General features: G+C 67.3%; 52 protein-coding genes (1 of these 52 running past the window's edge). 31 read left to right on the top strand and 21 right to left on the bottom strand.

The genetic code is table 11. The annotated features are described in order from the left end of the window. The first annotated feature begins 44 nt into the window (after nt 1-44). The gene (locus tag U4Z31_RS23125; RefSeq protein ID WP_124666872.1) at nt 45-275 is read left to right on the top strand and encodes a hypothetical protein; all 231 of its coding nucleotides are present in this window, start codon (nt 45-47) and stop codon (nt 273-275) included. A gap of 227 nt (nt 276-502) precedes the next feature. Here the strand turns inward: U4Z31_RS23125 and U4Z31_RS23130 are convergent, their stop codons facing one another. The 7 genes from U4Z31_RS23130 to U4Z31_RS23160 all read right to left on the bottom strand — a co-directional run bounded on the left by U4Z31_RS23130 (nt 503) and on the right by U4Z31_RS23160 (nt 6,444). After that, nucleotides 503-1,510 carry an aldo/keto reductase gene (locus tag U4Z31_RS23130; RefSeq protein WP_321811450.1) on the bottom strand — a complete coding sequence of 336 codons (1,008 nt, stop codon included), beginning with the start codon at nt 1,508-1,510 and terminating at the stop codon, nt 503-505. A gap of 74 nt (nt 1,511-1,584) precedes the next feature. After that, entirely contained in the window at nt 1,585-1,911 is a 327-nt protein-coding gene (locus U4Z31_RS23135; RefSeq protein WP_059466882.1) for a carboxymuconolactone decarboxylase family protein, read from the bottom strand. A gap of 96 nt (nt 1,912-2,007) precedes the next feature. Beyond that, nucleotides 2,008-2,907, bottom strand: coding sequence for a LysR family transcriptional regulator (locus U4Z31_RS23140; protein WP_321811451.1), 900 nt, complete (start codon nt 2,905-2,907; stop codon nt 2,008-2,010). Between the two features lie 144 nt (nt 2,908-3,051). Then, the gene (locus U4Z31_RS23145; protein WP_185500329.1) at nt 3,052-3,900 is read right to left on the bottom strand and encodes an alpha/beta hydrolase; all 849 of its coding nucleotides are present in this window, start codon (nt 3,898-3,900) and stop codon (nt 3,052-3,054) included. A gap of 146 nt (nt 3,901-4,046) precedes the next feature. Continuing rightward, entirely contained in the window at nt 4,047-4,778 is a 732-nt protein-coding gene (locus tag U4Z31_RS23150) for an alpha/beta hydrolase (protein WP_321811452.1), read from the bottom strand. After that, entirely contained in the window at nt 4,775-5,581 is an 807-nt protein-coding gene (locus U4Z31_RS23155; RefSeq protein ID WP_321811453.1) for a DinB family protein, read from the bottom strand. Before U4Z31_RS23155 ends, U4Z31_RS23150 begins: the two co-directional genes overlap by 4 nt. A gap of 92 nt (nt 5,582-5,673) precedes the next feature. After that, nucleotides 5,674-6,444, bottom strand: a complete 771-nt coding sequence (locus tag U4Z31_RS23160) for an alpha/beta hydrolase (protein ID WP_124521451.1) — start codon at nt 6,442-6,444, stop codon at nt 5,674-5,676. 180 nt (nt 6,445-6,624) lie between these two features. Here U4Z31_RS23160 and U4Z31_RS23165 point away from each other — a divergent pair, with 180 nt between their 5' ends. Continuing rightward, a complete protein-coding gene (locus U4Z31_RS23165; protein WP_124485126.1) occupies nt 6,625-7,221 on the top strand; it encodes a TetR/AcrR family transcriptional regulator in 597 nt (198 codons plus the stop codon). Nucleotides 7,222-7,288: 67 nt separating this feature from the next. Here the strand turns inward: U4Z31_RS23165 and U4Z31_RS23170 are convergent, their stop codons facing one another. Together U4Z31_RS23170 and U4Z31_RS23175 are read right to left on the bottom strand one after the other, a co-directional pair. After that, nucleotides 7,289-7,720 carry a YciI family protein gene (locus tag U4Z31_RS23170; protein WP_044844390.1) on the bottom strand — a complete coding sequence of 144 codons (432 nt, stop codon included), beginning with the start codon at nt 7,718-7,720 and terminating at the stop codon, nt 7,289-7,291. Nucleotides 7,721-7,959: 239 nt separating this feature from the next. Continuing rightward, nucleotides 7,960-8,406, bottom strand: coding sequence for a YciI family protein (locus U4Z31_RS23175; protein WP_321802238.1), 447 nt, complete (start codon nt 8,404-8,406; stop codon nt 7,960-7,962). A 256-nt stretch (nt 8,407-8,662) separates the two neighbouring features. Here U4Z31_RS23175 and U4Z31_RS23180 point away from each other — a divergent pair, with 256 nt between their 5' ends. Continuing rightward, nucleotides 8,663-8,893, top strand: coding sequence for a hypothetical protein (locus U4Z31_RS23180; RefSeq protein ID WP_044844388.1), 231 nt, complete (start codon nt 8,663-8,665; stop codon nt 8,891-8,893). A 49-nt stretch (nt 8,894-8,942) separates the two neighbouring features. Here the strand turns inward: U4Z31_RS23180 and U4Z31_RS23185 are convergent, their stop codons facing one another. From U4Z31_RS23185 to U4Z31_RS23195, 3 genes are all read right to left on the bottom strand, one after another. Further along, nucleotides 8,943-9,644 carry an MBL fold metallo-hydrolase gene (locus U4Z31_RS23185; RefSeq protein WP_124485128.1) on the bottom strand — a complete coding sequence of 234 codons (702 nt, stop codon included), beginning with the start codon at nt 9,642-9,644 and terminating at the stop codon, nt 8,943-8,945. A 145-nt stretch (nt 9,645-9,789) separates the two neighbouring features. Beyond that, nucleotides 9,790-10,560, bottom strand: coding sequence for an ABC transporter permease (locus tag U4Z31_RS23190; protein ID WP_044844386.1), 771 nt, complete (start codon nt 10,558-10,560; stop codon nt 9,790-9,792). A 5-nt stretch (nt 10,561-10,565) separates the two neighbouring features. Next, the gene (locus tag U4Z31_RS23195) at nt 10,566-11,510 is read right to left on the bottom strand and encodes an ABC transporter ATP-binding protein (protein WP_321811454.1); all 945 of its coding nucleotides are present in this window, start codon (nt 11,508-11,510) and stop codon (nt 10,566-10,568) included. A 417-nt stretch (nt 11,511-11,927) separates the two neighbouring features. On the opposite strand from U4Z31_RS23195, the gene U4Z31_RS23200 reads away from it, so the two are divergent. From U4Z31_RS23200 to U4Z31_RS23225, 6 genes are all read left to right on the top strand, one after another. Then, nucleotides 11,928-12,224, top strand: a complete 297-nt coding sequence (locus tag U4Z31_RS23200; RefSeq protein WP_044844384.1) for a cupin domain-containing protein — start codon at nt 11,928-11,930, stop codon at nt 12,222-12,224. A gap of 624 nt (nt 12,225-12,848) precedes the next feature. After that, on the top strand, nt 12,849-14,462 hold the full coding sequence (locus U4Z31_RS23205) for a DUF2957 domain-containing protein (RefSeq protein WP_321811455.1): 1,614 nt from the start codon (nt 12,849-12,851) through the stop codon (nt 14,460-14,462). A 71-nt stretch (nt 14,463-14,533) separates the two neighbouring features. Beyond that, entirely contained in the window at nt 14,534-15,787 is a 1,254-nt protein-coding gene (locus U4Z31_RS23210) for a DUF2957 domain-containing protein (RefSeq protein WP_321811456.1), read from the top strand. Nucleotides 15,788-15,859: 72 nt separating this feature from the next. Next, a complete protein-coding gene (locus tag U4Z31_RS23215) occupies nt 15,860-16,684 on the top strand; it encodes an OmpW/AlkL family protein (protein WP_124485133.1) in 825 nt (274 codons plus the stop codon). A gap of 123 nt (nt 16,685-16,807) precedes the next feature. Further along, nucleotides 16,808-17,311, top strand: a complete 504-nt coding sequence (locus U4Z31_RS23220; RefSeq protein ID WP_044844380.1) for a hypothetical protein — start codon at nt 16,808-16,810, stop codon at nt 17,309-17,311. 223 nt (nt 17,312-17,534) lie between these two features. After that, nucleotides 17,535-18,653 carry a hypothetical protein gene (locus U4Z31_RS23225; protein WP_321811457.1) on the top strand — a complete coding sequence of 373 codons (1,119 nt, stop codon included), beginning with the start codon at nt 17,535-17,537 and terminating at the stop codon, nt 18,651-18,653. Between the two features lie 78 nt (nt 18,654-18,731). On the opposite strand, the gene betA is transcribed toward U4Z31_RS23225, so the two are convergent. The 3 genes from betA to betI are packed head-to-tail and all read right to left on the bottom strand — an operon-like array spanning nt 18,732 to nt 22,541. Next, nucleotides 18,732-20,432 carry a choline dehydrogenase gene (betA, locus tag U4Z31_RS23230; RefSeq protein ID WP_044844378.1) on the bottom strand — a complete coding sequence of 567 codons (1,701 nt, stop codon included), beginning with the start codon at nt 20,430-20,432 and terminating at the stop codon, nt 18,732-18,734. 22 nt (nt 20,433-20,454) lie between these two features. After that, the gene (gene betB / locus U4Z31_RS23235; RefSeq protein WP_321811458.1) at nt 20,455-21,924 is read right to left on the bottom strand and encodes a betaine-aldehyde dehydrogenase; all 1,470 of its coding nucleotides are present in this window, start codon (nt 21,922-21,924) and stop codon (nt 20,455-20,457) included. Between the two features lie 32 nt (nt 21,925-21,956). Then, entirely contained in the window at nt 21,957-22,541 is a 585-nt protein-coding gene (betI, locus tag U4Z31_RS23240) for a transcriptional regulator BetI (protein WP_044844376.1), read from the bottom strand. Nucleotides 22,542-23,260: 719 nt separating this feature from the next. Here betI and U4Z31_RS23245 point away from each other — a divergent pair. The 9 genes from U4Z31_RS23245 to U4Z31_RS23285 all read left to right on the top strand — a co-directional run bounded on the left by U4Z31_RS23245 (nt 23,261) and on the right by U4Z31_RS23285 (nt 33,665). Next, on the top strand, nt 23,261-24,163 hold the full coding sequence (locus U4Z31_RS23245) for an alpha/beta hydrolase (RefSeq protein WP_321811459.1): 903 nt from the start codon (nt 23,261-23,263) through the stop codon (nt 24,161-24,163). A gap of 67 nt (nt 24,164-24,230) precedes the next feature. Next, entirely contained in the window at nt 24,231-24,800 is a 570-nt protein-coding gene (locus U4Z31_RS23250; protein WP_044844374.1) for a methyltransferase family protein, read from the top strand. 17 nt (nt 24,801-24,817) lie between these two features. Beyond that, on the top strand, nt 24,818-26,101 hold the full coding sequence (locus U4Z31_RS23255) for a glycosyltransferase (protein WP_321811460.1): 1,284 nt from the start codon (nt 24,818-24,820) through the stop codon (nt 26,099-26,101). After that, nucleotides 26,098-27,684, top strand: a complete 1,587-nt coding sequence (locus U4Z31_RS23260) for a DHA2 family efflux MFS transporter permease subunit (RefSeq protein WP_321811461.1) — start codon at nt 26,098-26,100, stop codon at nt 27,682-27,684. The genes U4Z31_RS23255 and U4Z31_RS23260 overlap by 4 nt, the downstream gene beginning before the upstream one ends. A gap of 10 nt (nt 27,685-27,694) precedes the next feature. Further along, the gene (locus tag U4Z31_RS23265; RefSeq protein WP_321811462.1) at nt 27,695-28,633 is read left to right on the top strand and encodes a glycosyltransferase family 2 protein; all 939 of its coding nucleotides are present in this window, start codon (nt 27,695-27,697) and stop codon (nt 28,631-28,633) included. An 8-nt stretch (nt 28,634-28,641) separates the two neighbouring features. Continuing rightward, nucleotides 28,642-30,549 (top strand): efflux transporter outer membrane subunit, encoded by a 1,908-nt coding sequence (locus U4Z31_RS23270; protein ID WP_415750297.1) that lies wholly within the window; start codon nt 28,642-28,644, stop codon nt 30,547-30,549. Beyond that, nucleotides 30,549-31,739 (top strand): efflux RND transporter periplasmic adaptor subunit, encoded by a 1,191-nt coding sequence (locus U4Z31_RS23275; protein WP_321811464.1) that lies wholly within the window; start codon nt 30,549-30,551, stop codon nt 31,737-31,739. Before U4Z31_RS23270 ends, U4Z31_RS23275 begins: the two co-directional genes overlap by 1 nt. 435 nt (nt 31,740-32,174) lie before the next feature. Beyond that, complete coding sequence (gene fdhA / locus U4Z31_RS23280; protein ID WP_044844368.1) at nt 32,175-33,371, top strand: formaldehyde dehydrogenase, glutathione-independent; 1,197 nt, start codon at nt 32,175-32,177, stop codon at nt 33,369-33,371. Between the two features lie 123 nt (nt 33,372-33,494). Continuing rightward, nucleotides 33,495-33,665 carry a hypothetical protein gene (locus U4Z31_RS23285; RefSeq protein WP_321811465.1) on the top strand — a complete coding sequence of 57 codons (171 nt, stop codon included), beginning with the start codon at nt 33,495-33,497 and terminating at the stop codon, nt 33,663-33,665. On the opposite strand, the gene U4Z31_RS23290 is transcribed toward U4Z31_RS23285, so the two are convergent. Both U4Z31_RS23290 and U4Z31_RS23295 read right to left on the bottom strand, forming a co-directional pair. Further along, complete coding sequence (locus U4Z31_RS23290) at nt 33,650-34,468, bottom strand: ATP-dependent serine protease (RefSeq protein ID WP_321811466.1); 819 nt, start codon at nt 34,466-34,468, stop codon at nt 33,650-33,652. The two genes, U4Z31_RS23285 and U4Z31_RS23290, sit on opposite strands and share 16 nt — an antisense overlap. Nucleotides 34,469-34,476: 8 nt before the next feature. Next, nucleotides 34,477-35,898, bottom strand: a complete 1,422-nt coding sequence (locus tag U4Z31_RS23295; RefSeq protein WP_321811467.1) for a PLP-dependent aminotransferase family protein — start codon at nt 35,896-35,898, stop codon at nt 34,477-34,479. 283 nt (nt 35,899-36,181) lie between these two features. Here U4Z31_RS23295 and U4Z31_RS23300 point away from each other — a divergent pair, with 283 nt between their 5' ends. Then, entirely contained in the window at nt 36,182-37,594 is a 1,413-nt protein-coding gene (locus tag U4Z31_RS23300) for a discoidin domain-containing protein (protein ID WP_321811468.1), read from the top strand. Between the two features lie 73 nt (nt 37,595-37,667). On the opposite strand, the gene U4Z31_RS23305 is transcribed toward U4Z31_RS23300, so the two are convergent. Both U4Z31_RS23305 and U4Z31_RS23310 read right to left on the bottom strand, forming a co-directional pair. Next, on the bottom strand, nt 37,668-38,693 hold the full coding sequence (locus U4Z31_RS23305; protein WP_124485146.1) for a GlxA family transcriptional regulator: 1,026 nt from the start codon (nt 38,691-38,693) through the stop codon (nt 37,668-37,670). Between the two features lie 224 nt (nt 38,694-38,917). Further along, nucleotides 38,918-39,142 carry a hypothetical protein gene (locus U4Z31_RS23310; RefSeq protein ID WP_321802250.1) on the bottom strand — a complete coding sequence of 75 codons (225 nt, stop codon included), beginning with the start codon at nt 39,140-39,142 and terminating at the stop codon, nt 38,918-38,920. A 9-nt stretch (nt 39,143-39,151) separates the two neighbouring features. On the opposite strand from U4Z31_RS23310, the gene U4Z31_RS23315 reads away from it, so the two are divergent. From U4Z31_RS23315 to U4Z31_RS23365, 11 genes are all read left to right on the top strand, one after another. Next, nucleotides 39,152-40,426, top strand: coding sequence for a serine hydroxymethyltransferase (locus U4Z31_RS23315; protein ID WP_044844363.1), 1,275 nt, complete (start codon nt 39,152-39,154; stop codon nt 40,424-40,426). A 43-nt stretch (nt 40,427-40,469) separates the two neighbouring features. Beyond that, a complete protein-coding gene (locus U4Z31_RS23320) occupies nt 40,470-41,441 on the top strand; it encodes a dipeptidase (protein WP_044844362.1) in 972 nt (323 codons plus the stop codon). Nucleotides 41,442-41,580: 139 nt separating this feature from the next. Beyond that, complete coding sequence (locus U4Z31_RS23325; protein WP_006488993.1) at nt 41,581-42,114, top strand: DUF5943 domain-containing protein; 534 nt, start codon at nt 41,581-41,583, stop codon at nt 42,112-42,114. A gap of 73 nt (nt 42,115-42,187) precedes the next feature. Beyond that, on the top strand, nt 42,188-44,251 hold the full coding sequence (locus U4Z31_RS23330; protein WP_044844361.1) for an NADH:flavin oxidoreductase: 2,064 nt from the start codon (nt 42,188-42,190) through the stop codon (nt 44,249-44,251). Nucleotides 44,252-44,254: 3 nt separating this feature from the next. Then, the gene (locus tag U4Z31_RS23335; RefSeq protein WP_321811469.1) at nt 44,255-46,180 is read left to right on the top strand and encodes a (Fe-S)-binding protein; all 1,926 of its coding nucleotides are present in this window, start codon (nt 44,255-44,257) and stop codon (nt 46,178-46,180) included. Nucleotides 46,181-46,184: 4 nt separating this feature from the next. Then, complete coding sequence (locus U4Z31_RS23340; protein WP_124521487.1) at nt 46,185-47,354, top strand: electron transfer flavoprotein subunit alpha/FixB family protein; 1,170 nt, start codon at nt 46,185-46,187, stop codon at nt 47,352-47,354. Continuing rightward, entirely contained in the window at nt 47,351-48,136 is a 786-nt protein-coding gene (locus U4Z31_RS23345) for an electron transfer flavoprotein subunit beta/FixA family protein (RefSeq protein WP_044844358.1), read from the top strand. Before U4Z31_RS23340 ends, U4Z31_RS23345 begins: the two co-directional genes overlap by 4 nt. A 52-nt stretch (nt 48,137-48,188) precedes the next feature. Further along, the gene (locus U4Z31_RS23350; RefSeq protein ID WP_321811470.1) at nt 48,189-49,430 is read left to right on the top strand and encodes an aromatic ring-hydroxylating dioxygenase subunit alpha; all 1,242 of its coding nucleotides are present in this window, start codon (nt 48,189-48,191) and stop codon (nt 49,428-49,430) included. A gap of 27 nt (nt 49,431-49,457) precedes the next feature. Further along, nucleotides 49,458-50,606 carry a hybrid-cluster NAD(P)-dependent oxidoreductase gene (locus U4Z31_RS23355; RefSeq protein ID WP_321802251.1) on the top strand — a complete coding sequence of 383 codons (1,149 nt, stop codon included), beginning with the start codon at nt 49,458-49,460 and terminating at the stop codon, nt 50,604-50,606. A gap of 149 nt (nt 50,607-50,755) precedes the next feature. Then, entirely contained in the window at nt 50,756-51,619 is an 864-nt protein-coding gene (locus tag U4Z31_RS23360; RefSeq protein ID WP_044844355.1) for a glycine betaine ABC transporter substrate-binding protein, read from the top strand. A 180-nt stretch (nt 51,620-51,799) separates the two neighbouring features. After that, nucleotides 51,800-53,455, top strand: coding sequence for an APC family permease (locus U4Z31_RS23365; RefSeq protein ID WP_321811471.1), 1,656 nt, complete (start codon nt 51,800-51,802; stop codon nt 53,453-53,455). Nucleotides 53,456-53,605: 150 nt separating this feature from the next. Here U4Z31_RS23365 and purU read toward each other — a convergent pair whose 3' ends face one another. Continuing rightward, on the bottom strand, nt 53,606-54,493 hold the full coding sequence (gene purU, locus U4Z31_RS23370; RefSeq protein ID WP_321811472.1) for a formyltetrahydrofolate deformylase: 888 nt from the start codon (nt 54,491-54,493) through the stop codon (nt 53,606-53,608). A gap of 473 nt (nt 54,494-54,966) precedes the next feature. Beyond that, entirely contained in the window at nt 54,967-55,893 is a 927-nt protein-coding gene (locus tag U4Z31_RS23375; protein WP_321811473.1) for a choline sulfate utilization transcriptional regulator, read from the bottom strand. Nucleotides 55,894-56,095: 202 nt separating this feature from the next. Between U4Z31_RS23375 and betC the strand changes: the two genes are divergently transcribed. Further along, a protein-coding gene (betC, locus tag U4Z31_RS23380; protein ID WP_124485156.1) for a choline-sulfatase crosses the window boundary here: on the top strand, nt 56,096-56,448 show its start. It continues 1,183 nt past the right edge of the window; 353 of the gene's 1,536 nt are visible here — the first part of the coding sequence; it begins with the start codon at nt 56,096-56,098; its stop codon lies beyond the right edge, outside the window.

A 56,448-nucleotide genomic window follows, 5' to 3' on the forward strand; every position in this document is an offset into this window, starting at 1 on the left:
GGCGTCGGCTTGCTTCACACAGCAACCCTGAGGGAGAAGTGTCGATGTCGACCCACACCTGTTCGCGGGAAGCCCGGGCCGCGCAACGCTTCGTCGAGGCGACGCGCAACGTCGACCAGGCGTTTCGCGCCGTGCGCGGCGAAAGCGACGACGACATCTCGTCGGCCGACTATGCACTTGCGATGTCGCGCCTCGATCGCGCGCTCGACGAACTGGCGCGTGCGCAGGAATTCTTCGATCGCGTGGTGGGCGCCGACGCCGCGCACGGCAACTGAACAACTGAACTGAATTCGCGGCTTCTGCTTTCGCTTCGGCCGCGGTCGTCTGCCGTCTTTCGTTCTGATCGTTTCGCCGCGTCATGCGACGTTCGTCGGCGTGCCGACGTACCAGCATGCCGGACGACAACGTCCGGCATGTCAGTCGCTCATCCTCCGCCAAGCTGCCATTGCACGCGTCGCATCATGCGGTCGGGCGGCGCGCACCCGGTTTCAGCAGACGAACATCAAACCTTCCGCCCTTCGACCGGATAGCCGGGATCCGTGTACCCGTGTGTCGACGCATGTCCGGGCGGCACCAGCGAATCGACGAAGCGTTCGTCGTCGGGGCCGAGTTCGAGCGTCAACGCATCGATGTAGCTATCCCAGTGCGCTTCGGTGCGCGGCCCGGCGATCGTCGAGCTGACGATCCGGTTCTTCATCACCCATGCGAGCGCGAACGCGACCGACGTCGTGCCGCGCGCGGCCGCGTGCTCGGCCACCTGCCGCGCGACGTGCAGCGACTCGGGCCGCCATTCCGTCTGCTGGATGCGCCGGTCGCCACGGCCCGCGCGCGAATCGGCGGGCGGCTGCGCGCCGGGCGCGTATTTGCCGGTCAGCACGCCGCGCGCGAGCGGGCTGTACGGCACGACGCCGATGCCGTAGTGCGCGGCCGCCGGCAACTGTTCGACCTCGGCCGTGCGATCGACGAGGTTGTACAGCGGTTCGCTCGCCACCGGGCGATCGATGCCGAGCTGGTCGGCGAGGCGCACGATCTCGGCGATGCGCCAGCCCTTGAAGTTCGACAGCCCGACGTAGCGCACCTTGCCTTGCCGGATCAGGTCTGCCACCGCGCGCATCCCTTCTTCGAGCGGCGCATCGGTCAGCGCGCGGTGGAAATAGAGGATATCGATGTAATCGGTGCCGAGCCGCTTCAGGCTCGCGTCGACCGATTCGTAGATCCATTTGCGCGACTGGCCCTGACGGTTCGGTCCCGCGTCCGGACCGGCCGGAAAGCCGAACTTCGTCGCGACGACCCAGCTGTCGCGATGCCGCGCGATCGCACGGCCGACGATTTGTTCCGAGCGTCCGGCGTGATAGACGTCGGCCGTGTCGATGAAGTTGATGCCCTGATCGAACGCCTTGTCGATGATGCGCGTCGACGTCGCTTCGTCGGTCTCGCCGCCGAACATCATCGCGCCGAGACACAGCGGCGACACTTTCAGCGCGCTGCGCCCGAGATAGCGGTAATCCATGGTGAGGCTCCATGCGGGCGAGCGCCCGCGTCGATTGAAGTCGGTTGAATGAGCGTGCGGTCCGGATGTGGCGCTCACACGCCTGCTTCGTCGAACACGCGCTTCGCGATCGGTAGCGCCGAACTGGCGGTCGGCCAGCCCGAATAGAACGCGAGATGCGTGATCGCCTCGATCAGCTCGTCGCGCGTGATGCCGTTGTCGAGCGCCTTCTTCAGATGGAACGGCAGTTCGTTCACGCGATACAGCGCGACGAGGCTCGCGACCGTGATCAGGCTGCGATCGCGCGGCGACAGGCCGGGGCGCTGCCACACGTCGCCGAACAGCACGTTGTCGGTGTAGTCGGCGAGAGCCGGCGCGATTGCGCCGAAGGCCTGGCGCGCGGCGGAAGTCGGTTCGGACATCGAGGGCTCCGGAGGACGTGGAAGACATCGACGATGGTAGCCACCGACGCGCCTATCGATAATCCCCAGGAATGCGCATGCACTTATCGAACCGGTTCATGAATGACCGGGATGGCGCAGCGCGTCGACGATCAGCGCGACAGCCCGCGACGATTGCCGCCGGCTCGCGTAGTACAGGTGGTGGCCGGGAAAGGTGGGGCACCAGTCGTCGAGCACGCTGACGAGCCTGCCGGCACCGACGTGCGGCGCGGCGAGTTCGGCCGGCACGTACGCAAGGCCGTAGCCTGCGAGCGCCGCGTCGAGCATTTCATAGGTGCCGTTGAACGTGACCTGGCCGTCGACGCGCACCTGCAGCGTGTCGTCGCCGCGCGCGAGTTCCCACGCGTACAGCGCGCCGTGCGTCGGCAGCCGCAGGTTGATGCAGTCGTGCGCGACGAGATCCTGCGGCGTCGCGGGGTGCTCGCGTTGCGCGAAATACGCGGGCGCGCCGACGATCGCCATTTTCAGGTCGGGCGAGATGCGCACCGCGATCATGTCCTTCGCGACCTGGTCTCCCAGCCGCACGCCGATGTCGAAGCGTTCCGCGACGATGTCGGACAGCCCGTAGTCGGTTACGAACTCGACCTTGAGGTCGCGGTAGTCGCGCAGGATCGGCGACAGCTTCGGCCACAGCAGCGTGCGGATCACGTAGTCGGTCGCGTTGATGCGCACGGTGCCGGCCGGTTTGTCGCGCAGTTCCGCGAGCGCCGACAGTTCGGCCTCGATTTCGTCGAAGCGCGGCGCGAGATTGAGCAGCAGGCGCTCGCCGGCTTCGGTCGGCGCCACGCTGCGCGTCGTGCGCGTGAGCAGCCGCACACCGAGACGCGTCTCGAGCGAGCGGATCGTATGGCTGAGTGCGGATTGCGACACGCCGAGCCGGGCGGCCGCGCGCGTGAAGCTGCGCTCGCGCGCGACGGCGATGAAGGCGAGCAGGTCCGCGAAGTTGTCGCGCGGCATGGAGGAAGTCGGGTGGTCGATGCCTGCGCATCCTACCATCGGGTCCGTCGCGCGCTGCGACGACCCACGGGCGCGGCAGCGCGATGCGCGTCGGGCTGTCCGCGTCACGCCGGCCGGACGGCGCGCGACACGGGTGGGCGGATCCTACGCGTAGCCGCCGTGCTGGAACGACGTCGCGAAGAACTGCATCTGGTAGCGGATCGCGTGCGCCCAGTAGTCCCAAGTGTGACCGCCCGGACGCTCCGCATAGTCGTGCGGCACGCCGAGTGCGACGAGTCGTTGATGCAGCGTGCGGTTCGAGCTGACGAACGAGTCGTCGCGGCCGCAGTCGATCGTCAGGTCGAGATGCGCACGGACGAACGCGCGCGCGCTTTCGACGATCGCGTTGCGGTTCCAGAACGACGGATGGCGGACGGGATCGCCGAACACGTGGTCGATGCCGGGCTCGTCCTCGCAGCAGCGCGGATCGACGGCGCCGCTGATGCTGCCGACCGCGCCGAACGTGTCGGGCCGGTCGAGCGCGATGCGCAGTGCGCCGAAGCCGCCCATGCTGAGCCCGGTGATCGCACGTGCGCCCTTGGTCGCGATGGTTCTGAAGTGCATGTCGACATACGACACGACTTCGTCGCCGACGAAGGTTTCGTAGCGGCTGCCCGAGTCGAACGGGCTGTCGATGTACCAGCTTTCGTGTCCGCCGTCGGGCATCACCAGGATCACGTGATGGCGATCGGCCAGCGCGGCGATCCGCGTGTTCGCGGTCCAGTCGGTATGGTCGCCGCCGGAGCCGTGCAGCAGATAGACGACCGGAAAGCGCTCGACGGCGCGTTCAGGCCCGTGGCGCAGGCGCGCATAGTCGTCCGGCAGCACGACGGTCGCCTTCAGCGTCTCGTTCATCGCCGCGCTCGGGATCGCGACGACCCGCGTCTGAAAGGCGAGGGCCGGGCCCGCGACGGCGAGCAGCAGCAGTAGCCAGAACGTGCGTATCAGGTTCATGAAGCCTCGCATGTGTCGTTTCCGTTCGGCAGTCGGGCATCGGGAAAACCCTGTTTGGCGACTCTAGCAACCGTGCCTTTCAGCCAAATTTCGGCGAATCCTACGAGTTGTCAGGTGGCCGGCGCGCAGTCCGGCGGCCGCGCGCGTCAGCCGAGGCAGCGCGCCAGCGCCTCCCGGAACGCGGCGGGCCGCTCGGCCGGTATCAGGTGCCCGCAGCCGGCGATCGTCTCGAAGCCGGCGCAGCGCGCGAGCGCCCAGTCCGGCACGTGCCAGCCCGCGCGCGAGCGGTCGCCGGCGACGAGCCACACCGGATGGCGCTCGAAACCTTCGGCCAGCAGCTGCAGATAGCCGGGTTCGCCCGTCGTCGCGACGACCGAGCGTCCCATCGCGCGCAGCGTCGACCCCGGCTGATGCGCGAGCCAGCGGCGCGCGTCGTCGAGCTGGCGCGGCGACGGTTCGTCGATCGCGCCGCGCAGCCAGCCGGATGGATCGCTGCGCAGGCCGTCGAGCATCGCGTCGGCTTGCGCGGGCGACATGCGGCCGACCGACGCCGACCAGAATGCGTCGTCGAGCGTGAAGTTGCCTTCGACGTTGACGATCCGGCGCACGCGCGCCGGATGGGCATGGGCGAACAGCATCGCGATCGCGCCGCCGACCGAGTGACCGACGAGATCGACCGGCTGCGCGCCGTAGTGCGTGTCGACAGCCTGCCGCAGATGCTCGACCTGCGCGGCGAGCGTGATCGCGTCGAACGGCGTGTCGCGATGGACGCCGTAGCCGAGCAGGTCGGGGGCGAGATGCGGGCCGGGCCATGCGGGCACGTCGAACGTGCCGATGAAACCGTGGACGAAGACGACGGGCGGGGTGGGCTGGCTCATTGGACGGTCGACGACGGAAGGGGCGGCAATTCGAGTTCGGCGAGCAGTTCGTCGAGTTCGAGCACGTGGGTGCGATCGTGGTCGAGCAGCTCGCGCACGAGTTCGTCGAGCGACATCCGGCGGATGCCGTCGCGCAGCCCGCAGCGCGCCAGTTCCGACGGTTGCAGCGCGGCGGCCGTCGCGCACAGCGCGGCGCGCCCGGCGCGGAACGTGGCAAGCGCGTCGTCGAGCGGCTGCGCCAGGTAGTCGCGCTGCGCGGCGAGTGCCGTCCCGTCGACGGAGGCGATCACCGGCAACTCGTGCGCGCGCACGACTTCGATGCGTTCGGCGAACACCGCGTCGAGGTCGCGCAGGTGGCATGCGTGTTCGACGAGCGAGAAGCCCGTGCCGGCCGGGCGGCGCGTGACGAGCATGGCGGGAAAGTGCGCGGCATACGCGGCGATCCGCTCAGGCATCGCGGCCAGCTCGACGACGACGTCGGCGAACGGCAGCGCCCGCGGAAATGCGCTGAATACCGCGCCGTAGCTGAACAGCGCGCCGCCGATCCGGCCGCGCGCCTGCACGACGTCATGCCCGTGGCGGCGCATCACGTCGGCGACCATCGCCCCGCAGAACTGCCGGGCCGTCGTATCGGCTTCGATTTCGGGGAATTTGTGCGCGATTTCGTGCTGGATCGCGCCGATCGCGGCGACGCCGACACGCGACAGCGCCGCGAATTCGACATAGCGCTCAGGCCGCGCGATCAGCGCTTCGAGTTGCGTGCCGAGCGGTGTCGCGCGAAAACGGTCGAAACGGGAATGCATGATGGAAAGCGTTTGTCGGTCCAGTAACGTGTCAAAACGATACGTTACTGGACCGACGGCGTCAACCGGAGCGCTTCGGGCAACGCGCTGCATTACTCCTTGCCGGTGCCCCGGGCTGCCTGTTCGATCAGCTTCGCGACTTCAGCGGGATGCGAGATGTAGGCGACGTGGCTCGACTTGAGTTCGATCGTCTTGCTGCCGGCGCGTTGCGTCATGAAGCGTTCGAGCTCGGGGTTGATCGCGCGGTCGGCGGTGGCGACCACCGCCCAGCTCGGCTTCGTCCGCCATGCGGCGTGCGTGATCGGCACGCCGAACGACTGCGCGGCCGGCGTGACTTGCGAGATCGCCATGAATTTCGCTTGGGCGGCCGGCACGTCGGCCGCGAAGTCGGCATGGAACGACGCTTCGTCGAAATACAGATGGCCGTCTTCGGTGGCCTTGATCGCCTTTGTCGCGGGCGGCGTCTTCCTGGTCAGTTCGAGCGGGCTTTCGCCGGTGTCGGGCTGGAATGCTGCGACGTAGACGAGGCCCGCGACCTTGTCGTCGTTGCCGGCTTCGGTGATCACCGCGCCGCCGTAGCTATGGCCGACGAGGATGCTCGGGCCGTCCTGCGCGTCGACGACGCGCCGGGTTGCCTTCACGTCGTCGTCGAACGACGTTTCCGGCTGCTGCACGACGGAAACCTTGTAGCCGTCACGTGTCAGGATGTTCGAGACGGCTTGCCAGCCAGAGCCGTCGGCGAAGTAGCCATGAACCAGCACGACGTTCTTGACGGGGGCGGCGACGGCCGCATGCGAGCCGAGTGCGGCGGCGGTCAGGGCGAGTGCCGCGGCGATCTGGCGGACTTGGGAAAAGCGCTTCATTTTCATTCTCCAGAAGGAAGACAGGGTAGGAACCGTCGGATATCGACAGGCGTCTTGTTTCGTCGATGAAGTCATCCTACTAGTAGGTAGGATGATGTGCAAGAAGAAATCGCGGCTGGAAAAGAGTATCTCAGGGAGGTAAACTATCCATGTTTTTCATCCGACTAGATGGTAGGCAAAATGACGGTATCGGGGGACAGTACGGCGGGCCGCATACTCGAAGCCGGGCGGCAACTGATCATGCGGCGCGGCTACAGCGGGTTCAGTTATGCCGACATCGCCGACGCGATCGACATCAGGAAGGCGAGCATTCACCACCACTTTCCGACGAAGGCGGATCTGGCGGTCGCCGTGCTGCAGCAGTCGCAGGCGAAATTCGATGCCGACATGGCGTTGCTCGACGCGAGCGGTGCCGACGCGCTGGTGCAGATGCGCGCATACATCGGCTACTGGGAACGCTGCATCGCGGACGACAGCGCGCCGTTCTGCGTCGCCGGCATGCTCGGCGCGGAGTTGCCGGCGCTGCCCGACGAAGTCGCGCGGGCGGTGAAGGCGCACTTCGACGACCTTGCGGCGTGGCTGGTGCGCGTGCTCGACACCGGGGTGAAAGACGGCGTCGTGCAGCCGGGCGTGTCGGTGCAGACCGAGGCCGCGACGTTCGTGTCGCTGGTCTATGGCGCGATGCTTGCCGCGCGGGCGTACGGCAATGCCGGGATGTTCAGGGACGTGACCGCTGGGGCGGTCGAGCGGCTCGCGGTGCCGCGCAATCGCGCGTGAGCCGTGCCGCGTCGGCGGGTAGCGAAGGCGCCCGGCGGTCACGTGGAGTCGCCAGACGCCACACGGCTTACGTGCGCTTCCCGGCCTCGGCTTGCGCGCTCAGTGTCGCTTTCAGCGCCTGCAGTTCGGCCGTGAATGCCGGGCTGAAGTCCTCGGCTTCGAACAGCGGGCGGATTTCGATGTCGGAGTCGCCGCGCATCGGATTCGGGCAGCGCTTCACCCATTCGACCGCTTCTTCCATCGATTTCACCTGCCACAGCCAGAAGCCGGCGACGAGCTCCTTCGTTTCGGCGAACGGGCCGTCGATGACGGTGCGGTTCTTGCCGGCAAAGTGGACGCGCTTGCCGCGCATGCTCGGCTGCAAGCCGTCGGCGATCAGCAGGATGCCGGCCTTCGCCAGCTCCTCGTTGAAGCGGCCCATCGCAGCGAACATTTCAGGGTCGGGCATCCGGCCGGATTCGGAATCGGCGGTGGCCTTGACGATTACCAGGACGCGCATGGTCGTATCTCCTTGGGGTGGGTGGTCGGATGATCGTCCGCCGGAAGGCGAACGGGCTTACGACATCAGGACGGCCGGCAAGCAGGGAAATCGACAACGGAGGTGAAAAAAAGCGCCGAAGGGCAGGCTGGAACGGCGGGTGGCGCGGTGCCGGGGCGCGATCGACCCGAGACTTTCCGGGCGGGTCGCCGCGCACGGCTGCGAGGCGGCCCGCCCGGCGGGCAGGTCAGTGCGATCCGTCAGTTCCCGGCCGGCGGTGCCTTCGGGCCGTCGCCGAGTTGCGCGCGCAGCCGCGCTTCCTGCTCCTGCAGCTCGGGCGTGAATTCCGCGCCGAAATCCTCGGGCGAGAACACCTGGCGGATCTCGATGTCCGATTCGATCGGCATCGGGTTCGGACAGCGCTTGACCCATTCGACGGCTTCTTCCATCGAGTCGACCTGCCACAGCCAGTAGCCGGCGATCAGTTCCTTGGTTTCGGCGAACGGGCCGTCGATGACGGTCCGGTCCTTGCCGGAGAAGTGCACGCGCTTGCCGCGCGAACTCGGGTGCAGCCCTTCGCCGGCCAGCATTACGCCGGCCTTCACGAGTTCCTCGTTGTACCGGCCCATCGCGGCCAGCAGTTCGGTATCGGGCATCGCGCCCGATTCGGAAATGGCCGTTGCCTTGACGATTACCATGACACGCATCGTTGTGACTCCTTGAATGGGAAAGGGAAGATCCGCGACCGGCCGGCCATGCGGACGGCAAATCGATCGGTTACGACACTACGACGCGCGACGATCGCGCGAATCGACATCGCGCGAAAAAAAATCTCGATGCCCGATGACGCGGCGAGTCGCGCAAGCCGGTTGATTCCGGTACGGGTCGATCGTGCCGCGGCGCGCTGGAGCCGCCGGTCAAAACTGGTATGCTGGTCTGCATTACGTTCATGCGGAGGGCGCCATGGCAACGAAGGAAGTCTCGAAGAAAAAGTACCTGAAGATTCTGAACAAACGCCTGCGGGCCGAGCCGGATGCGCCGGCCGGCGCGTCGTTCGTGTTCTTTCCGCTCGGCGCGAAGGCCAAGCATGCGACGGGCGTCGTGGCCGGCGAACCGCGCAGCAAGCGCGAACTCGCGGTGATGGCCGCAGTCCAGAGCAAGGCGTCCGCCGAATTCGTCGTGACCGGCGCCTGACCGGCGACGGGCGACGAACTGCCGGCTGCCGCACGCGACAGCGCGTGCGCTATGCCGCGGCCGCGTCGCAATGCGCGATCACACCGGCGATCACACGCGCAATGTCGTGCGTGATCGCCGGGCCGTGCATCGGCAGGATGATGTCGAGATCGAGCGCCTGGATGCGGCGCAGCGCGCTCGCCAGGTGCGCGAGCGAAGGCAGGTAGTCCGAGCGCGTGATCGCGTCGAGGATCGCGGGCAGCGGGTCGTCGGTTTCCTCCCTGCCGAAGCGCATCAGGATGTCCGACGACAGCAGCGCCTTGTACGCCGGCAGATACACGACGAGCGAATCCCACTGATGCACGTGTTTCGTGAAGACCGGCACGACGTCGATGCCCGACAGCGTCCTCGGTTCACCGTCCGTCAGCGGAACCGCATGCACGCCGAACACGTCGGCAAGCCCCCAGGTACACATCGGATGCCCGTACGCGACGAGCGCCGGGTTGGCCGCGAGGAAGTCGGGCAGCGCGCCCATTTCGTCGGCCTCGAAGTGCGGGACGATCACGCTGCTGACCATCGACGGCGCGATGCCGATGGTGTTGAGTGCCGCGCTCAGTTGCGTGAAATTGGAACGGGTGCCCGTTTCGACGCACAGCACGTCGCCGTGCGGCGATCGTACGAAGAACTGGCTGAAGCTCAGGTTCAGCGTTTCGACGTAGGACGTGGCGCGAAACAGGCCGTCGCGGACGACGTCGATTCGGGAGGCGCTCATCGGGGATCCTCGCGCAGGGAAGGGAGCCGGGCCGTCCGCGCGTCGCGGGTTGCGGTGCGGCAGACGGCAGCAGTCGATCTTCCGATCCAGTCTAGCAGCGCGGCCCCGAATCCGCGAACCGCGGCGCCCCCGCGGCCGAGCCGCGTCAGTTTTTCAGCTTGTAGCCGGTGCGGAACATCCACGCGACGACTGCAAGCAGGATCGCGAGGAACAGCGAGGTCGCCGCGAGGCTGATTCCCACGTGCACGTCGGCCAGCCCGTAGAACGACCAGCGGAAGCCGCTGATCAGATAGACGATCGGGTTGAACAGCGTGACGATGCGCCACGCGGGCGGCAGCATGTCGACCGAATAGAAGCTGCCGCCGAGGAACGTGAGCGGCGTGATGATCAGAAGCGGCACGAGCTGCAGCTTCTCGAAGCTGTCGGCCCAGATGCCGATCACGAAGCCGAACAGGCTGAAGGTGATCGACGTCAGCACGAGGAACAGCACCATCCAGAACGGATGCAGGATGTGCAGCGGCACGAACAGGCCGGCCGTCGCGAGGATGATCAGCCCGAGCAGCAGCGACTTCGATGCGGCCGCACCCACATAGGCGATCACGATCTCCCAGTACGACACGGGCGCGGACAGGATCTCGTAGATCGTGCCCGTGAAGCGCGGGAAGTAGATGCCGAACGACGCGTTCGAGATGCTCTGCGACAGCAGCGACAGCATCACGAGGCCCGGCACGATGAACGACCCGTAGCCGATGCCGTTCACGTCGCTGATGCGCGATCCGATCGCCGAGCCGAACACGACGAAGTACAGCGACGTCGAGATCACCGGCGCGATGATGCTCTGCATCAGCGTGCGGCGCGTGCGGGCCATTTCGGCGCGGTAGATCGCGCGGATGCCATGTAAATTCATGTTCGCCATGTGCGTTACGCCCCTTGTGCGCCGTTGCGGCGGTTGTCGATCAGGCTGACGAAAATGTCCTCGAGCGAACTCTGCGTCGTATGCAGGTCGCGAAAGCCGATGCCGGCCGAGCCGAGCGCGTTGATCAGCGTCGCGATGCTCGCGTCGTCGCGCTGCGAGTCGTAGGTGTAGACGAGCGCGTTGCCGTCGTCCGCGCGTTCGAGCCCGAACGCGGCGAGACCGGCTGGCACGGTCGCGAGCGGATGCTCGAGCTGCACGGTCAGCTGCTTCTTGCCGAGCTTGCGCATCAGCTCGCGCTTCTCTTCGACGAGCACGAGCTCGCCGCCGAGGATGATGCCGATCCGGTCGGCCATTTCCTCGGCTTCCTCGATGTAGTGCGTGGTCAGCAGGATCGTCACGCCGCTTTCGCGCAGCGAGTCGACCAGCTTCCACATGTCGCGGCGCAGCTCGACGTCGACGCCGGCCGTCGGCTCGTCGAGGAACAGGATGCGCGGCTCGTGCGACAGCGCCTTCGCGATCATCACGCGGCGCTTCATGCCGCCCGACAGCGTCATCAGCTTGTTGTCGCGCTTGTCCCACAGCGACAGCGCCTTCAGCGTCTTCTCGATGTACGCGGGATCGGGCGCCTTGCCGAACAGGCCGCGGCTGAACGATACCGTCGCCCAGACGGTTTCGAACGCGTCGGTGGTCAGCTCCTGCGGCACGAGGCCGATCATTTCGCGGGCGGCGCGGTACTGGTCGCGGATGTCGTGACCGCCGACCGTCACACGGCCTTCGGTCGGCGTGACGATGCCGCAGATCGAGCCGATCAGCGTGGTCTTGCCCGCGCCGTTCGGGCCCAGCAGCGCGAAGATCTCGCCGGGGCGGATGTCGAGGGTCACGTGCTTCAGCGCCTGGAAGCCGGACGCGTATGTCTTGGAGAGGTCGGAGACGGAAAGGATCGGTTGCATGCTCACGGATGGCACGGCCGGTCGGTCCGACGCTGCGCGCCGCGCGTGCCCGGAGCCGCCGCAGCGAAGCGGCGGGGCGGGGGCGGCATGGCGAACGGGCGTCATGTCGAACGGCGTTGTGGTGCGGGATCGCAGGACCGCCATATTAGCAATCGGAAGATGGAAATGCATTTCGACGGCAAGGACATGCGATGCCGGTGCGCGATTTGCGTGAAATGCGCGCGTTTGACTCAATAAAGCGATGCTTTATTGGAATCGAGTGAACAATGCGCGCGGTTTTCGGGCAATCGGATGACGCTCGCGTGAGCGCTGGGCGGCCGGCACGACTGTGCTGCCCGGTCGACGCCGCGCCGTACCGGGACGGCGTGCGCCGCGCTCGCGATAATGCGTTCCTCTCACGTTCCAGGAGCGGTGCGCATGTCTTTGATCGATTTCAAGTCCGTCGCGGCGGCCCAGGCCGTCGCATGGCAATCCACGATCGTCGGCGAAGTCGGCCCGGCCCGGATCAAGGTGCTGCGCATGGACGCGCAGCCGTACGAAGCCGAAGTGCACGATTACAACGAGGGCCTGCTGGTGCTCGACGGCAGGCTGATGCTCGAGGTCGACGCGCAGACGGTCGTGGTCGAGGCCGGACAGATGTATCTCGCGGTCGCCGGCACGCGTCACGCGGTGCTGCCGGGCAGCCACGGTACGCTTGCGATCATCGACGTGTGAGAGCGTGCGCCCTCGTGCGTGCGGCCCGCCTGAGGCCCGCACGCCGGGCCTCGCGCGGGTCGGCCGCCCTTATTCGAATGCGCGTTGTACAGCCCCGGTATTTGTCTGAGCAAATAAAATGAAGGCCGTTTGAAAAATTGTCAAACGCCCTGCTCGCACTAGGCGTGCGCGGTTCGGCGCGTTTGGAACTCTGCATCCATTTACTTGTGCGTATCGTCCGATCATAGTCTCGACCAACGACGCATCACGATAACGAATCAAGCGTACGTATGGAGACCACACCATGAGACGCCTTTCCGAGGGGCCGGCCGGACGGCCGTTTTGCTGCTTTTCGCCGGATGCGGGCGCGACGCGAGTCGCGTGCCTGCGTCATCACATCGCGTTGCCGCTGTAGCGACGCTCCACTTCCCGTTTCGATTGCTCCGACGGTGCCGTGCCGCATGACGGCGCCGCCGGAGAGCGCTTGCCTGCCGCGGCGGTCCTGATCACCTTTGCCCGACCGGCAACGCGGCGCGCATTGCGCGCATCGTCATGCGCCGCGCGCCGTCGCGGCGGCGCGATACCAACCGGCGGGCCACGCAGCCCGTCCGGACGAGACCTGTCGTACCTCAAAAGGAGGGGTTGATGTTTTGCATTCCTGAATGGCGGAAGGCGATCCTGTCGTGCGCCGTGCTGGCGCTGCCGTTCGTCGCCGGTTGCGGCGGCGGCGACGATCCGGGCCCGATCAACGTGCCGCAGTGCTCGGGCAGCGCATGCGGGCCGAGCGGCGCCGAGACGACGCCGCCCGTCGTGAAGAAGCTGTGTCCGGATTCGCTCGACTACACGACGACCTACACGGGCGGCGCCGGCAGCGGCGAATACGTGAAGGTGAAGTTCGACACGACGAAGCTGACGTATCAGATGCAGTTCATCGAGTCGTCGGTGCCGACGTCGGCGGGGCAGGTCAACGACACGCGTGCGGGCCTGACGATCAGCGGCGCGTTTCATCATCCGGCCAATCTGCCGACGGCCGAGCAGAACCGCTGCGCGTTCGTGCTCGACAGCGGCGCGACGAGCGACGGCGCATATGCGGTGACGATCAATCGCGCGGACCCGCCGATGCTGTTCGTCGGCAACGGGGTGGTCGGCGGCGGGATTCCGGGCGCGACGATCGCGTTCGCCGGTCTCGAGCCGTTCCCGGGCGTCGTGCTCGGCACCGTGCCGTCGCGCACCTTCGATTTCTATCCGTTCATCGGCTTCACCGACACCGAAACCGACTTCTCGAAGGTCGCCGGCAACTACAACGAACTCGGCATCCACCTGTCGCCGGTCGGCGGCAGCGCGCAGAGCAACACGGGCGCCGTCGGCTGGCAACCCGATGTCGTCAACTGGAACCAGACGTTCAATGCCGACGGCTCGTGCACCATTACGGCGGGCAGCGACTACTCGTGCCAGACCACCGGGACGCCGTGGGCGTTGCGCAAGAATACCGACGGTTCGTCCGACAACGTGTTCGTGAGCCACCCGGTGGCGAAGGCGGGCGGAAACCTCATTTACCCGTTCGCGGGGCAGGGCTCGGCAATCGTCATCGTCGCGCCGAGTCAGGCGAAGGGCATCATGATCGTCGGCAAGCTGAACGGCGTGCTGGTGCCGATCGTGATTCGCGTGGGCTACACGCATATCGATGCGAGCAACCTGCTGGCGTCGGTCGCCGATGCCGAGGTGGGGATCTCGATGCTGTCGCGGACCACGGCCGTCGGCGCGAATTCGCTGAAAGGCGGGTTCATCGGCGCAACGAGCGCGTCCGCGTGCGGCGTCGTGGCACCCAGTACCGCGACGTTCGCGATCGCGACGTCGGGGCCGAGCTTCAACAACAACGTCCCGCATCCGGATCTGCCCGGCACCTTCGACGGCACTTTCTTCCTGGCGCAGGCCGGCAGCTGCAACGACGGCACCGCCGTGTCGACGATGGCCGCGAACTATACGTCGACGCTGTTCCAGGGCGCCACCGCGGCGTTCATCGATCCGCAGACGTCGTCGGTCACGTCGCAGTTCGCGCTCGACTACACGCAGGCGACGCCCGGCAAGATCAAGGTCACGGCCTCGCAGGACTTCAACGCGAAGGGGGCGAACGGCAATGTGGCGATCTTCGGCAAGGGTGACACGGGCTGGCTCGTGACGGCCGGCAACGTGTACGCGATGGTCGTCAACAACAGCAAGGTCAATCCGTTCTTCACGGTCGGCGCGTTCGTCCAGTAACCGCGGACTGAACCCGGAACACCGGCGGCGCACGCGTCGCCGCCGGCGAATCTAAATTCAAGAGGATTCCTATGAATGTGAAGCATTGGATGGCCGCGGCGTCGCTCGCGCCCGCGCTGGCTGCCTGCGGCGGTGATGGCGACCCGCCGCCCGCACCGGTGGTCCGGCTGTGCCCGCAGGCCATCGACTACGGCACGGTGTTCGTCGGCGGCTCCGGCTCGGGCGAACTCGTGAAGGTGCAGCTCGACACGACGAAGATGACGTACCGGATGACCTACCTCGCATCGCCGGTGCCGACCACCACCGGCACCGTGCAACCGACGCGTGACACCGCGCCGGCCAACGTCGTCGACGGCACGCTGGCCGACGAAACGGGCCTGCCGACCGTGAAGCTGAACCAGTGCACGTTCCGGATGCAGAACGCGAGCCCCGACCCGAGCCGTCCGGCGCGCCTGTTCCTTGGTGAAGGTGTGCTGGGCGGCGCGATTCCCGGCGCGACGATCCAGTTCGACGGCGTGATCGGTGTCGGCAGGATTCCGAAGACGACATTCCCGTACTACCCGTTCATCAGCTTCTCGTCGCTCGAAACCGATCTGTCGAAGATCGCCGGCACGTACAACCAGCTCGGCTACCACCAGGTGCCGTCGCAGAACTTCCAGCCGGTGGCGCTCGACCAACAGGTGACGATCCACGCGGACGGCAGCTATGTCGAGACCGACAACTTCGGCAAGAAGAACGGCGGTCAGCCGCTCGCGTCGAGCGCGACCGTGAACCAGCCATTCACGCTGCGCCCGGACGCCCCGGCGTTCCAGTCGCTGAACTACCAGCCGCAGCTTGCGCCGACGCTCGCCGCGCTCGATCCGGCGAAGGCCGGCAAGGGGATCCTGATCGTCGGCAAGCTGCGCAACCAGCTCGTGCCGGTTTTCATCCGCACGGGCGCCGCGAACGCGGACCTCACGCAGGGCCCGCCGAGCGCCGACGACGAGTCGGGCATCTCGTTCCTGAGCCCGCAGGCGGCGATCGCGCAGGGCTCGCAGAACGGCGAGTACACGGGCGTCGACAGCGCGTTCAACTATCGCGCGACCGCGCTCGTCGGTGCGCAGGCGACGCTGCTCGATCCGTTCAACGCATCGCAGGCCGCGCTCACGCGCGCGCTGAACCTCGATTACACGCAGAAGGTGCCGGGCGTCGTGACGACCGTCCACGCGGACACGGCGTCGGGGCCGGCGACCGGCAAGTTCGTGTTCACCGGCGGCGTGTTCGGGTTCCTCGACATGGCCGATACGCGCAATCCGTACTTCACGGTCGGTGCGTTCGTGCAGTAACCGCGCATGGATGGAGACACGGCGGTGCCGCGCGCAACGGTGCGGTGCCCGGACGAAACGAGGGGAGACTTGATGAAGAAGCTGATTGTCGCGGGTGTCGTCGCAGGCGTGTCGACGCTCGCATCGGCCCAGCAGGCGGGCGACAACGTCGCGACGCTGGGCTGGTTGCACATCATGCCGCAGGATTCGACCAACGGGCTGACGACGAATCTCGCGAGCATGCCGATCAACGGGCCGCTGCGGCTGCCCGGTTCGTTCACGTCGCCGGGCACGAGCCTGACGGTCAACAACGCCGATACGGTCGGCCTCACGCTCACGCATTTCTTCACCGACCACATCGCGGTGACGTCGGTGCTCGGCGTGCCGCCCGAGTTCACGCTGACCGGTCACGGCGTGATCAGGCCGCCGGGTCCGGCCGGTTCGCTCGGCAACGTCGACATGGACAAGCCGGCGAACCAGCCGGCCGTGAAGAACGCACGGCAATGGAGCCCGACGATCATTCTGCAGTACTACTTCAATGCACCGACCGCGAAGTTCCGTCCGTTCGTCGGGATCGGCGTGGCCTACAGCTGGTTCAGCAACATCGAACTGAACGGCAACTTCGCGAAGGACATCAACGAGAACCTCGGCAGCGTGCTCGCGGCCGGCGCCGGCAAGCCGGGGCCGACGTCGGTGGAGGGCAAGGCGTCGTCGTCGTTCACGCCGGTCTACAACGTCGGCGCGAGCTATGCGATCGACAAGCACTGGGGGCTCACGGCGACGCTGACCTACATGCCGCTGAAGACCTACTCGTCGCTCGTGATCAAGGCCGCCGACGGCTCGACGCTCGCGACCACGCGCACGCGGCTGAAGGCGGACCCGCTGATCACGTTCGTCGGTGTTTCCTACAGGTTCTGAGCCGTCCGGCGTGCATCGCGCACGCCGGCGGCTTCCTGCGACCGGGCGGCCGGGCGAATCCGGCCGGCGTGTCGCGTTCCTGGCGGCGTGCCGCCATTTGTGAAGAGAGAGGGGGCAGTTCAAATGAGCATTCGCAAACTCGTATCGCTTGTTGCTGCAGTGGCATTCACCGTGGTTTCGGCCGCGCCTGCTTTCGCCGTGACCGTTTCGCGCGTCGACGGGCACGCGATGAACCCGAACGGGGAGCCGTTCTCCGCGACGGGCCTCACGGTCCTGGCCAAGGGCGCGATCAATGCGAGCTGCAACGCGACGTTCAACGGCACGATCAGCTCGACGGGCATCGTCAACATCACGTCGACGACGTTCGCGGGCGGCGCGACGTGCGGCCTGATCAGCGGCAGCGCGACCAGCGCGGCACCGTGGACGGGGCAGGCCGACAGCACGACGCAACTGACGATCAACAACGCGAAGGTGACCGTGACGCTGCTCGGTACCTGCGGGCCGAGCAAGATCGTGACGACGTGGAGCGATCCGAACTCGTCGCTGACGTTCAACAACGCGGTGCTGACGCCGGACTGCACGGTCAGCGGCACGGTTGCCACGTCGCCGAAGTTCCACGTGCAGTAAGCGGCACCTGATCGAGGCCGGACGCCCGCGATGAATGAGGGCCGTGCAGGGATGCGCGGCGGGCGTTCCGGTTTCGCGATGCATCCGCGTCGTCGCGCGTAGCGGCGCGACGGCCGGCGGGCCGCCTGCCTCGCGATCCGAGGCGGGCGGCCGTGCAGGGGGCCGGTGCGGCGCACCGTGCCGCCTGCCCCGGCCGACACAAGACAACCATTCCGGACCCCCCATGCTTACCGACCCAGCGAAGTATGGCGATGCCCGCGGTGCGATGCCCGACCGGCTGCGCACGGCCGCGTGGCTGCAGTACCTGATCGAACACGTGAACGAAGCGGTTTGCGTGGCGACGGCCGACGCCGACGCACCGGCTGTCCTGCCGGCGCGCGCGGCCCGCGGGCGAGCCGGCGCGAACCTGTCGCGCGAAGCGATCGCCGTCCTGCACGAATTCGCGCCGTGGATTGCAACGGATGGCGGCGGTTGCGCGTGCGACGCGAGCGATCCGCTCGGTGCCTGCCTGCACATTCCCGGCACGGCACAGCTCGCGGATGCCGAGCGACGCTGCCGCGGATCGCGCGCGGTATTCGAGTCGGCGCACGGCTTCGTCGATGCATGGGCTTTCGACGATCCCGACGACGGCTGGGCCGCGCTCGAGCGGATTGCCGGCGGTGTCGAACCCGGCGGCGACGATGGCGGCGAGCACGAAGTACGGGAACCATCCGCGAACGGCGAAGCACCGCCCGCGAAGAACCTGAGAGAACGACGCGCGGCCGTCGCGGCAGCTTGCGTGGCGCCGTCGGCGAGGCCCGGGGCGATCATCGACGCGATCGTGCTGCGCGTCTGCGGGCCGCGCGACGATGCCGCGCGCGTCGACGAGATGGCCGCGCTCGCGATGTTCTGCGCGGAGCTTGCCGCCGGCAACGGGGTGTCCTTCGCTGCGTACGGCGGTCGGCACAATCTCGTTGCACGAGCGATTCGCGAACGGCGCACCGATCTCGCGTCGATGGACGGTCTGCTCGCGGCGGTGTCCGTATGCCGGCTCGACCGGCTCGTCGGCGCGGGCAGCTTCTGGGCGTATTACCTGCTGGCGGGCATCGTGATCGCGGCGCCGGGCATCGTGCGCGAATTCGCGCGCCGCTTTCACGGCGACGCGTGGCAGACGTGGCTCGATGAAGCGCTCGCGTGGCCGGCGGTCGGCCGCTTCGGACCGACGGAGAATGTCGCGTTCGATCGCTTGCGCGGCGCGATGAGCCTGACGTCGCGATCGAATCCGATCGTGCGCGCGAAACGCGTGCGGCCGATGGCGGCTGCGACCACGCGGTTCAATACGGGCGGCGAGCGCGCCCGATGAAATGAAAAACGGCTCGCGGCGAGAACGCTGCGAGCCGTGCAGGTTGCTGCTGCGCCCGGGGGGGGGGCGCTTGCGCGGTTACGCCGTTTCAGGCTGCCGCACCGCCTTCGCGACATTGCGCGCCATCGCGCCGTTCGCGACGAAGTAAGGCACGTCGACACGCGCGAGCGGCTTGCGTCCGCGGATCTTGTCGGCGATCTTCTCCGCGATCATGATCGTCGGCGCGTTCAGGTTGCCGGTCGTGATGATCGGCATGATCGACGCGTCGACCACGCGCAGCCCGTCGAGCCCGTGCACGCGGCCTTCCTCGTCGACCACGGCCATGTCGTCGTAACCCATCTTGCACGAGCACGACGGATGGAACGCGGTTTCAGCGCGGGCCCGCACGAACGCGTCGAGTTCCTTGTCGGTCTTGCAATCGGCGCCCGGGTTCAGCTCGCGGCCGCGATAGCGGTCGAGCGCGGGCTGCCGCATGATCTCGCGCGTCGCGCGGATCGCATCGCGGAACTCGCGCCAGTCGAGCGCTTCGGCCATGTAGTTGAACAGGATGCTCGGATGATCGTTCGGGTCGCGCGAGCGCAGCTTCACGCGGCCGCGGCTCGGCGAACGCATCGAACCGACGTGCGCCTGGAAACCGTGCATCTCGATCGCGTTCGAGCCGTTGTAGTTGATCGCGACGGGCAGGAAGTGATACTGGATGTTCGGCCACAGGTCGTCGTCGCGCGTGCGGATGAAGCCGCCCGCCTCGAAGTGGTTGGTCGCGCCGAGGCCGGTGCCGTTCAGCATCCATTCGAGGCCGATCTTCGGCTGGTTCCACCACTTGAGCGCCGGATACAGCGACACCGGCTCCTTGCACTCGTACTGGATGTACATCTCCAGGTGATCCTGCAGGTTCTGGCCGACGCCGGGCAGGTCGAGCACGACGGGGATGTCGAGTTCCTTCAGCCACGCGCCGGGGCCGACGCCCGAGCGCTGCAGCAGTTGCGGCGATGCGATCGCGCCGCTGCACACGAGCACTTCGCGGCGCGCATGCGCGGTCGCGCGCTCGCTGCCGCGCAGGTACGTGACGCCCGATGCGCGCTTGCCGTCGAACAGGATGCGGTCGGCGAGCGCGTGCGTGACGATCTCGAGGTTCGGCCGCGCGCGCGCCTGGTCGAGGTAGCCGCGCGCGGTGCTCGCGCGGCGGCCTTTCGGCGTGACGGTGCGGTCCATCGGGCCGAACCCTTCCTGCTGATAACCGTTCAGGTCGTCGGTGCGCGGATAACCGGCCTGCACGCCCGCATCGACCATCGCCTCGAACAGCGGATTCACGCCCGGCTTGCTGGTCGTGACCGACACGGGGCCGTCGCCGCCGTGGTAATCGTTCGGGCCGACGTCGCGCGTCTCGGCCTTCTTGAAGTACGGCAGGCAGTCGAGATAGGTCCAGTTCTCGAGCCCCTTGTGCGTCGACCAGTTGTCGTAGTCGAGCGCGTTGCCGCGGATGTAGCACATCCCGTTGATCAGCGACGAGCCGCCGAGCCCCTTGCCGCGGCCGCATTCCATCCGGCGGTTGTCCATGTGCGGCTCGGGGTCGGTCTCGTAGGCCCAGTTGTAGCGACGGCCCTGCAGCGGATAGGCGAGCGCCGCCGGCATCTGCGTACGGAAGTCGAAGCGGTAGTCGGGGCCGCCCGCTTCGAGCAGCAGCACCGTGACATTCGGATCTTCCGTCAGGCGCGTCGCGAGCACGTTGCCCGCGGAGCCCGCGCCGCAGATGATGTAGTCGTATTCGCGTGTCGTCATGACGGGGAATCTCCTCTCGTTCTCAAAACACCGGGTTGTAACGGCCGAGTTCGACCTGTACCGACTTGATTCGAGTGTAGTGTTCGAGCGTCGTGATGCCGTTCTCGCGTCCGACACCGGATTGCTTGTATCCGCCAACCGGCATCTCGGCCGGCGATTCGCCCCACGTGTTGATCCAGCAGATGCCGGCTTCGAGGCGGTGGATCGTGCGGTGCGCGCGCGACAGGTTCTCGGTCACGACGCCGGCCGCGAGGCCGTAGTGCGTGTCGTTCGCGCGGGCGATCACTTCGTCTTCCGATGCGAATTCGAGGATGCTCATCACCGGCCCGAAAATCTCCTCGCGCACGATCTTCATGTCGTCGCGGCAGTCGCCGAACACGGTCGGCGCGACGTACTGGCCGCTGCCGAAGTGGCCGTCGGTCAGGCGCGTGCCGCCCGCGAGCAGCTTCGCGCCTTCGGCCTTGCCGCTCTCGATGAAGCCGAGCACCTTGTCGAGCTGCGCGGCCGACACGAGCGGGCCGAAGTTGGTGTCGGCATCGGTCGGCTTGCCGACGCGGATGCGCTTCACGCGTTCGAGCACCTTCTGCGTGAACGCGTCCTTGACCGAGCCGTGCACGAACACGCGCGTGCCGTTGGTGCAGACCTGGCCCGAGCTGAAGAAGTTGGCGGTGACCGCGATGTCGGCGGCGCGGTCGAGGTCGGCATCCTCGAACACGATCAGCGGCGACTTGCCGCCGAGTTCCATCGTCACTTCCTTCAGCGACGATGCGCCGGCCAGCGACATCACCTTCTTGCCGGTCTCGACGCCGCCGGTGAACGACACCTTCGCGATGTCCGGATGGCCGGTCAGCAGCGCGCCGACCGAACCGTCGCCCTGCACGACGTTGAACACGCCGGCCGGCACGCCGGCTTCCGTATAGATTTCCGCGAGCTTCAGCGCGGTGAGCGGCGTGACTTCGCTCGGCTTGAACACCATCGCATTGCCGGCCGCGAGCGCGGGTGCGGTCTTCCAGCAGGCGATCTGGATCGGGTAGTTCCATGCGCCGATGCCCGCGCACACGCCGAGCGGCTCGCGGCGCGTATAGACGAACGACTCGGCGCGCAGCGGCACCTGCAGCCCTTCGATCGCGGTCGCGAGGCCCGCGTAGTACTCGATCACGTCCGCGCCGGTGACGATGTCGACCGCGAGTGTCTCGCCGATCGGCTTGCCGGTGTCGCGCGTCTCGATCGCCGCGAGTTCGTCGTTGCGTTCGCGCAGCAGGTCGACCGCGCGCCGGAGGATGCGCGAGCGCTGCATCGCGGTCATCGCGGCCCATTCGCGCTGGCCTTCCTGCGCCGATGCGACCGCGCGGTCGACGTCGGCCGCGCTCGCCTGCTGCACCTGCGCGAGCAGTTCGCCGGTGGCGGGATCGAAGGTGTCGAAAGTCTTGCCGCTGGTGGCGTCGACGTAACCGCCGCCGATGTAGAGGCGCTGCAAACCGTATACGGACATGAGGATCTCCTTGAGGGCGAGTGCGCGACGCGTCAGTCGGACGCGAGCAGCAGGTCGATGTAATCGTGGGTGAGCTTCAGTGCAGCCCGGGTGTCGATCGGGCCGCCGGCGAGCGCGCCGCGCAGCCACAGGCCGTCGATCAGCGCGGCGAGGCCGCTGGCGGCTTCCCGTGCTTTCGCGCGCGGCAGCGCCTTGGCGAATTCCGCGCACAGGTTCGAATGGAGGCGCCGCGTGTTCACGTGCTGCAGGCGCTTGAGCATCGCGTCGTGCATGCTCTGCGACCAGAACGCGAGCCAGGTCTTCATCACGGGCGTGCTGACCTGCGTGACGTCGAAGTTCGCGGCGGCGATCGCGCGCAGCCGGGAGCGCGGGTCCTTGCGGGCGGCGACGCGGCGGCGCGTGGTGGCCGCCCACAGATCGCGCAGCACGTGCCGCATCGTGGCTTCGAGCAGGCCGTCCTTGTCGCCGAAGTAGTGGCTGACGATCCCCGTCGAGATGTTCGCGCGCTGCGCGACCGAGGCGAGCGTCGTGCCGGGCAGGCCGGCTTCGTCGATCGAGCGCAGCGTCGCGTCGATCAACTGCGCGCGACGAATCTCCCGCATTCCGACTTTCGGCATCGCGACTCCTTCGCCCGGACGGGCCGTTCCTGGAAGCCGAGAGCTTAGCGGTTTTTTATTGACCGTTCAATCAATAAAAAATCGGGGTCCGACGGTAGATGGGAGGGTGGAGGAACCAAGCCGACGATGCCGCCGCGATTGTGCAGGTGCGGAAAAACAGATTGAAAGGTGGTTAAATAATTTGAAGTTTGTTTAAAACGGTTTCAGTAAAGACGGTGCAATGGCCGCGAATGTTTCCGGATTCGATTTATTACTGAACGAAAGAATGTCGAGCTATGTGAAATTCTCGTAAATCCGGAAATTCGATTGCCCGGCGCCGCTAACGGAAATTTCTGGAAATTCGTTTCAATCGATCGATTTAAACTTTTTATCTATCTGAATTTACAGGAAATAATTGTGTCGTTCGGTTGATTGAAGGCTGGCTCGCAAACGATTGCCGATACCTTCAGATCGATTTCGCATACCATAAAAAATGCCAAAAATATTCGAATCTGGCGTATTTCCAGGTGGAGTAGAGGGGATCGTTGGAATGACTTGAGTAAGTAATATTGCCCGTATTAGTATGGCGCCGCACCACAAGGAATGAATCGGCGCCGCGGGTTATTCCCGCGGTGCGTCGGCAATGGGCGCGGCCAACGACCGCGACAGGGCCGGCGCCCGCCATTGCGCACCTGCAGCATGCCGCGACGCCGAGACGCCGCATCCACCGGAGAACGACGATGCCGACCGAAAAATACGTGGTCCCGCTACCGAATGGTCTGAAGGTCTACGTCGAACGGAACGTGTTCGATCCGTCGTTCGACACGGCGATGCTCGTCAACGGCGCGCTCGCGACGACCGCCTCGTTCGGGCAGACCGTCCAGTATCTCGGCGAGCGGATGAATACGATCTGCTTCGACCTGCCGTATGCGGGGCAGTCGCGCCAGCACAACCCCGGCTGCTTCATCCTGACCAAGGACGACGAGGCCGCGATCCTCCAGCATCTGGTCGAGCGTTTCGCGCCCGCGTTCCTCGTGTCGGTATCGTGGGGCGGCGTCGCGTCGCTGTTCGCGCTCGCGCGCGGCTGCCCGAGCGTGCGGCGCGCGGCGATCTGCTCGTTCTCGCCGTTCCTGAACGACGCGATGGTCGACTACGTGACGCGCGCCCGCGACCACATCGCGGCCGGCGAGAACCTGAAGGCCGCGCAGCTGCTGAACGATACGGTCGGCCGCTACCTGCCGCGCATCATGAAGCTGTACAACTACCGGTATCTGACGCGGCTGCCGCGCGACGAGCAGGACCAGGTCGCGTTCCACGTCGACCAGATCCTGTCGCTGCAGCCGGAGCGCTACCTGAGCGAGTTCTCGAACATCGGCTGCGAGCTGCTGTTCCTGAACGGCGAGCGCGACGAATACACGACGCCGGCCGACGTTCGCCAGCTGGCCGCGCACGTGCCGCGCGCACGCTTCGCGACGATTCCCGACGCCGGCCATTTCCTCGACATCGAAGGCCGCGCGCAGCGCGAAGCCACGCGGGCGGCGCTGCTCGACTACTTCTGCGATGCGCTGCCCGCTGCCGCGGGCATCGCGCTCGGCGCTACGCATGCGTGCGTGTCCGCGCCGATGCCGGCGCTGTCGTCGTGACGCAGCACGTCGAGCACCGGGCACGCCGGGTTCATCCGAATTCTCATCCACACGAGGCAGGCCAGCCGTGAATATCGTTCAGACCATCGCCATCGTCGCTCCGTGGGCCATCTGGCTCGCCTACTGGATCGCGACGTCGCAGGCCGTGAAGACGACCGTGCGCAAGGAGGCGTCGCGCTCGCGCACGCTGCAGTCGATTCCGCTGATCGTCGGCGGCGCGCTGATCATCCTGCCCGATCCGTCGTGGCAGGCGCTCGTGCCCGACTGGCAGCGCTTCGGCCTGCAGGCGCAATGCGGGCTCGCGGTGCTCGTCGCGGGGCTGCTGTTCTCCGTGTGGGCGCGGCTGCATCTCGGCACGAACTGGAGCGTGTCCGTCACGCTGAAGGAAAACCACGAACTCGTTCGCACCGGGCCGTACGGCCTCGTGCGTCATCCGATCTACACCGGCTGCCTGATCGCGCTGGTCGGCGCCGCGCTGATCGGCGGCGAGTGGCGCGGCGCGCTCGGCGTCGCGCTCGTGTTCGCGTCGCTCGCGTACAAGGTGCGTGTCGAAGAGAGCTGGCTGACCGGCCATTTCGGGCCGGCGTACACGCAGTATCGCCGCGAGGTCGCGGCGCTGATCCCCGGCTTCTACTGACTCCCGCGAGGCGCGCGATGGCGAAGGTGATCGTGACCGCGATCGGCTCGGCGGGCGACGTGCATCCGCTGCTCGGCGTCGCGCGCGCGCTCGCGACGCGCGGCCACGACGTCGTGTTCTGCACGCATCCGCCGTTCGAGGCGGCCGCGCGCAGCTGCGGCTTCACGTTCGTGCCGGTCGGCACCGCGGCCGAGTACGAGGCCGCGATGGCGAACCCGGCGCTGTGGGATTCGCGCACGTCGTTCAGCACGCTGTGGCAGGTGATCGCGCCCGTGCTGCGCCCGCACTACGACGCGCTGCGCGCGCTGACCGATCGCGACACCGTGCTGGTCGGCACGCTGTGGGCGTTTTCCGCGCGCTTCATGCAGGAGCTGCACGGCACGCCGTACGTGTCGGTGCAGGTGTCGCCGTCGACGCTGCTGTCCGCGCACGTTCCGCCGACGCATCCGCGCCTGACGATTCCCGCGCGCTGGCCGCTGCCGGTGAAGGCGGCGCTGATGACGGTGATCGAGCGGCAGGTGCTCGACCGCGTGTGCGGGCCGGCGCTCAACGCGGTGCGCCGCGAGCTCGGGCTCGCGCCCGCGCGGCGCGTGCTCGGCCGCTGGCTACATTCGACCGACGGCGTGCTGTGCCTGTTTCCCGACTGGTTCGCACCGGCGCAGCGCGACTGGCCGGCCGGTCATCTGCAAAGCGGTTTTCCGCTGTTCAACGACATCGCGACGCCCGACGACGATCGCGCGCTCGACGCGTTCCTCGCGGCCGGTGAGCCGCCCGTCGTGTTCACGGCCGGGTCGACACGGGTCGATCACGCCGCGTATGCGCGCGCGGTCGCGGACGCGCTGCATGCCACCGGCGCGCGCGGCATCCTGCTGAGCCCGCACGATGCGGCACCGGCCGCCGACCGGCTGCTGGTGCGCCGCTTCGTGCCGATGCGCACGCTGCTGCCGCGTTGCCGCGCGCTCGTGCATCACGGCGGGATCGGCACCGCGGCGCTCGCGTTCGAAGCCGGGATCCCGCAGGTCGTGACGCCGTTCGCGCACGACCAGTTCGACAATGCGCAGCGCGTCGCGGCGAGCGGCGCCGGCGTGCGTATCGACGGCCCCGTCGACGGCGCGCGTCTCGGTGCGGCGCTCGCGCGCGTGCTGGACGAGCCGGAATTCGCGGTGCATGCGGAACGCACGCGTGCGCTGATCGATGCGGCGCCGGACGGCTGCGAGCGCGCCGCCGATTTCATCGAGCGCTTCGCGCCTAACCACGGACGCGCGCGGGTGCAGGCCTACCTCGCGACGGCGGGCGCATGAGCACCGCAGCGCCGCCTCAGGACGCGCCCGCCGCCGTCGATGCACGCGAACCCGCAGCCGCCGCGCGGCCGGTGCGCGGCGCGCGGCTCGCGCTGCTGACGTTCGCGCTGTCGCTCGCCACCTTCATCGAAGTGCTCGACTCGACCGTGACGAACGTCGCGGTGCCGGCGATTTCCGGCAGTCTCGGCGTGTCGAATAGCCAGGGCACGTGGGTGATCAGCTCGTATTCGGTCGCGGCCGCGATCGCGGTGCCGCTGACCGGCTGGCTCGCGCGGCGCGTCGGCGAGCTGCGGCTGTTCGTCGGCGCGGTGCTGCTGTTCACGCTGACGTCGCTGCTGTGCGGGCTCGCGCGCGACCTGCACGTGCTGGTGGTCTGCCGCGCGCTGCAGGGGCTGTGCTCGGGGCCGATGGTGCCGCTGTCGCAGACGATCCTGCTGCGCACGTTCCCGCCGGACAAGCGCACGGTCGCGCTCGCGCTGTGGGCGATGACGGTGCTGCTCGCGCCGATCTTCGGGCCGGTGGTCGGCGGCTGGATCGTCGACAGCTTCTCGTGGCCGTGGATCTTCCTGATCAATTTGCCGATCGGGCTGTTCTCGTTCGCCGTCTGCACCGCGATGCTGCGCCCCGACGCGCAGCGCGGCGCAGCCGGCCCGATCGACGTGCCGGGCATCGTGCTGCTCGTGATCGGAGTCGGTTCGCTGCAGGCGATGCTCGATCTCGGCCACGACAAGGGCTGGTTCGATTCGCCGCTGATCGTCACGCTCGCGGTGGTCGCGGGGCTCGCGATCGTGTCGCTGCTGATCTGGGAAGCAGGCGACGCGCATCCGGTCGTCGACCTCAGCCTGTTTCGCGACCGCACGTTCTCGTTCTGCGTGCTGATCATCTCGCTCGGGATGATGAGCTTCTCGGTGGTGGGCGTCGTGTTCCCGCTGTGGATGCAGGCGGTGATGGGCTACAACGCGTTCCACGCGGGGCTCGCCACCGCGTCGCTCGGCGTGCTCGCGCTGGTGTTCTCGATTCTCGTCGGCCTGCACGCGCATCGCTTCGACGCGCGTGTTCTTGCGACGTTCGGATTCCTGATATTTGCGGCCGTACTCGCATGGGATGCGCATTTCACGCTGAAGATGACGTTCGCGCAGATCGCCGCGCCCGGGTTGATCCAGGGGATCGGGCTGCCGTGTTTCTTCATTCCGCTGACGGCCGCGACGCTGTCGCGCATCCCGGACGACCGGCTCGCGGCCGCGTCGAGCCTGTCGAACTTCCTGCGCACGCTGTCCGCCGCATTCGGCACCGCGATGAGCGTGACGCTGTGGGACAACCGCGCGACCTATCACTACGACGTCGTGTCGCAATCGGTCACGCACGCGTCGGCGAACACGCAGCGCTTCGTGCACACGCTGAACGCGATGGGCGTGGACGGCGTGCGCGAGCTGTCCACGCTGCACCAGGTCGTGATGCAGCAGGCGTACATGATGGCGACGGGCGACATGTTCTGGATGGCGAGCATGACCTGCCTCGTGCTCGCCGCGATGATGTGGCTCACGCGGCCGAAGCGCGGCGCGGCCGCTTCGTTCGGACATTGAGGAGAGCGGCATGACGACACTTGGCGCACTCGTGATCCTGTATCACCCGAGCGACGCGCAGCTCGCGGCGCTCGGCGCGTGGCGGCACGCGTGCGACGCGCTGCTGGTCGTCGACAACACGCCGCAGCCCGATGCGCGCGCTCGCGACGTGTGCGCGCGCGACGGCATCGCCCTGCTGCATCACGGCAATCGCGGCGGAATCGCGGGCGCCTACAACGCGGGGCTCGCGGCGCTGTTTCGCGACGACGTCGACGCGGTCGCGCTGTTCGACCAGGATTCATCGGTGCCGGCCGGTTACTTCGCGACGATGCGCGACGCCTGCACGGGGCTCGCGGGGCGCGCGTTCCTGGCCGGCCCGCGCATCTTCGACGAGAACGCGCGCAGCTTCCTGCCCGAACTCGCGACCGACGGGATCGCGTTGCGCCGGCTGCGTCTCGCGCCCGACGCGCCGCCGCAGCGCTGCGCGTTCCTGATCTCGTCGGGCTGCGTGGTGTCGCGCGCCGCGTTCGACGTGCTCGGCCGCTTCGACGAGACGCTGTTCATCGATCACGTCGATACCGAGTACAGCTTCCGCGCGCTTGCGCGCAACGTGCCGCTCTACGTCGTGCCGTCGCTGGTGCTGCCGCACCGGATCGGCGCGAAGCAGCGGCACGCATTCGGCCCTTTCGAAATGACGTCGATGAATCACTCGTGGCAACGGCGCTACTACAGCGCACGCAATGCGGTGCAGCTCGGGATGCAGTACGGGTTGCGCTTTCCGGTGGCGATCGTGCCGAACCTGCTGACCGTGTGGCAGGTCGTGCAGATCGCGCTCGTCGAGCGCGACAAGCGCGCCAAGCTCGCGGGCATCGCGTTCGGCATCGCCGACGGCCTGTTCGGACGGCTCGGTCCGCTCGAGCGCACGCGGCCGCGTCTCGCCGCACGCGCGCGGCGCGTCCAGCAGGGGTGAGGGCGGCGATGGAACGCATCATGAAAGCGGCGCGAGCCGCTCGGCCGGCGCGGCGCGGGCAGGGCGGCAGGGCGATCGTCGCGGCCGCCGCGCTGCTGGCGCTGGGCGGCTGCGTGCCGTCGGGGTTCCTGCCGTCGCTGTCGCTGCGCGCACCGGCCGGCGACGCGCTCGCTCGCACCGCGGGGCCCGGCGCGGATGGCGCATGGCCCGCGCCCGACTGGGTGAAGCAGCTGCAGGATCCGCAGCTCGACGAACTGGTGGTGGAGGCATCGCAGAACAATCCGGATCTGCAGGTCGCGCAGGCGCGGCTGCGGATCGCGCAGTCGCAGCTTCAGCAGTTCGATTCGCTGACGGGCTTGACCGGCACGGCCGGCGCGACGGTCAGCCGCGCGCGGATGCCGAAGCCGGGCGACATCGCCGACGTGACGGCGGGCGGTTATCGCGTGCCGGTCGAGATCTTCGGCGATCCGGTCGTGTCGCCGTCGTCGGTGTTCGTCGGGCTGAACTACCAGCTCGACCTGTGGGGCAAGAACCGCGCGGCGACGAAGAGCCTGATGTCGCTGCGCGACGCGGCCGGTGTCGAGGCCGAGCAGGTGCGGCTCACGCTCGCGATCGCGATCGTCACCGTGTATTGCCAGCTCGATGAGGCGTACGCGGTGCGCGATCTGCTGCAGCAGAAGCTGAAGATCAGCCAGCGCGTGACGGCCGTGCTGCGCGAGCGCACCGCGCGCGGCCTCGACAATGCGTACGACGCGAGCGACGCGTCGATCAAGCGCAGCCGCCTGCTCGCACAGATCGCGCTGAACGACGAACAGATCAAGCTCGCGCAATTGCAGCTAGGCGTGCTGTCCGGCCGCGGGCCGGAGCGCGGGCTCGCGTTGCAGCGGCCGCGCGTCGGCGCATTCCCCGGCGGCGCGCTGCCCGCGCGGCTGCCGGCCGATCTGCTCGGCCGCCGGCCCGACATCGTCGCCGCGCGGCTGCGCGTCGAAGCCGCGTTCGCGAATGCCGATTCGACGCGCGCACAGTTCTATCCGGACGTGAACCTCGTCGCGCTCGGCGGCGTGTTCGCGCTGACGCCCGCGTCGCTGTTCTCGCGCGATTCGCTCGCCGGCTCCGTCGGCCCGGCGATCTCGCTGCCGGTGTTCGATCGCGGCCGGCTGAAGGCGAAGCTCGGCGCGGACGTCGCGCAGGCCGACGTCGCGATCGGGCTGTACAACAAGACCGTCGACGACGCGCTCGGGCAGGTCGCGCAAATCGTCACGTCGCTGCAGACTGCGCAGACGCTCGTCGTGCAGCAGCAGGATGCCGTCGCCGCCGCGCAGAAGATCGTGCAGATCGCGGCCGATCGCCATCGGCGCGGCGTGTTGATGCAGAAGGATGTCGATGTCGCGGACCTCACGCTGATCGACGAGCGTGCGCAGCTGATCGCGCTGCTCGGGCGGCAGCGGACGCTGCGCGTCGGGCTGGTCGGTGCGCTCGGCGGCGGGTTCGATGCGAGCGCAACGACTGCGGGTGTGGCGATGCCCGCGGCGCGTACCGCGCAAGGCGCGCGGACGAAACGCGGCGCGATGGTGAACGCCGCTGCCCGCGGTAGCTCGGCGGACAGCAGCGCGCAAGCGCGGCGCGCGGCCGTGGCAGGTAGCGGCGCCGCGCCGCGTGCCGCGCGGATCGATCCGCCCGCGGTGTCGGTCGCGCCGCGTAGTCCGGCTGCCGATGCCGCAAATGTGAGTGTGAGTACCGGCGCGAGTACGAGCGCGAGCACCAGCACCAGCGCAAATTCCAGCACGAGCACGAGCACGAGCACGAGCGTCGGCGTCGGCTCGCGCCGCGCGGCCCCCACCGTCGCCGCCGACACGCGCGCGTCCGCGCTCCCCCTGTTCCAGCATGACCGCCTGATCGTTACGCAAAGCGACTGATGCACCACGACAACCTTCACACCGCGGCGCAGCCGGCCGCCCTGAACGACCCGGCACTCGACGCGCACCGCGCGACGCGTCGCAAGCGCTTCATGCTGTTCTTCGCGATCGTGATGCTCGCCGCGCTCGTCTGGATCGCGTTCTGGCTGCTACGCGACCGCTATTACGAGGATACGGACGACGCGTACGTCGCCGGCAGCATTGTGCAGGTCGCCGCACAGGTTCCGGGCGCCGTGACCGACGTGCTGGTCGCCGATACGCAGCCCGTGCGCGCCGGGCAGACGCTCGTGCGGCTCGACGATACGGAAGCGTCCGTCGCGTTCGCGCAGGCGAAGGCGCAACTCGCGCAGGCCGTGCGGCAGGTCGCGAACGCGAAGATCTCGAACACGATGTACGTGGCAGCCGTGAACGCGCGCCAGGCAGACCTGTCGCTCGCGCAGCGCGCGCTTGCCGCGCGTTCGGGCGCGTCGGTCGAGATCGTCGCGCCGGAGGAGCTGGCGCGCGCCCGCGCGGCCGTCGCCGGCGCACAGGCGAACCTCGCGGCCGCGCAGGCGCAGCTCGACGCCGCACGCGCGCTCGGCAGCAAGCTGCCGGTCGACGAGAGCCCGGCCGTCGTGCAGGCCGCCGCGCAGTTCAAGCTCGCTTACCGAAACCTGAAGCGCACGACGATTGTCGCGCCGGTCGACGGCACGGTCGGCCAGCGTTCGGTGCAGGCGGGCCAGCAAGTCGGGCCCGGCGTGCCGCTGATGTCGATCGTGCAGTTGAACCGGCTGTGGATCGAGGCGAATTTCAAGGAAGGGCAGATCCGTCACATGCGCGTCGGCCAGCCGGTCGACGTGGTGTCGGACCTGTACGGGTCGCGGGTCGTCTATCGCGGCCGCGTGCAGGGCTTCTCGGCCGGAACCGGCAGCGCGTTCTCGATGCTGCCGTCGCAGAACGCGGCCGGCAACTGGATCAAGGTCGTGCAGCGCGTGCCGGTCGTGATCGCGCTCGATCCCCGCGATCTGGCCGCGCATCCGCTGCGGGTCGGGCTGTCGATGCGCGCGACGGTCGACACACGCAACCGCGACGGCCATGCGCTCGACAGCGAACCGCCGACGCCGGCCGTCAGCACGCGCGTGCACGACGGTGTCGCAAGCGACGCGGAAGCGGCTGCTGCCGCGATCGTCCGCGAGAATCAGGGCGGGTGAGTTTCCTACGCCGACGCACGCAGAAAACATACGAACCAATCCGGGTGACAGATGGCGGGGGCGGGTGACCGGTGCATCCGACCAACGCGCCCGAATAGGGCACCCGATCGGCGCCCCCGGGATCAAGGCCCCGATCAAGGTACCAATCAACGCACCCGACCAACGCACCCGACCAACGCACGGATTGGCGGGTCGTTCGCGCCGATCGGCGGCTCCGGCGGCCTCGCGGCCTGCATCTCCTGCAGCCCCCACCCCGAACTCCTTTTCCGGCCCGACTTTCGCATTTCCGCCACCGATGTCGGCACCGATCAAACGCGTGTCGCGTTTGAGACATCGACGCCCCCACCTCCGGGACTACTCTCGAACAGCACGTTGCGTAGCACCGCATCTGCCGGCGCACAGCAGCGCCATCCAACGAGACATGGAGACAATACGATGAGCAGCAATCGAGGTGTCGTCTATCTTGGGCCGGGCAAGGTCGAAGTTCAGAAGATCGATTATCCGAAGATGGTCGATCCGACCGGCCGCGCGATCGGCCACGGCGTGATCCTGAAAGTGGTCAGCACGAACATCTGCGGTTCCGACCAGCACATGGTGCGCGGCCGCACGACCGCGCCGATCGGCCTCGTGCTCGGTCACGAGATCACGGGCGAAGTGGTCGAGGTGGGCCGCGACGTCGAGACGCTGAAGATCGGCGATCTCGTGTCGGTGCCCTTCAACGTCGCGTGCGGCCGCTGCGCGATGTGCAAGGACACGCATACGGGCGTGTGCCTGAACGTGAATCCGTCGCGAGCCGGCGGCGCATACGGCTACGTCGACATGGGCGGCTGGATCGGCGGCCAGGCCGAGTACGTGCTCGTGCCGTACGCCGACTTCAACCTGCTGAAATTCCCGGACCGCGACCAGGCAATGGCGAAGATCCGCGACCTGACCTGCCTGTCCGACATTCTGCCGACCGGTTATCACGGTGCGGTGAGCGCGGGGGTGAAGCCGGGCTCGACGGTCTACATCGCGGGCGCGGGCCCGGTCGGGATGGCGGCGGCCGCATCGGCGCGCCTGCTCGGCGCGGCGGTCACGATCGTCGGCGACATGAACGCGGAACGCCTCGCGCACGCGCGGGCGATGGGCTTCGAGACGGTCGACCTGTCGAAGGACGCGTCGCTCGGTGAGCAGATCGAGCAGATCCTCGGCGTGCCGGAGATCGACTGCGCGGTCGACTGCGTCGGCTTCGAGGCGCATGGCCATGGTTCGTCGGGCCATTCGGAGGAAGCGCCCGCGACGGTGCTGAACTCGCTGATGGAAATCACGCGTCCGGCCGGCGCGATCGGCATTCCGGGCCTGTACGTGACGGACGATCCGGGCGCGAAGGACAAGGCCGCGCAGCACGGCAGCCTGAGCATCCGCTTCGGCCTCGGCTGGGCGAAGTCGCATTCGTTCTTCACGGGCCAGACGCCGGTGCTGAAGTACAACCGCAACCTGATGCAGGCCATCCTGTTCGACCGTCTGCCGATCGCGAAGATCGTCAACGTCGAGGTGATCTCGCTCGATCAGGCGCCGGAAGGCTACAAGAAGTTCGACGGCGGCGCGCCGCGCAAATTCGTGATCGATCCGCACGGCTTGCTGGCGGCCTGACGCACGAACGGGCGGAACATGAAACGGGCGGCACCGGAATCGGTGCCGCCCGTTTTTGCTGTGGGCGGGCGCTGCCGGCGCAGGCGAACCCCGATCGCTGCGGCCCGCGATTGCTGCGATACGGTGAGCGGCACGAGACCGATCGCCGCGGCCAACCGGCTGCCGAACGCCGACACGAACGGCCGGACGCTCGCCGGCTTGCGCTTCGAGTCGTATGCGGCGATCCCGTACGACAGCATCGCGGCCGCGATCGCGCCGAATTCCGGCGCGCCCGGCGCTCAGTGCGCGCGGTAGACCATGGCCACTTGGGTCGCGCTTGCCGTCGCGCGCCGACCGTGGCGCGTATGCAGGCTCACGCGGCGAATCGCGTGCGCGTGTCGCGTCGCGGTAGCGCCGCCTTTCCAGTTGACGACGCGCGTACCGCTGCGCGCGCGCACGGCCGGTGCGTGCCGTGCGACCGTGGTTGCCGTGCGTCCGGTCATGTGTCGGCTCGTGCCGGCATAGCCTGCTCGATCGGTTGCGTCCAGCCGGTCGGCGGCGGCAAGCCGGTCGGTGTCGAGCGCCGGGTGGTCGGCCGGATGAAATGCATAGACGGGCGCGGGCACGACCGGCAACGTCTGCGCGTCGGCCGCATGCAGACTGGCGTCGTTTGCCGCTGGCGCCGGCGCGCCCTGGCCGCGGCAGACCGGGTCGGCCTTGCACGTCCGGTCGAACGTCACATAGCCGCCGACCAGCAGCACGAGGGTCAGGATGCTCAGCAGCGGCGCGCTCGACGCGCTCGGCCGCCGGATCGCCGCGCTGCGCACCGCGGCGCCGATGCGCGACGACCATGTCGGGACGGGGGGCGCGTCGTGCGGAGGAGCGGCCTGCGTTTCGTCGCTCCGGTTGCTCTGGTCGCTCGATTCGCTCGATTCGCGCAGCGGCGCGAACGGCCAGTCCCCGAGTCCGCAGACGGGGCATTGCTCGGTGGCGCGGAATGCCATGAAGCCGCATTGCCGGCAGCGCTGGCTGACGGCATCGCGCGGCTCGGCGCGCAGGTTCAGTGCGCCGCGCAACGTGTCGCGCGTGCGGACTTTCCGGATGGGCAGGACTTGCATGGTCGTTGCTACCTCGTCTGTCGTTGCCGCCGCGCGAGCGTCCCGAGGGTCTGCATCGCGTCCTCGACGGCAGGGGTCCACGGCCGGCCGTAGTTCAGCCGGACGTAGCGGTGAAAGGCGCCCGTCATGGAAAAAATCGGCCCGGGCGCGAGGCTGACGCCGTTTTTCATCGCGTCGCCGAACAACCGCATCGCATCCACGTGCGGCGGCAATTCGATCCACAGGAAATACCCGCCGCGCGGGGCATGCACCGCCGTGTCGGGCGGGAAGTACGCGCGGACGGCCGCCAGCATCTGTGCCTGGTGCGCCGCCAGGTTGCGGCGGAGCCTGCGCAGGAAGCGGTCGTACGCGCCGTTGAGCAGGTAGCGGGATACAGCCATCTGCGCGGGCACGTCGGCCGCCGGCGCGCTCGCGTTCTTCACCTGCCTGATCTGCTTCACGTAGCGTCCGGCCGCGACCCAGCCGACCCGGAAACCGGGGGCGAGGCACTTCGAGAACGAACCGCAATGCAGCACCAGCCCGCTTTCGTCGTACAGCTTCGCGGGCCGCGTGGGCGTCGGGCCGAAGTGCAGTTCGCCGAATACGTCGTCCTCGATCAGCGGCACGCGGTGCGACGCGAGCAGGTCGATCAGCGCGCGCTTGCGCTCGTCGGGCAGCGTCGCGCCGGTCGGGTTGTGGAACGAGGTCATGAACCAGCAGGCGCGCACCGGATGCGTGTCGAGCGCGTCGGCGAGCGCATCGAGATCGAGGCCGGTGCGCGGATCCACCGGAATTTCGATGGCCTTCAGATGCAGCCGCCGCACGGCCTGCAGTACCGCGTGGTAGGCCGGACGTTCGATCGCGACGATGTCGCCGGGGCGCGTGAGCGCCTGCAGGCTCAGCGTCAGCGCTTCGGCCGCGCCGGTCGTGATGACGATCTCTTCCATCGGCAATGACGCGCCCGCGTTCAGGTAGCGCAGTGCGATCTGGCGGCGCAGCGCTTCATGGCCGGGCGGCAGTCCGGCCAGCAGTTTCGCGCGGTCCATGTTGCGGGCCGCCGCCGCCGCATACCGCCACAGGCTGCTCATCGGAAACAGCGAATAGCTCGCGAATGCGGAACCCAGCGGCACGATGTCGTCGAATTTGAGCGAGTCGAGCAAGCGGAACAGCACATCGTTGTCGCCGGCCTGCGGCGCAGCCGGTTTGCGCGGGGTGTCGTGACCCTCGCGCACGCGCTTGTCATCCAGGTTCGCAACGAAATATCCGGAGCGCGCACGCGCGGTGATCAGGCCCTCGCTTTCGAGCTTGTAGTACGCGCGAAACACGGTGGATGGACTTACACGGTAAGCGCGGCACGCTGCGCGCACGGTCGGGATACGCGCGCCGGGCCCGAGGTCGCCACGCCGGATCGCGTCGCCAATCGTCTGAGCCAGCGCCGCATAACGCTTCATGCCTGCCCTCCGGCCGATCGCGGCCGTCGTGAAAAAAGAGTAGCACGGCCTCCGCCGCGTTCAATCCCGCCCTCAAACGCTGATGCGCCTGTCGCTGATCCGGTTGTTTTCGACTCACTTTGAGCCTTTTCTTCAGACGAGCGAGCAGGCATCCTGCGCAAGTTTCATTCCCGATGCGTGATCGATACCGAGTTCGCGCCCTCCGATGGCGGACCCGTGAACCCCGTGCACCGTGTGCGGGACCCGGGCCGCTCCGTCCCTACCTTTCCCGGAAGCAATCAGCGTGAAATCGAAGTTCCTCGCTGCGGGCCTCGTGGCCGGCATCGCTCTCAACCTGTCCAGTGGTACCGCCGAAGCGGCCTGCATCAGCAATCCTCCGACTCAATCCAACGCGTCGTTTCCCGCGGCGCTGACCGGCAAGCTCGTCTATCACAGCTACGTCAACTACGGCGACGGCACGAGCCAGCTGTTCCTGTACGATTTTTCGGCCCATACGCTCACGCAGCTGAGCAAGAGCAGCTGGGGCATCACCGATCCGATGAACGGCGTGTTCAGCCCCGACGGCAAGTGGCTCGCGTTCATGGGCATCAGCAACGGCGCATGGAACGTGTTCATGCTGCAGCTCGGCGCCGGCACGCCGCCCGTCAACCTGACGAACAGCACCGGCGCGACGCGCAACGAAGATCCGAAATTCAGCGCAGACGGCAAGACGCTCGTGTTCAAGCAGAACGGCGACGTGAAGCAGGGCACGCTGTCGTACACGAGCGCGGGCCCGGTGTTCACGTCGGTCGTGAGCCTGACGAACGCACCGGCCGGCGCCGAATACTCGATGCCGTTCCTCGCGCCGGACGCGAGCGCCGTCTACTACGCGACGGGCACCGGCTCGAACATGGGGCTGATGAAGCGCACGATCGCGACCGGCGCGACCGCCACGTTCGATCATCCGGCCGGTCTGCAGACCTACTATCCGATCGTGCGCGGCGACGGCATGGTGTTCTATGCACGCTGGAAGGATAGCGGCGGCGCGGACCAGATCTACACGAAGACCGCGGACCCGGCATCGACGCCGAACGCGCTGCCGATCAACGACTGCGTGAGCAACAACTCGGACCCGGCGCCGGTGACCGGCACGAACTACGTGTTCTTCTCGTCGACGACGGCGGGCGGCTACCAGCTCTACGTCGGCGACGTGACGACCGGCCAGCGCTGGAGCCTGTCGCAGTTCGGCGTGAACGCGGACACGACCAAGGCGAAGCTCGGCTCGAGCTACTACGGCGGCCCGGCCGCCGCGCAGCCGACGCTGCTGTCGCAAGGTCGGCCGGCTGCCGCGTCGGCGAGCTACAACACATCGCTGACGGCGGACAAGGCGTTCGACGGCAACACGACCAGCACGCGCTGGGATTCGCCGGAAGGCGCGGGCGTCGATCCGCAATGGATCTCCGTCGATCTCGGCGCGGTGAAGAAGATCAGCAGCGTCGATCTCTACTGGGACGCGGGCGCGCTCGTGTACCAGATCCAGACGTCGAACGACAACGCGAACTGGACGACGGTCTACTCGACGAACAACGGCGTGTCGTACGGTCACGTCACGTTGCCGAACCTGAATGCGCAGGGGCGCTACGTGCGGATGCTCGGCACGAAGCGGGCGACGCAGTGGGGGTACTCGCTCGACGAAATGCAGGTGTGGGGATCGTAAGCACCAGCAAAAAGCGGCCTTCGAGGCCGCTTTTTTTTATCGCGCGACTCGTGCAACTCGCGCAACTCGTGCGTCACGCATGAATCACATGCGCCGGAAACGCCGGCGCGGATGTCGCCGCGCCCGGCGCGAGCGGCGCGACCTGCTTGCGGCGTTCGCGCGTCGGCGCGACGCCGAACGCATCGCGATAGCTCTTGCTGAAGTGGCATGCCGACTGGAAGCCGCACGCCATCGTGATGTGCATGATCGACATGTCGGTCTGCAGCAGCAGCTCGCGCGCGCGGCGCAGCCGCAGCGTCAGGTAATAGTGCGTGGGCGTCATCCCGAGGTGTTCGCGGAACAGGCGCTGCAGCTGCCGCTGCGACATGTTCGCGAGCCGCGCGAGCTCCTCGCGCGACAGCGGCTCCTCGATGTTGTTCTCCATCAGCGAAATCACTTCGAACAGCGACTTGTTCGCCGAGCCGAGCCGCGCGACGAGCGGCATCCGCTGTTGCGCGCTCGTGTCGCGCACGTGTTCGACGATGAACTGCTCGGCGATCTGCGTGACGCGCGGCGTGCCTATCCGCGCGGCGATCAGGTTCAGCATCATGTCGAGCGGCGCGACGCCGCCCGTGCACGTGATGCGATCGCGGTCGACCACGAACAGTTCCTTCAGGAAGCGCGTGTCCGGAAACTCTTCCTTCAGCGCCGACATGTTTTCCCAGTGGATCGCGCACGCGTAGCCCGCGAGCAGCCCCGACTTCGCGAGCGCATAGGTGCCCGTGCACAGGCTGCCGAGCGGAATGCCCGAACGCGCAAAGCGGCGCAGCGTCGACAGATGGGCGGGCGTGGTCGCGCGCTGCACGTCGACGCCGCCGCACACGAATACGATATCCGGCTGCCCGACGCACTCGGCCGGGCCCGTGTCGACCGTGAGGCCATTGCTCGCCGTGACCGGGCCGCCGTCCGGGCTGATGATCGACCAGCGGTAGAGCGGCTGGCCGCTCAGGTAGTTCGCCATCCGAAGCACCTCGATCGCATTGGTGAACGCGATCATCGTGAAGTTCGGTAAAGGCATGAACGCGAAGTGGGACAGCGACGCTGTGCGGTCGGGCGACATGGGGAGCGTTCCTTGAATCTCTAATAGCTTTTAGCCCGAGGCGCGGATCGGGCTGCCGTATTGTGGGAGCGAGCGCAACAACCGTGCCATACGGCTAAACCCTAGCTCCATACGTTGTATGGGGGCGAGGCGGATGCTGCACTGCACCGTAAGCGGGCTGCGCTGCACCCGGGAAGCACAGCACAGGCACCGGCGAAGTGCCTGTCCATCGGTGAATCGCGAATTCACTGCACACGCCGGCTTGCCTCGTCATCCCAAAAAGCACGACCGGTCACTTGTACAAAACGGACGCGCATGGCGGAAAAGGTAAAGAACGCGTCTAAATTCATCAATCCGTCGAAAATCCGAACGACAAGAATAGAGCCGTCGGCAGCCTTGCACTGGATGCGCTGGAAACCCAGGTATGGCGGGCCTCGAGCTTCGGTTTCACGCCCTTTATTCTTCGTCACGGACGCACTATGTCGAACACCCAGCCTTTCTTCTCGCAGCCCCTCGCCGAGCGCGACGCGCCGGTGCGCAGCGCCATCCTGAAGGAACTCGAGCGCCAGCAGTCGCAGGTCGAGCTGATCGCGTCGGAAAACATCGTGTCGCGCGCGGTGCTGGAGGCCCAGGGTTCGGTGCTGACCAACAAGTATGCGGAAGGCTATCCGGGCAAGCGTTACTACGGCGGCTGCGAATTCGCGGACGAGGTGGAGGCGCTGGCGATCGAGCGCGTGAAGCAGATCTTCAACGCCGGCTATGCGAACGTGCAGCCGCACTCGGGCGCGCAGGCGAACGGTTCGGTGATGCTCGCGCTCGCGAAGCCGGGCGACACGGTGCTCGGCATGTCGCTGGACGCCGGCGGCCACCTGACGCACGGCGCGAAGCCGGCGCTGTCGGGCAAGTGGTTCAACGCCGTGCAGTACGGCGTGAACCGCGACACGATGCGGATCGACTACGACCAGGTCGAGGCACTCGCGCACGAGCACAAGCCGAGCCTGATCATCGCCGGCTTCTCGGCGTACCCGCGCGCGCTGGACTTCGCCCGCTTCCGTGCGATCGCCGACAGCGTCGGCGCGAAGCTGATGGTCGACATGGCGCACATCGCGGGCGTGATCGCCGCCGGCCGCCATGCGAATCCGGTCGAGCACGCGCACGTCGTCACGTCGACCACGCACAAGACGCTGCGCGGCCCGCGCGGCGGCTTCGTGCTGACCAACGACGAAGAGATCGCGAAGAAGATCAACTCGGCCGTGTTCCCCGGCCTGCAGGGCGGCCCGCTGATGCACGTGATCGCCGGCAAGGCCGTCGCGTTCGGCGAAGTGCTGCATGCGGACTTCAAGACCTACATCGACAACGTGCTCGCGAACGCGCAGGCCCTCGGCGAAGTGCTGAAGGCGGGCGGCGTCGACCTCGTCACCGGCGGCACCGACAACCACCTGCTGCTGGTCGACCTGCGCCCGAAGGGCCTGAAGGGCGCGCCGGTCGAGCAGGCGCTCGAACGCGCGGGCATCACCTGCAACAAGAACGGCATTCCGTTCGACACCGAGAAGCCGACCGTCACGTCGGGCATCCGACTCGGCACGCCGGCCGGCACGACGCGCGGCTTCGGCGTCGCGGAGTTCCGCGAAGTCGGCCGGCTGATTCTCGAGGTGTTCGACGCGCTGCGCGCGAACCCCGAAGGCGACCACGCGACCGAACAGCGCGTGCGTCGCGAGATTTTCGCGCTTTGCGAGCGCTTCCCGATTTACTGATCGACGACCCCACATACAGCAGAGACTGGAGCGAGAGGCAGATATGAGCACGCTGCATCAGGACAGCATCATCATCGACGGACTGAACATCTCGAAGTTCGAGAAGCCGGTGTTCGAGGACATGCGCAAGGGCGGCATCACGGCCGCGAACTGCACGGTATCGGTGTGGGAGAACTTCACCAAGACCGTCGACAACATCGGCGTGATGAAGCAGAAGATCCGCGAGAACGGCGAACTGCTGACGCTGGTGCGCACGACCGACGACATCTTCCGCGCGAAGAAGGAAGGCAAGACCGGGATCATCCTCGGCTTCCAGAACGCGCATGCGTTCGAGGACAACCTCGGCTACATCGAGGCGTTCGCCGACATGGGCGTGCGCGTCGTGCAGCTCTGCTACAACACGCAGAACCTGGTCGGCACCGGCTGCTACGAGCGCGACGGCGGCCTGTCGGACTTCGGCCGCGAAGTGATCACCGAGATGAACCGCGTCGGCATCATGGTCGACCTGTCGCATGTGGGCGGCAACACGTCGTCGGAAGCGATCGCGTTCTCGAAGAAGCCGGTGTGCTACTCGCACTGCCTGCCGTCAGGCCTGAAGGAACATCCGCGCAACAAGAGCGACGCGCAGCTGAAGGAAATCGCCGACGCCGGCGGCTTCGTCGGCGTGACGATGTTCGCGCCGTTCCTGAAGCGCGGCATCGAGGCGAACATCGACGACTACATCGAGGCGATCGACTACGTCGTGAACCTGATCGGCGAAGACGCGGTCGGCATCGGCACGGACTTCACGCAGGATTTCGCGAAGGAATTCTTCGACATGCTGACGCATGACAAGGGCCGCTATCGCCAGCTGACGAACTTCGGCAAGGTGATCAACCCGGACGGCATCCGCACGATCGGCGAATTCCCGAACCTGACCGCGGCGATGGAACGCCACGGCTGGAAGGAGTCGCGCATCCGCAAGATCATGGGCGAGAACTGGGTGCGCGTGTTCAAGGACGTGTGGGGCGCGTAAGCGCCCGCCGAGCCGAACCGCCACCCGCGATTCAACACTAGAACAATCGGGACGTGCCGGCGCCTGTCGCGCGGGCACGCGGACGATGTCGTGCCTGCGCCTGAGCCGCGCGGCCAATTTTCCTCACGGAGTCACCACGATGCAACCGCAACTGCCGATCAACGTCGATCCCGATACCGGCGTCTGGACCACCGACGCGCTGCCGATGCTGTACGTGCCGCGTCACTTCTTCACGAACAACCACGTCGCCGTCGAGGAAGCGCTCGGCGTCGAGGCGTATGCCGAGATCCTCTACAAGGCAGGCTACAAGTCCGCGTACCACTGGTGCGACAAGGAAGCGAAGCTGCACGGCCTCACCGGCATGGCGGTGTTCGAGCACTACCTGAAGCGCCTGTCGCAACGCGGCTGGGGCCTGTTCTCGATCATCGAGGCCGATCCGGCCAGCGCACGCGCGAAGATCGAGCTGCGCCACTCGTCGTTCGTGCTCCAGCAGCCGGGCAAGGAAGGCAAGCTCTGCTACATGTTCGCGGGCTGGTTCGCCGGCGCGATGGACTGGGTCAACGACACGACGCCGGAAGGCAAGGGCGCGCCGCGCGCGCAGTCGAAAGAAGTGCAGTGTGCGGCCGAGCACCACGATCACTGCGTCTTCGAAGTGTCGCCGATCGCGCACTGACGCGCCGACCCGACGACACAGCAACAAACAACACCCGCAACACGAGACATTCGAACGCCAGAGGTCGCCTGCGATGCGTTATCCCCACCTGTTCAAACCCATGCAGCTGAACCAGCTGACGCTGCGCAACCGGATCGTCAGCACCGCGCACGCGGAGGTGTATGCCGAGCCGGGCGGCCTGCCGGGCGACCGCTACATCCGCTATTACGAAGAGAAGGCGAAGGGTGGCGTCGGCCTCGCGATCTGCGGCGGCTCGAGCCCCGTGTCGATCGACAGCCCGCAGGGCTGGTGGAAGTCGGTGAACCTGTCGAACGACAAGATCATCGACCCGCTCACGCGTCTCGCCGACACGATGCACAAGCACGGCGCGAAGATCATGATCCAGGCGACGCACATGGGTCGCCGCTCGTCGTTCCACGGCGAGCACTGGCCGCACCTGATGTCGCCGTCGGGCGTGCGCGAGCCGGTGCACCGCGGTAACGCGAAGATCATCGAGATCGAGGAAATCCGCCGCATCATCGGCGACTTCGCGGCCGCCGCGAAGCGCGTGAAGGCAGCCGGCATGGACGGCATCGAAATCTCCGCCGCGCACCAGCACCTGATCGACCAGTTCTGGAGCAAGCGTTCGAACCACCGCACCGACGAATGGGGCGGCAGCCTCGAGAACCGTCTGCGCTTCGGCATCGAAGTGCTGACGGCCGTGCGTGAAGCGGTCGGCAAGGATTTCTGCGTCGGCCTGCGCATGTGCGGCGACGAATTCCACGAGGACGGTCTCGATCACGAAGCGCTGAAGGAAATCGCGCAGGCGATGTCGGAGACGGGCCTGATCGACTACCTGAGCGTGGTCGGCTCGGGCGGCGACACGCACAACACGATCGCGAACTGCATGCCGCCGATGGCGCTGCCGCCGGAGCCGTTCGTGCACCTCGCCGCCGGCATCAAGTCGGTGGTGAAGATTCCCGTGATGCACGCACAGAGCATCCGCGACGCGGGCCAGGCCGAGCGCCTGCTCGCGAACGGCATGATCGACCTGGTCGGCATGACGCGCGCGCAGATCGCCGATCCGCACATGGTGATCAAGATCCGCGACGGCCGCGAGGACGAAATCAAGCAGTGCGTCGGCGCGAACTACTGCATCGACCGCCAGTACAACGGCCTCGACGTGCTGTGCATCCAGAACGCCGCGACGTCGCGCGAAGCGACGATGCCGCACATCATCGAGAAGTCGCGCGGCCCGAAGCGCAAGGTGGTGGTGGTCGGCGCGGGCCCCGCGGGGCTCGAGGCCGCACGCGTCGCGAAGCTGCGCGGCCACGACGTCGTGCTGTTCGAGAAGAACGCCGAAGTCGGCGGCCAGGTGATGATCGCCGCGAAGGCGCCGCAGCGCGAACAGATGTCGGGGATCATCCGCTGGTTCGACATGGAAACCAAGCGTCTCGGCGTCGACCGGCGCCTCGGCGTCGCCGCCGACGAGAAGATGATCATGGCCGAGAAGCCGGACATCGTCGTGCTCGCGACCGGCGGTTCGAGCTTCACGTGGCAGGTGCCGGCGTGGGGCGTGGCCGAAGGTCTCGCGGTCAGCTCGTGGGACATCCTGACAGGCAAGGTCGAGCCGAAGCAGAACGTGCTGCTGTTCGACGGCGTGAGCACGCATGCGGGCGCCGGCGTGGCCGACTTCATGGCGAGCCGCGGCTCGAAGGTCGAGGTCGTGACGCCCGACGTGAAGGTGGCCGACGATTGCGGCGGCACGACGTTCCCGATCTTCTATCGCCGCCTGTACGCGCTCGGCGTGATCCCGACGCCGAACACGATGCTCGATCGCGTGTATGAGGAAGACGGCAAGATCATCGCCGTGCTGCGCAACGAATACACCGAGGAGCTGGAAGAGCGCGCGGTCGACCAGGTCGTGATCGAGAACGGTTCGTCGCCGAACGACGAGCTGTACTGGAAGCTCAAGCCGGAGTCGGTGAACCGCGGCCAGATCGATCCGCACACGCTGTTCGCGGCCGAGCCGCAGCCGTGCCTGTCGGAAGAACTGGGCAACGGCCGCTTCCTGCTGTTCCGTGTCGGCGACTGCATCTCGATGCACAACGTCCACGGTGCGATCTACGACTCGCTGCGCCTCGTCAAGGATTTCTAAAAAATGAATCCGGCTTTCCTCATTACCGCACTGCTGTGGCTGTCGGTGGCGGGGCTCGCGTTCGCGGTCGCGAAGCGCTCGTCCTACTGGCGTCTCGGGCGCGCGACGGCGCCCGGCTCGTTCGGCATCGCGAACCTGTTCGCGATCCCGAAGCGCTACTTCGTCGACCTGCACCATGTGGTCGCCCGCGATCCGTACATCGCGAAGACCCACGTCGCGACCGCCGGCGGCGCGATCGCCGCGCTCGCGCTGGTGTTCGTCAACTACGGCCTCGCGATCTACTCGCCGTGGCTCGACAAGCTGATCTTCCTCGCGGCGCTCGCGATGCTCGTCGGCGTGGTGTTCGTCTGGCGCCGCCGCGCGGCGAAGGACGTGCCGGCGCGCCTGTCGCGCGGCCCGTGGAACGCGCTGCCCTGGCTGCTCGGCTCGTTCGCGCTCGGCCTCGTGCTGTTCATGGTCGTGCCGACCGGCGCGATGTCGGGTGCGTTCGCGGTGCTCTGCGCGCTGCTGATCGGCGTCGGCGCCTTCACGATGACCGTCGGCGCCGCGAAGGGCGGCCCGATGAAGCACGCGATCGCCGGCTTGCTGCACCTCGCGTTCCACCCGCGCCAGGAGCGTTTCGCGGCCACCCGTGAATCGTTCACGGGCAACGGCACGGCCACGCCGCCGACCGCGCTGAAGCTGCCGGACATCGAGCACGAGGAGTATGGCGTCGCGAAGCCGGTCGAATTCCGCTGGAACCAGCTGCTGAGCTTCGACGCGTGCGTGCAGTGCGGCAAGTGCGAAGCCGCGTGCCCCGCGTTCGCATCGGGCCAGCCGCTGAACCCGAAGAAACTGATCCAGGATCTCGTCGTCGGGATGGCGGGCGGCACCGATGCCGCGTACGCCGGCAGCCCGACGCCGGGCCTCGCGGTCGGCCAGCATCGCGGCGAGCCGAACGGCCCGATCGTGTCGGGCCTGATCGAGGAGCAGACGCTGTGGTCGTGCACCACCTGCCGCGCATGCGTGCAGGAGTGCCCGATGCTGATCGAGCACGTCGACGCGATCGTCGACATGCGCCGCAACCGCACGCTGGTGCACGGCACGGTGCCGGGCAAGGGCCAGGAAGTGCTCGCGAACCTGCGCGAGACCGGCACGATGGGCGGCTACGACACGGCTGCGCGCTACGACTGGTCGGTCGACCTGAACGCGCCGGTCGCGCAACCGGGCAAGCCGGTCGACGTGCTGTTCGTCGCGGGTGAAGGCGCGTTCGACATGCGTTACCAGCGCACGCTGCGCGCGTTCGTCAAGGTGCTGAACAAGGCGGGCGTCGACTACGCGGTGCTCGGCGGGACCGAGACCGACACCGGCGACGTCGCACGCCGCCTCGGCGACGAAGCGACGTTCCAGCAGATGGCGAAGCGCCTGATCGGCACGCTCGGCTCGCTGTCGTACAAGCAGATCGTGACGGCCGACCCGCACGTGATGCACAGCCTGCGCAACGAATACCGCGCGCTCGGGCTGCGCGTGACGGTCAAGCATCACACGACCTACCTCGCGGAGCTGGCCGACAGCGGCAAGATCGCGCCGAAGGCGGTCGAGTCGCTGCGCGAGAAGCGCACCACGTATCACGACCCGTGCTACCTCGGCCGCTACAACGGCGAGACGGAATCGCCGCGCAAGCTGCTGAAGACGATCGGCATCCAGGTCGTCGAGATGGAGCGCAACGGCATGCGCGGGCGCTGCTGCGGCGGTGGCGGCGGTGCGCCGCTGACCGACATCCCGGGCAAGCAGCGTATTCCCGACATCCGCATCGCCGACGCGCGCGCGATCGGCGCGGACGTGGTCGCGGTCGGTTGCCCGAACTGCACGGCGATGCTCGAAGGCGTCGTGGGCCCGCGCCCCGACGTGCTCGACGTGGCCGAACTCGTTGCCGCCTCGCTGGAGTGAATCGATGAACACGATCAAACGAATCGATCCGCGCCGGCCGTTCATCATCACGGCCGCGGGCCTGAAGCGCATCACGCTCGGCGAGGAAGGCAGCGCCGATGCGAGCGCCGCGCAGTGGTCCGCGCACGGCCACGGCGCCGCGGCCGCGAAGCCGCGCCGCGCGGTGCAGGACCCGAAGCACGTGATGCTGGTGGTGGCGCACGCCGAACGCGGTGCGCTCGACGACCATGCGCGGCAGGCGATTGCCGCTGCCGCGGTGCTCGCCGACGCGCAGACGGAAGTCGCGCTGCTGGCATTCGGTGAACTGAAGGATGACGCCGCCGAACTCGGCGTCGACAAGCTGATCGAGCTGGCCGACTTCGACCGTCGCGCGTTTGCGCCCGAAAGCGAATTGCAAGCCTTGCAGGCATGCGCCGCGGCGCTCGCGCCGAAGCACGTGTTCGTGCCCGACAACGCGACCGGCGACGGCGATCTCGGCCGGCGTTACGCGGCGGCTGCCGGCGCGAGCGTCGCGACCCACGTGGTCGAGATCGACGCGAAGCATGTCGGCGCGTATGCGCAGGCCGGCCGCGCGTTCGCGACGCGCGGGCTGCCCGACGTGATCCTGCTCGCGCAGAACGCGGTCGAGGCGAAACTGCCGTTCGTCGGCGCCGGCGAGCGCCTGGCCGCCGACTTCATCCGCCCGGCCGGCGACGCGGCGCAGCCATACCGCGATCTCGGCCTCGAGGAAATCGACGCGGCGCAGGTCGCGCTGGAGGAAGCCGACTTCATCGTGTCGGCCGGCAACGGCGTGTCCGACATCGGCGCGTTCGAGCAACTGGCCGGCGCGTTCGGCGCGGCGATCGGCGCGAGCCGCGTCGCGGTCGACAACGGTCACTTCACACGCGACAAGCAGGTGGGCGCGACCGGCAAGACGGTCGAGGCGAGCGTGTACATCGCGTTCGGCATCTCGGGCGCGGTGCAGCACTTGCAGGGGATCAAGGACTGCCGCCACGTGATCGCGGTGAACCTCGACGGCAGCGCGCCGATCGCGAAGCGCGCGAACCTGACGGTGGTGGGCGACGCGCAGGCGACGATCGCCGCGCTGATCGAACAGGTGCAGGCCGCGCGCGCGTCGCGCGGACAATCGCCGGCCGCGGTCGGCTCGCGTGAAACCGAAGGAGTCGCAGCATGAACGCCCCCCGCCAGTTGCAACGCATCGCGGTGCTCGTGTCCGTCGGCCGGCACCCCGTCAGCGGCACCGCGCGCTACAGCCGCAACGACGCGGCCGCGCTCGAGGTCGGCCGCCAGCTCGCGGAGCGGCATCGCGCGCAGCTCGACGTGATCCATGCGGGCGATCCCGCGAATGAAGCGCTTGCTGAATACCTCGCGCTCGGCGCGCGGCAGGTCGAGGTGCTGGCCTGCCACGACGGCGACGACGCCGCGCATGCGCTAGCCGCGCGCGTCGAAGGCTACGACCTCGTGCTGACCGGCACGCGCGCCGAGGGCGCGTACGACACCGGGATGCTGCCGTATCGCGTCGCCGCGGCGCTCGGCTATCCGCTCGTCGGCTCGGCCGTCGACGTGACGGTCGACGGCGGCCGCGCGGCGGTCCGGCAATTCTTGCCGAAAGGGCTGCGGCGGCGCGTCGACGCGGCGCTGCCGGCCGTCGTCGCGGTCCATCCGCTCGCCAACGTGGCGCCGCGCTACGCGTATGCGCGGCTGCGCGCCGGCGCGATCCGCCCGGCACTCACGTCGACCGGCGCGGACGCCGATGCGGCGGCCTGGAAGGTCGGCCCGATCGAGCGTAAACCCGTAAAGCTGGTCGCCGCCGAGAAGCGCTCGGGGCATGCCCGGATGCTGTCCGCGACCACGACCGAAAGCCGCGGCGGCAACGTCGTAAATGAAGGGAGTTCAGTCGAAAAAGCACAAGTGATCCTCGCGTATTTGCGCGAGCATCAGCTCATCGACTACTGATTTTGATGCCTGTCGGCAACCACACTGGGACGCAAGGAATCCGGAGCAAACGATGAAAGTATCGGCAGACATTCGTGCACTGATCGAGCGACGCAAGGAAGGTTACAGCCTCGAGGCGCCGTTCTACACGAGCGAGGACATCTTCGCCCTCGACATGGAGGCGATTTTCCGCCAGCACTGGATCCAGGTCGCGGTCGAACCGGACATTCCCGAGCCGGGCGACTACGTGACCGTGGAACTGGGCAGCGACTCGATCCTGATCGTGCGCGACGACGACATGGAAATCCGCGCGTTCCACAACGTGTGCCGCCACCGCGGCGCGCGCCTGTGCAACGAGGATAAGGGCTCGGTCGGCAACATCGTGTGCCCGTACCACAGCTGGACCTACAACCTGACCGGCAAGCTGATGTTCGCCGAGCACATGGGCGAGAAGTTCGACCGCTGCAAGCACAGCCTGAAGTCGGTGCACGTGCAGAACCTCGCGGGCCTGATCTTCATCTGCCTCGCCGAGGAGCCGCCGGTCGATTTCGCGCAGCTGCGCGCCCAGATGGAGCCGTATCTGCTGCCGCACGATCTGCCGAACACGAAGATCGCCGCGCAGATCGACATCATCGAGGAAGGCAACTGGAAGCTCACGATGGAGAACAACCGCGAGTGCTATCACTGCGTCGCGAACCATCCCGAGCTGACGATCTCGCTGTACGAATACGGCTTCGGCTACCAGCGCTCCGACGCGAACGCCGAAGGCATGGACGCGTTCGCTGAAACCTGCGTGCGCCGCGGCAAGGAGTGGGCCGAGATGGGCCTGCCGTCCGCCGAAATCGAAAAGCTGCTCGACGTGACGGGCTTCCGCACGCAGCGCCTGCCGCTCGACCGCCACGGCGAATCGCAGACGCTCGACGCGAAGGTCGCATCGAAGAAGCTGCTCGGCCAGTTCGACCAGGCCGACCTCGGCGGCCTGTCGTTCTGGACGCAGCCGAACTCGTGGCATCACTTCATGAGCGATCACATTGTGACGTTCTCGGTGATTCCGCTGTCGGCCGGCAAGACGCTCGTGCGCACCAAGTGGCTCGTCCACAAGGATGCGAAGGAAGGCATCGACTACGAGGTGAAGAACCTGACGGCCGTGTGGAACGCGACCAACGACCAGGATCGCGCGCTCGTCGAATTCTCGCAGCGCGGCGCGACCAGCAGCGCATACGAGCCGGGCCCGTATTCGCCGTACACGGAAGGTCTCGTCGAAAAATTCTCGGCCTGGTACATCGGCCGGCTCGCCGAAAAAATCGGCGCGTAGTACAGCAGACAGCAAGTGGAGCTACACATGATGCGAGATTCGGCCAATTTCGAGCCGGTGGACAGCCGGGTGACGCACCCGGCGTTCTGGAGCGCGCTGCCCGAGCGCTGGACGAGCGACGTCGAGGAAACGCTGGTGTGCTGCCACGTGCGTCAGGAAACCCACGACGTGAAGAGTTTCTTCTTCCGTTCGCCGCAAGGCCGTGCGTTTTCCTTCGAGCCGGGGCAGTTCATCACGCTCGAACTCGACATCGACGGCGAGACGATCAACCGGTGCTACACGATCTCGTCGTCGCCCGCGCGGCCGCACACGATCTCGATCACGGTGAAGCGCGTGCCGGGCGGCAAGGTGTCGAACTGGCTGCACGACAACCTGCAGCCGGGCGCGTCGGTTCGCGTGCTCGGCCCGGCCGGCGAATTCACGTGCGCGCGGCATCCGGCGCGCAAGTACCTGTTCCTGTCGGCCGGTTCGGGCGTCACGCCGCTGATGTCGATGAGCCGCGCGCATCATGATCTCGCCGAGGATCGCGACATCCTGTTCGTGCACAGCGCGCGCACGCCGGACGACATCATCTTCGCGCGCGAGCTCGACCTGATCGCGTCGAACCATACGAACTTCCGTACGTCGTTCGTCGTCGAGCGCGTCGGTGCACGCACCAACTGGCCGGGCGTCACGGGCTTCCTGACGCTGCCGCTGCTGAAGCTGATCGCACCGGACTTCATGGAGCGCGAGATCTTCACGTGCGGCCCCGCGCCGTACATGAAGGCCGTGCGCGACCTGCTCGACGAAGCCGGCTTCGACCGCAAGCAGTATCACGAGGAAAGCTTCTCGTTCGAGACGCTCGCGCAGACCGCGAGCGACGACGTGATCGCCGAACTCGCGCCGGCGGCCAACGACGGCGACGTCGCGACGAAGCAGTACACGGTCAGCTTCGCGAAGAGCAATCGCGAGATTTCGTGCGGCTCGGAGCAGCACGTGCTCGACGCGGCGCGCCAGTCCGGCGTGCGGCTGCCGGCGTCGTGTACCCAGGGCATGTGCGGCACCTGCAAGGTGAAGCTCGTGTCGGGGCAGGTCGAGATGAAGCACAACGGCGGCATCCGCCAGCGCGAGATCGATCAGGGGATGGTGCTGCTGTGCTGCAGCAAGCCGCTGTCGGATCTCGTGATCGACAAGTAGTCGTATCGAGCCATCGCCGGTCCGGGCGCGTCGCGTCGCGTTGCGTCGCCTCCGGACAAGCATCCGTCGGAAAACAACGATACCGCGGATTTGTGGTTGAAGAACCTAGAGAGACAACGCGCACGGTGCGCATTTCAAGGAGATCGACCATGAAGTTGTTCGGAAAACTGCTGTGGACCGGCGCACTGTCGGCGATGGTTGCATTGAGCGCGTCGGCGCTCGCGGATACGAAGCCCACGCTGAAGATCGGTTACGTCGAAGGCTGGGACGACAGTGTGGCGACGTCGAACGTCGCGGCACGCGTGATCGAGAAGAAGCTCGGTTACCAGGTCCAGCTCGTGCCGGTGGCTGCCGGGATCATGTGGCAGGGCGTGGCGCGCGGCGACCTCGACGCGACGCTGTCCGCATGGCTGCCCGTCACGCACGGCTCCTACTGGGGCGAGTACAAGTCGAAGGTCGTCGATCTCGGCGCGAACTTTCCTGACGCCAAGATCGGCCTGATCGTCCCCGACTACGTGAAGGCGAAGAGCATCGAAGATCTGAATGCCGAGAAAAGCAGCTTCGGCGGCCGGATCGTCGGCATCGATGCGGGCGCGGGCGTGATGCGCAAGACCGACGAAGCGATCAAGAGCTACGGCCTCAGCTACACGCTGATGCCGAGTTCGGGCAGCGCGATGACGGCCGAGCTGTCGCGCTCGGTCGGCGCGAACAAGCCGGTGATCGTGACCGGCTGGGCGCCGCACTGGATGTTCGCGAAGTGGAAGCTGCGCTTCCTCGAGGATCCGAAGAAGGTGTTCGGCGGCGCGGAGCACGTCGACAGCGTCGCGAACCCGCAGCTCGAAACGAAGGCCAAGCCGGTCGTCGCGTTCCTGAAGAAGTTCCAGTGGAAGCCGGGCGAGATCGACAGCGTGATGCTCGCGATCCAGAACGGTTCGAAGCCGGAAGCGGCCGCCGATGCATGGATTGCCGCGCATGCTGACCGCGTGAATTCGTGGACTGAAGGCGCGCAGTAAGACCGCGGCGATTCGTCGCGCGAATCATCATAAATAAATACGCCGGGAATGGCATGCAGGAATCCGAAACAATCGTGAATTCATGCGGCCATATCCCGGCTTTCTTTTACTGATTCTGCAAAAAAGCCCATAAGTTGTTACACTACGGCCCTTGTGCGGAGTCATCACAGGAGGAATTGGATGAGTCAGGCAGGACTGCGTGCTAATCGCACCAGTGACGTTGAGGCAACCATCTCACATGATTCGACGGGCCACACGCTGCAGCGTGGCCTGACTTGGAAAGACGCATTCTGGGTGACGAGCGGCGTGCCGGCAGGCGTGCTGTTCACGATCGGCGGCGTATGCGCGACGATCGGCCAGCCCGCGTGGGCGATCTGGATCGCCGCGATCACGATGGGGCTGATTCAAAGCGCGACTTATGCGGAAATATCGGGACTATTTCCCCATAAATCGGGCGGCGCGTCGGTATACGGCGCGATCGGCTGGGTCCGTTACAGCAAGCTGATTGCCCCGGTTTCCGTGTGGTGCAACTGGCTCGCGTGGTCGCCGATGCTCGCGCTCGGCTGCGGCCTCGCGGCGAGCTATGCGCTCACGAGTCTCTTTCCCGCCGACGCGGCGGTGCTGCACTGGCAGTTCAAGGTTGCGGATCTCGGGTTCATCAAGTCCGGTCTTTCACTGCGGATCAACGCGACGTTCATCATCGCGACGATTCTGCTTCTCATCACGTTCAAGCTTCAGCACAGCGGTGCGTCGAAAGCCGCGCGCACGCAGCGCATTCTCGGCATTGCGTCGCTCACGCCGCTGCTGATCGTCGGCATCGTGCCGTTCGTCACCGGCGACGTGCCGATGTCGAACCTGCTTCCGCTGCTGCCGCTCGGTCATGACGCTCAAGGCAACCTCACGACCGCGACCTTCGGTTCGTGGAACGGGCAGGGCGTGACGATGGCGCTCGGCGCGATGTTCATGGCCGGCTGGGCGTCGTACGGCTTCGAAACGGCGGTCTGCTACACGCGCGAATTCCGCGATCCGCGTCGCGACACCGCGAAGGCGATCTTCTGGTCGGGCGCGCTGTGCCTCGTCGTGATGACGCTCGTGCCGATGGCGTTCCAGGGCGCGCTCGGCACGCAGGCGATGCTCGATCCGGCGATCGGCGACGGCACCGGCGTCGCGGCCGCGATGGCGAAGATCGTCGGTGGCGGTGCATGGGTCGCGAACGCGGTCGTCGTGATGCTGATGCTGTCGATCCTGCTGATCGTGATGACGTCGATGATGGGCTCGTCGCGCACGCTGTACCAGGCATCGGTCGACGGCTGGCTGCCGAAGTACCTGTCGCACGTGAACGAGCACGGCTCGCCCACGCGCGCGATGTGGACCGATCTCGGCTTCAACCTCGTGTTGCTGATGATGTCGGACTACATGACGGTGCTGGCGATCTCGAACGTCTGCTACATGCTGTTCGTATTCCTGAATCTCCAGTCGGGCTGGATCCACCGAATGGACCGCGGCAACTGGGATCGGCCGTTCCGCTGCCCGACCTGGCTGCTCGTCGCCGGCTCGGTCTGCGGCTACGCGAACCTCGTCTATGTCGGCGCGGGCGCGAACCTGCAGGGCGAAGGCACGCTGCGCAACGGGCTGATCGCGATGCTGCTGATCGTGCCGGTGTTTCTCTATCGTCACTACTGGCAGGATCGCGGCCGTTTCCCCGCGCAGATGCAGCGCGACATGGAACTCGAGGTGCCGAAGCGCGCGCTGTGGCTGAACCTGATGCCGTATGCGGCGCTGGTCGGCGCAGCGCTGACGATCTGGCTGTCGTACTACTTCGCGTGGGTCAAGTAAGCATCTGAACGCGGCACGCGCGTCGCGCGACGAACCCGGACACCGCACCCGGGGCCGTTGCGCGACGCGTCGAACGCAACGCGATAAAAAACCCGACCGGCAGGTGCTGCCGGTCGGGTTTTTTGTTGGCTGTGCGCCGAACGGATGCGCTTACGGAAACACCACCGTCCGGTCGCCGTTCAGGAACACGCGCCGCTCGATGAACGCCTTCACCGCGCGCGCGAGCGTGATGCACTCGACGTCGCGGCCCACCGCGAGCAATTGCTCGGGACGCAGCGCATGATCGACGCGTTCGACCACCTGCTCGATGATCGGGCCTTCGTCGAGATCGTCGGTCACGAAATGCGCGGTCGCGCCGATCAGCTTCACGCCGCGCGCATGCGCCTGGTGATACGGCTTCGCGCCCTTGAAGCCGGGCAGGAACGAGTGATGGATGTTGATCGCGCGGTTCGCGAGCTTCGCGCTGGCTTCCTGCGACAGCACCTGCATGTAGCGCGCGAGGATCACGAGTTCGGCGCCGCTCGACTCGAAGAAGTCGAGCCACTGCGCTTCCTGCTGCGCCTTGGTGTCGGCCGTGATCGGGAAGTGGCGGAACGGCAGCCCGTGCTGCGTGGCGAGCGGCTCGAAGTCCGGATGGTTCGACACGATGCCGACGATGTCCATCTTCAGTTCGCCCATCCGCCAGCGGAACAACAGGTCCGCGAGGCAGTGCTCGAGTTTCGACACCATGATCAGCACCTTCGGGCGCGCGTTCACGTCGTGGATCGCCCATTGCGTGTCGCCGTCACCGCCGCCGCCGAGCGCGGTCGCGATCGGATCGAACTCCTGGCGCAGCGCGTCGATCTGCAGCGTCTCATCCGTCGGATGAAACACGCAGCGCACGAAGAAGTGGTTGCTGAGATCGTCGTCGAACACGTTCAGCGCATCGACGTAGCAGCGATGGCGCTCGAGAAAGCCGACGACGGCGGCGACCTGGCCGGCCGCGCTCGGGCACGACAGCGTCAGGACGAATTGATCGGGGCGTGAGTCGGCGGTCATGAGATTCCTCGGATGTCAGGGAACGCAACGCGCGCGGCGGCGCGACGGGGCGCCACGCTACGCAGGTAGCGGGAGGCTCAAGTAAATCAGGACGATTTGGGCGCGGATAGAACCAACCCGCCGTGTGGCTGGTATCGGCGCGCCAGCGCGGCGGGGCGGTGGCGAGGTTTGAGGCGGGGGTTTTGGGGACGCTGGGCGGGGTGTCGGGGCGGGGCGGGCGCGGCTGGTCCAGCGAGCGTCAGGCGGTGCAGCCGTAGCCGGTCCAGCGAGCGTCAGGCGGTGCAGCCGCAGCCGGTCCGGCGAGCGTCAGGCGGCGCAGTCGTAGCGGCTCCAGCGGGCGTCAGGCGGTGCAGGCACAGCCGCTCCATCGGACGTCAGGTGGGGCAGGCGCAGCCAGTCCAGCGCGCGTCAGAGGGGACAGCCACAGCCGCTCCAGCAAGCGTCAGGCAGCGCTCCCCCGGCCAGCCGCCCGTTCAGACCGGCGCGCACGCGTCCAGCAGCCAGCGCCGGAACACATGTGTCGCATCCGGCTCGGGCCGCTGCGGCGGCCGCACGAGGAAGTAGCCGCGCGACGTGACGACGGGTGCGTCGACGAGCTTCACGAGCTGCCCGGATGCGACGAGCTCGTCGACGAGCGGCGACCAGCCGAGCGCGACGCCGTCGCCGAGCAGCGCCGCGTGGATCACCAGCGCATAGCTGTTGAAGGTCACGCCGCGCGCGGCGGCCGGTGCGTCGAGGCCGTGCGCGTCGAACCAGCCGGCCCACGACAGCCAGCGTTCGGGGCGCGTCGCCTGCACGTGCAGCAGCGGCAGCGCCTGCAGGTGCTCGGGCCGCGCGACGTGCGCGTGCGCGGCGCGGAACGCCGGCGAGCAGACGGGCGTGACCGATTCGGGAAAGAGCCGCGCGGCCGTGCACGACGGCCAGTGGCCGTCGCCGAACAGAACCGCGATGTCGGCGTGGTCGCGCTGCGCGTCGTAATCCTGCGAGGTGACGACCCGCACGTCGACGTCCGGCATCACGCGCTTCAGGCCGGAGAGGCGCGGCATCAGCCAGTAGGTCGCGAAACCGAAATCCGTGACGATCGTGAGCGCGCCGTGCTCGCGGCGCGCGCGCAGCGTCGCGGTGGCGCCGCGCAGCGTGTCGAGGCTCAGCCGCACGGCTTCGTACAGGCACTGGCCGTCGCTCGTCAGCGTGACGCCGCGCGGGCTGCGCTCGAACAGCGGCACGCCGAGTTCCGCTTCGAGCTGGAACACCTGCTGGCTCACGGCCGGTTGCGTCGAGCCGAGCTCGCGCGCGGCGGCCGTGAAGCTCTGGAGACGGGCGGCCGATTCGAACGCGCGCAGCGCCTGCATCGACGGTAACGGTTCGGATTTCGACATAAGTCTCTCTAATGGCCTCATAAGGGCCGGACGCCTTCCCGCGCGAATTCGGGCGGGGGATAGTGCTTCGGACGGCACGGCGCCGCGCCAGGCCTTCCGCGATTCTAGCCAGTCGCGGCCGGTGCGCGCGGCACTTTCTTCAGGCTGCGTCCGTCATGCCGACCGTGTCGCCGCCCGAGCGTCGCGCCGCTCCATTCGAACACCGATTTCCCCAAGACCGCCGATGACGAACCCGACTCCCAACATCCTGATCCTGATGGCCGACCAGCTGACGCCGTTCGCGTTGCCGGCCTACGGCAACCGCGTCGCGCGCACGCCGACGCTCGACCGGCTCGCGGCGCAAGGCGTGGTGTTCGACGCCGCGTATTGCGCGAGCCCGCTGTGCGCGCCGTCGCGCTTCTCGCTGCTGACCGGCAAGCTGCCGTCGGGTATCGGCGCCTACGATAACGCCGCCGAATTGCCGGCGCAAACGCTGACTTTCGCGCACTACCTGCGCGCGGGCGGCTACCGTACGATGCTGTCCGGCAAGATGCATTTCTGCGGACCCGACCAGCTGCACGGTTTCGAGGAACGGCT

The sequence above is a fragment of the Burkholderia sp. BCC1985 genome, assembly GCF_905339915.1.
Taxonomy (GTDB): domain Bacteria; phylum Pseudomonadota; class Gammaproteobacteria; order Burkholderiales; family Burkholderiaceae; genus Burkholderia.

What these genes read in the sequence shown, in the direction of transcription:
- U4Z31_RS23295 (WP_321811467.1), bottom strand. Translation starts at nt 35,898, where the DNA reads ATGAAGCGTTATGCGGCGCTGGCTCAGACGATTGGCGACGCGATCCGG.
- U4Z31_RS23140 (WP_321811451.1), bottom strand. Translation starts at nt 2,907, where the DNA reads ATGCCGCGCGACAACTTCGCGGACCTGCTCGCCTTCATCGCCGTCGCG.
- U4Z31_RS23165 (WP_124485126.1), top strand. Translation starts at nt 6,625, where the DNA reads ATGACGGTATCGGGGGACAGTACGGCGGGCCGCATACTCGAAGCCGGG.
- purU (WP_321811472.1), bottom strand. Translation starts at nt 54,493, where the DNA reads ATGACCGCCGACTCACGCCCCGATCAATTCGTCCTGACGCTGTCGTGC.
- U4Z31_RS23125 (WP_124666872.1), top strand. Translation starts at nt 45, where the DNA reads ATGTCGACCCACACCTGTTCGCGGGAAGCCCGGGCCGCGCAACGCTTC.
- U4Z31_RS23135 (WP_059466882.1), bottom strand. Translation starts at nt 1,911, where the DNA reads ATGTCCGAACCGACTTCCGCCGCGCGCCAGGCCTTCGGCGCAATCGCG.
- U4Z31_RS23180 (WP_044844388.1), top strand. Translation starts at nt 8,663, where the DNA reads ATGGCAACGAAGGAAGTCTCGAAGAAAAAGTACCTGAAGATTCTGAAC.
- U4Z31_RS23200 (WP_044844384.1), top strand. Translation starts at nt 11,928, where the DNA reads ATGTCTTTGATCGATTTCAAGTCCGTCGCGGCGGCCCAGGCCGTCGCA.
- U4Z31_RS23170 (WP_044844390.1), bottom strand. Translation starts at nt 7,720, where the DNA reads ATGCGCGTCCTGGTAATCGTCAAGGCCACCGCCGATTCCGAATCCGGC.
- U4Z31_RS23325 (WP_006488993.1), top strand. Translation starts at nt 41,581, where the DNA reads ATGCAACCGCAACTGCCGATCAACGTCGATCCCGATACCGGCGTCTGG.
- U4Z31_RS23255 (WP_321811460.1), top strand. Translation starts at nt 24,818, where the DNA reads ATGGCGAAGGTGATCGTGACCGCGATCGGCTCGGCGGGCGACGTGCAT.
- U4Z31_RS23305 (WP_124485146.1), bottom strand. Translation starts at nt 38,693, where the DNA reads ATGTCGCCCGACCGCACAGCGTCGCTGTCCCACTTCGCGTTCATGCCT.
- U4Z31_RS23350 (WP_321811470.1), top strand. Translation starts at nt 48,189, where the DNA reads ATGAAAGTATCGGCAGACATTCGTGCACTGATCGAGCGACGCAAGGAA.
- U4Z31_RS23330 (WP_044844361.1), top strand. Translation starts at nt 42,188, where the DNA reads ATGCGTTATCCCCACCTGTTCAAACCCATGCAGCTGAACCAGCTGACG.
- U4Z31_RS23290 (WP_321811466.1), bottom strand. Translation starts at nt 34,468, where the DNA reads ATGCAAGTCCTGCCCATCCGGAAAGTCCGCACGCGCGACACGTTGCGC.
- U4Z31_RS23220 (WP_044844380.1), top strand. Translation starts at nt 16,808, where the DNA reads ATGAGCATTCGCAAACTCGTATCGCTTGTTGCTGCAGTGGCATTCACC.
- U4Z31_RS23215 (WP_124485133.1), top strand. Translation starts at nt 15,860, where the DNA reads ATGAAGAAGCTGATTGTCGCGGGTGTCGTCGCAGGCGTGTCGACGCTC.
- fdhA (WP_044844368.1), top strand. Translation starts at nt 32,175, where the DNA reads ATGAGCAGCAATCGAGGTGTCGTCTATCTTGGGCCGGGCAAGGTCGAA.
- U4Z31_RS23320 (WP_044844362.1), top strand. Translation starts at nt 40,470, where the DNA reads ATGAGCACGCTGCATCAGGACAGCATCATCATCGACGGACTGAACATC.
- U4Z31_RS23210 (WP_321811456.1), top strand. Translation starts at nt 14,534, where the DNA reads ATGAATGTGAAGCATTGGATGGCCGCGGCGTCGCTCGCGCCCGCGCTG.
- U4Z31_RS23270 (WP_415750297.1), top strand. Translation starts at nt 28,642, where the DNA reads ATGGAACGCATCATGAAAGCGGCGCGAGCCGCTCGGCCGGCGCGGCGC.
- U4Z31_RS23225 (WP_321811457.1), top strand. Translation starts at nt 17,535, where the DNA reads ATGCTTACCGACCCAGCGAAGTATGGCGATGCCCGCGGTGCGATGCCC.
- U4Z31_RS23275 (WP_321811464.1), top strand. Translation starts at nt 30,549, where the DNA reads ATGCACCACGACAACCTTCACACCGCGGCGCAGCCGGCCGCCCTGAAC.
- U4Z31_RS23360 (WP_044844355.1), top strand. Translation starts at nt 50,756, where the DNA reads ATGAAGTTGTTCGGAAAACTGCTGTGGACCGGCGCACTGTCGGCGATG.
- U4Z31_RS23185 (WP_124485128.1), bottom strand. Translation starts at nt 9,644, where the DNA reads ATGAGCGCCTCCCGAATCGACGTCGTCCGCGACGGCCTGTTTCGCGCC.
- betI (WP_044844376.1), bottom strand. Translation starts at nt 22,541, where the DNA reads ATGCCGAAAGTCGGAATGCGGGAGATTCGTCGCGCGCAGTTGATCGAC.
- U4Z31_RS23375 (WP_321811473.1), bottom strand. Translation starts at nt 55,893, where the DNA reads ATGAGGCCATTAGAGAGACTTATGTCGAAATCCGAACCGTTACCGTCG.
- U4Z31_RS23365 (WP_321811471.1), top strand. Translation starts at nt 51,800, where the DNA reads ATGAGTCAGGCAGGACTGCGTGCTAATCGCACCAGTGACGTTGAGGCA.
- U4Z31_RS23245 (WP_321811459.1), top strand. Translation starts at nt 23,261, where the DNA reads ATGCCGACCGAAAAATACGTGGTCCCGCTACCGAATGGTCTGAAGGTC.
- U4Z31_RS23155 (WP_321811453.1), bottom strand. Translation starts at nt 5,581, where the DNA reads ATGCATTCCCGTTTCGACCGTTTTCGCGCGACACCGCTCGGCACGCAA.
- U4Z31_RS23340 (WP_124521487.1), top strand. Translation starts at nt 46,185, where the DNA reads ATGAACACGATCAAACGAATCGATCCGCGCCGGCCGTTCATCATCACG.
- U4Z31_RS23145 (WP_185500329.1), bottom strand. Translation starts at nt 3,900, where the DNA reads ATGAACCTGATACGCACGTTCTGGCTACTGCTGCTGCTCGCCGTCGCG.
- U4Z31_RS23345 (WP_044844358.1), top strand. Translation starts at nt 47,351, where the DNA reads ATGAACGCCCCCCGCCAGTTGCAACGCATCGCGGTGCTCGTGTCCGTC.
- betB (WP_321811458.1), bottom strand. Translation starts at nt 21,924, where the DNA reads ATGTCCGTATACGGTTTGCAGCGCCTCTACATCGGCGGCGGTTACGTC.
- U4Z31_RS23205 (WP_321811455.1), top strand. Translation starts at nt 12,849, where the DNA reads ATGTTTTGCATTCCTGAATGGCGGAAGGCGATCCTGTCGTGCGCCGTG.
- U4Z31_RS23175 (WP_321802238.1), bottom strand. Translation starts at nt 8,406, where the DNA reads ATGCGTGTCATGGTAATCGTCAAGGCAACGGCCATTTCCGAATCGGGC.
- U4Z31_RS23150 (WP_321811452.1), bottom strand. Translation starts at nt 4,778, where the DNA reads ATGAGCCAGCCCACCCCGCCCGTCGTCTTCGTCCACGGTTTCATCGGC.
- U4Z31_RS23335 (WP_321811469.1), top strand. Translation starts at nt 44,255, where the DNA reads ATGAATCCGGCTTTCCTCATTACCGCACTGCTGTGGCTGTCGGTGGCG.
- betA (WP_044844378.1), bottom strand. Translation starts at nt 20,432, where the DNA reads ATGACGACACGCGAATACGACTACATCATCTGCGGCGCGGGCTCCGCG.
- U4Z31_RS23130 (WP_321811450.1), bottom strand. Translation starts at nt 1,510, where the DNA reads ATGGATTACCGCTATCTCGGGCGCAGCGCGCTGAAAGTGTCGCCGCTG.
- U4Z31_RS23160 (WP_124521451.1), bottom strand. Translation starts at nt 6,444, where the DNA reads ATGAAGCGCTTTTCCCAAGTCCGCCAGATCGCCGCGGCACTCGCCCTG.
- U4Z31_RS23260 (WP_321811461.1), top strand. Translation starts at nt 26,098, where the DNA reads ATGAGCACCGCAGCGCCGCCTCAGGACGCGCCCGCCGCCGTCGATGCA.
- U4Z31_RS23190 (WP_044844386.1), bottom strand. Translation starts at nt 10,560, where the DNA reads ATGGCGAACATGAATTTACATGGCATCCGCGCGATCTACCGCGCCGAA.
- U4Z31_RS23355 (WP_321802251.1), top strand. Translation starts at nt 49,458, where the DNA reads ATGATGCGAGATTCGGCCAATTTCGAGCCGGTGGACAGCCGGGTGACG.
- U4Z31_RS23265 (WP_321811462.1), top strand. Translation starts at nt 27,695, where the DNA reads ATGACGACACTTGGCGCACTCGTGATCCTGTATCACCCGAGCGACGCG.
- U4Z31_RS23315 (WP_044844363.1), top strand. Translation starts at nt 39,152, where the DNA reads ATGTCGAACACCCAGCCTTTCTTCTCGCAGCCCCTCGCCGAGCGCGAC.
- U4Z31_RS23195 (WP_321811454.1), bottom strand. Translation starts at nt 11,510, where the DNA reads ATGCAACCGATCCTTTCCGTCTCCGACCTCTCCAAGACATACGCGTCC.